This window comes from Streptomyces djakartensis (genome assembly GCF_014651075.1).
GTDB lineage: Bacteria > Actinomycetota > Actinomycetes > Streptomycetales > Streptomycetaceae > Streptomyces > Streptomyces djakartensis.
In genome coordinates, this window is the sequence record NZ_BMWE01000029.1 from 1 (window position 1) to 57,671 (window position 57,671).

Consider the following 57,671-nt stretch of genomic DNA (forward strand, 5'->3'; position numbering starts at 1 on the left):
GGCGCTTCCCTTCGGTCTTGCGTTTCCGACTCTATCAGATCTTTTCTCGATCCGATTTCCTCGGTGCTTTCCAGGTTCCCGCTCTCGCGTTTCCCTTTCCGGCGCTTCCGACTTTATCAGAAGTTTCTGAGTCGGATTTCCCCTCCTCGGCCGGGCATGGTCCCCGGGCCGGAATCGGCTGGGTGCCCCCTCGGAAGGAGTTGTAAACCTACTGGAGCGGGGCGCCCCGATGCAAATCGAGGCGCCCCGCTCTCAGTTGCCGCTCGCTGAGGCCCGACGGACCGTCAGACCTCCACCACGACAGGCAGGATCATCGGGCGGCGCCGGTACGTGTCCGAGACCCACTTGCCCAGCGTGCGGCGGACGAGCTGCTGCAGCTGGTGGGGTTCGACCACGCCGTCCTGGGCGGAGCGCTCGAGGACCTCCGTGATCCTGGGGGCCACGTCTCCGAAGGCGGAGTCCTCGATGCCCGAGCCACGGGCCTGGATGTGCGGGCCGCCGGTGATCTTCCCGGTGGACGAGTCGATGACGACGAAGACCGAGATGATGCCTTCGTCGCCGAGGATCTTGCGGTCCTTGAGGGCCGGCTCGCCCACGTCGCCGACGGAGAGCCCGTCGACGTAGACGTAGCCCGCCTGGACCTTGCCGGAGATCTTCGCCTTGCCCTCGACGAGGTCGACCACGACGCCGTCCTCGGCGATGACGATGCGGTCGTGCGGGACGCCGGTCAGGGCGCCCAGCTCGGCGTTGGCGCGCAGGTGGCGCCATTCGCCGTGCACCGGCATGAGGTTCTTCGGGCGGCAGATGTTGTAGAAGTACAGCAGCTCGCCCGCGGATGCGTGGCCGGAGACGTGGACCTTGGCGTTGCCCTTGTGGACCACGTTGGCCCCCCAGCGGGTGAGGCCGTTGATCACGCGGTAGACCGCGTTCTCGTTGCCGGGGATCAGGGACGACGCGAGGATCACCGTGTCGCCCTGGACGATGCGGATCTGGTGGTCCCTGTTGGCCATCCGGGAGAGCGCCGCCATGGGTTCGCCCTGGGAGCCCGTGCAGACGAGGACGACCTCGCTGTCCGGCAGGTCGTCGAGCGTCTTGACGTCCACGACGAGGCCCGGGGGAACCTTCAGGTAGCCCAGATCCCGTGCGATGCCCATGTTGCGCACCATGGAGCGCCCGACGAAGGCGACCCGGCGGCCGTACTCGTGCGCCGCGTCCAGGATCTGCTGGATGCGGTGGATGTGGCTGGCGAAGCTCGCGACGATGATGCGCTTGCGGGCGCCGGCGAAGACCTGGCGCAGAACGCCCGAGATCTCCCGCTCGGGCGGAACGAACCCCGGGACCTCGGCGTTCGTCGAGTCCGAGAGGAGGAGGTCGATGCCCTCCTCGCTCAGGCGGGCGAACGCGTGCAGGTCCGTGAGGCGGCTGTCCAGCGGGAGCTGGTCCATCTTGAAGTCGCCGGTGTGGACCGCCATGCCCGCGGGGGTGCGGATGGCGACGGCCAGCGCGTCCGGGATGGAGTGGTTGACCGCGACGAACTCGCAGTCGAAGGGGCCGATGCGCTCGCGGTGCCCCTCCGCCACCTCGAGGGTGTACGGGCGGATGCGGTGCTCCTGGAGCTTGGCCTCGATGAGGGCGAGGGTCAGCTTGGAGCCGATCAGCGGGATGTCCGGCTTCTCGCGCAGGAGGAACGGGACGGCGCCGATGTGGTCCTCGTGGCCGTGCGTGAGGACGATGCCCTCGATGTCGTCGAGGCGGTCCCTGATGGACGAGAAGTCCGGAAGGATCAGATCGATTCCGGGCTGCTCCTCCTCGGGGAAGAGCACGCCGCAGTCGACGATCAGCAGGCGGCCGCCGTACTCGAAGACCGTCATGTTCCGGCCGATCTCGCCGAGACCGCCGAGCGGGGTGACTCGCAGGCCTCCCTCGGGGAGCGGAGGGGGCGGGCCGAGTTCGGGATGCGGATGACTCAAAAGACTCTCCTCACCACGCGCGCCACGTACCGATGGGCACGTGGCGCGCGTGACGTTCGTGCAGAAGCAGTTGTCGATGTGGGGTGCGGGACCGGTGGCCCGCCTATTCAGTTGTGAAGCAGGTGCGCGGGGGCCGCGCGAAGTCTGATGTCAGAGCTGTACCCCGCCGGCGGCAAGATCGATCTTGAGTTGCTCGATCTCGTCCGGCGCGCACTCGACCATGGGGGCGCGCAGGGGCCCGGCGGGCAGACCCTGCAGGGTGAGCGCCGCCTTGGTGGTCATCACGCCCTGGGTGCGGAACATGCCCGTGTAGACCGGGAGCAGCTTCTGGTGGATCTCGGTGGCCTTCTGGACGTCGCCCGAGGTGTACGCCTCGACCAGGGCGCGCAGCTCAGGGGTGACGACGTGGCCGACGACCGAGACGAAGCCGACGGCGCCCACGGAGAGCAGGGGCAGGTTCAGCATGTCGTCGCCGGAGTACCAGGCGAGGCCGGAGGTGGCGATGGCCCAGCTCGCGCGGCCGAGGTCGCCCTTGGCGTCCTTGTTGGCGACGATCCGGGGGTGCTCGGCGAGGCGGACGAGCGTCTCGGTGTTGATCGGGACGCCACTGCGGCCGGGGATGTCGTAGAGCATGACCGGCAGCCCGGTGGCATCGGCGATGGCCGTGAAGTGCCGGTACAGGCCCTCCTGAGGGGGCTTGTTGTAGTACGGCGTGACGACCAGCAGGCCGTGTGCGCCGGTGCGCTCCGCGGCGCGGGCGAGTTCGATGCTGTGGTGGGTGTCGTTGGTGCCGACTCCGGCCACGACGTGGGCGCGGTCGCCCACGGCCTCGAGGACCGCCCGTACGAGATCCGCTTTCTCCGCGTTGCTGGTGGTCGGCGACTCGCCCGTGGTGCCGTTGATGATCAGGCCGTCGTTGCCTGCGTCCACCAGGTGGGTGGCGAGCCGCTGCGCGCCGTCGAGGTCGAGTGCGCCGTCCGCCTTGAAGGGCGTGACCATGGCGGTGAGGACCCGCCCGAAGGGGGTCTGCGGAGTCGAGGTCGGAGCCATGGGTTACACGCTACTCGTTGCTCAGGACCGGGTCTGCCCTAGGGGGATGCGACAAGTCATGACAAAGGTGGAGCCCGGCACTGCCTGCTCGGGGGTTCAAGCAGTGCCGGACCCGTTTGATCAGGCTAGATGAACTTCTCGAAATGCCGCAATACGGACACTTCGCGCGGCTGAACCGTACATCTGTACCGGATCGGGGAGCGGGCCGCTACGGCGCCACGCGCCCGTTGGCGTTGAAGGCCGCGTAGGTGAGCGGCATGAGCCGGGCCCATTCGGCCTCCATCTTCTCGCCGACCATCTCGATCTCGCGCTGCGGGAAGGACGGCACCTTGGCCAGCTCGTGCTGGGTGCGCAGACCGAGGAAGTGCATCAGCGAGCGGGCGTTGCAGGTGGCGTACATCGAGGAGTACAGGCCGACGGGGAGAACGGCGCGGGCGACCTCGCGGGCGACGCCGGCGGCGAGCATCTCCTGGTAGGCCTCGTAGGCCTGCCGGTAGGAGTCCTCCATCACACGGCCGACGAGTTCCTGCTGGGCCCGGGTGCCCTCGACGAAGACGTACTTGCCGGGGCGGCCCTCCTGGACGAGCTTGCGGGACTCGTCGGGGACGTAGAAGACGGGCTGGAGCTCGCGGTAGCGGCCGCTCTCCTCGTTGTAGGACCAGCCGACGCGGTGCCGCATGAACTCGCGGAAGACGAAGATCGGGGCGCTGATGAGGAAGGTCATCGAGTTGTGCTCGAAGGGGCTGCCGTGCCGGTCCCGCATCAGGTAGTTGATCAGGCCCTTGGAGCGCTCGGGGTCCTTGTTCAGCTCGTCCAGGGACTGCTCGCCGAGGGTCGAGACGCGGGCGGCGAAGAGGACGTCCGCGTCGGACGCGGTGTGCTTGACCAGCTCGACGGTGACGTCGCTGCGGTAGCTGGGCTTGGGGTCGTCGGCGGGGGTGTCGGTCACGGTTGGCAGGGCCTTCCCATCTCGTCGTGTGGCGACGCCACTCTACGGCCCGACCGAAACCGAGCGATCGGTGGCGGGCCGCAATGAAGTCGGTGAAACAGGGCACCTCTGAGGGAGTTCTTTCGTCTCTACGGATGAAAGTGATCCGTTCCACCTCCGAAGGAGAAGCACCCCTGATGTTCGGTCGGCGTGAACCCGTACCGTTTGCCTTCGTCGCCGAGGCCGACAGGTTCCGCAGCAATGTCACTCCCCCACCGCGCGAGCGGCTGTCCCTCGGCCAGATGGCCGGGCGCTGGCTGCTGGGTCTGACCGTCGTGTCGGGGCTCGTGGGGTCCCTGGTCATCGGGACGCCCGCGCTGTCCACCGATCGCCAGGACTCGCACCCCCAGCAGTCCCAGGCGTCGCAGAAACACTGAGAGCCGCCGGCCGGCGGTGACTCCATCCGGCCCCCGCCAGTGGTGACCGGGGACACAGATCGGTAGCCTCACCGGGCACAGCCCACGCATGGATCGAGTGAGGACCCGCCGTGCCCCTGCCCTTCCTGACGGCCGACCGCGTATTCGAGGCGGCGGACGACGTTCCGCTGCCGTACGAGGACCGTGACCGCTGGCGGCGGCCGTACCGGCCCGGGCCGTGGCGCGTGGCCGCCGCGGCGCTGGCGCTGTTGCTGGCCTCGTTCGTGCTGTTCGCGGCGGTCATCATCGCGGCGACGGCCGAACTGACCTCGGCCGGGATCGTCTTCGCGCTCGCGCTGCTCGTCATCGCCGGGTCTCTGCGGCTGCTGCGCATGGGCGTGTGGGTCAGCCCGCGCGGCCTGCGGCACACGGGCTTCCTGACGACGCGTACGGCGTCCTGGGAACAGGTGTCCTCCGTGCGCACGGTGCAGCAGCCGGTGCGCTGGCTGGGGCTCCCCCAGACCGTGCAGGGGCAGGCGGTGCTGCTGGTCCGGCGAGGGCAGTCGGCGAACGGTGCGCCGCCGCTGATGACGACGCACAACGCGGACTTCCTGGGCCGGGGGGAGGCCTTCGACCGGGCGGCCGACTCGGTGGAGGCGTGGGCCGAGGAGAACCGGGCGCACTGACGTCCTCACTCATGCCGGCGGGGCCGGACCGTGCGCGGTCCGGCCCCGCCGGCGTGAGTGAGGGGGGGTTCAGGCGGCTTCGGGCTGCTTGCCGTCGTGCAGGGCGATCGCTCGTTGCATGGCCTTGCGGGCGCGCGGGGTGTCCCGGGCGTCGTGGTAGGCGACGGCGAGGCGGAACCAGGTGCGCCAGTCGTCGGGGGCGGCCTCCGTCTCGGCCTTGCGCCGGGCGAAGACCTCGTCGGCCGAGTCCCGGTCGATGCGCCCGCTGGGGGTGCGCTTCAACTCGTCGACGGGCAGGCCGCCCTCGGCGTCGAGTTCGGCGGCGAGGGCATTGGCCCTGCGAACGAACTGGGTGTTCTTCCACAGGAACCACAGGCCGATGACCGGCAGGATCAGCACCGCGACGCCGAAGGTGACGGTGAGGGGTGTGCCGGTCTCGATGAGCAGCACGCCGCGGCTGCCGACCAGGACGAAGTAGACGACCAGGACGGCGGCGGTGAGGGCGTAGGTGAGCTTCGCGCGCATGACGGTCAGAGGCTCAGTTCAGGTCCAGGAAGTGTTCCAGGCCGAAGGTCAGGCCCGGGGTGCTCACCACGCGGCGGGCGCCGAGCAGGATGCCCGGCATGAAGCTGCTGTGGTGGAGCGAGTCGTGCCGGACCGTCAGGGTCTCGCCCTCGGCTCCCAGCAGTACCTCCTGGTGTGCGAGCAGGCCGCGCAGCCGGACGGCGTGGACCGGGACACCGTCGACGTCGGCGCCGCGGGCGCCGTCGAGGGCGGTGGCCGTGGCGTCGGGGGCCGGGGCGGTGCCGGCGGTGCGGCGGGCCTCGGCGATGAGCTGGGCGGTACGCGTGGCGGTGCCGGAGGGGGCGTCCACCTTGTTCGGGTGGTGCAGCTCGACGACCTCCACGGACTCGAAGTACGGGGCGGCGATCTGCGCGAACTTCATGGTGAGGACGGCGCCGATGGAGAAGTTCGGCGCGATGAGCACGCCGGTTGCCGGGGACTTCTCCAGCCAGCCGTTCAGCTGCGCGAGACGCTCGTCGGTCCAGCCGGTGGTGCCCACGACCGCGTGGATGCCGTGGCTCACGCAGTAGTCGAGGTTGGCCATGACCGAGTCGGGCGTGGTGAGTTCCACCGCGACCTGGGCGCCGGTCTCGGCCAGCGACTGAAGCTTGTCGCCCCTGCCGAGGGCGGCGACCAGTTCCATGTCCTCGGCGGCCTCGACGGCCCGGACGGCTTCCGAGCCGATCCGGCCCTTGGCGCCGAGGACCGCCACGCGCAGCTTGCTCATCTCTTGTGCTTCCTTCACCAGGGGAGTTGTCAGGCGACGGCGTCGTGCAGGCGGGCCGCCTGTTTGTCCTTCAGCGGGCCGATGACCGACAGGGAGGGCCGCCGTCCCAGGATCTCGCGGGCGACCGAGCGGACATCGTCCGGGGTGACCGACGCTATGCGGGAGAGCATGTCGTCGACGGACATCTGCTCGCCCCAGCACAGCTCGCTCTTGCCGATACGGTTCATCAGCGCGCCGGTGTCCTCCAGGCCGAGGACAGTGGAGCCCTGGAGCTGGCCGATGGCACGCCCTATCTCGTCGTCGGTCAGGCCGTGCTCGGCGACGTGGTCGAGTTCGTCGCGGCAGATCTTCAGCACGTCGTGCACCTGGGACGGGCGGCATCCCGCGTACACGCCGAACAGGCCGCAGTCGGCGAAGCCCGAGGTGTACGAGTACACGCTGTAGGCCAGGCCGCGCTTCTCGCGGATCTCCTGGAAGAGGCGGGAGGACATGCCGCCGCCGAGGGCGGTGTTCAGCACGCCGAGGGCCCAGCGCCGCTCGTCCGTGCGGGACAGGCCCGGCATGCCGAGCACGACGTGCGCCTGCTCGGTCTTGCGGCCGACCAGTTCGACCCGGCCGGCGGTGCGCAGGGCGCGCCGGCCACCGCGCGGGGCGACGGGCTCGGCACCGGGGTTGCGGAAGGCTCCGGCCTTCTCGAAGGCGGCGCGGACCTGCCGTACGACCTTGGCGTGGTCGACGTTGCCGGCGCAGGCGACGACCAGGTGGGTCGGGTCGTAGTGCTTCTTGTAGAAGCGGCGGATGCGGTCGGCGGTGAGTGCGTTGACCGTGTCGACGGTGCCCAGGACCGGGCGGCCGAGGGGGTTGTCGCCGAACATGGTGTGCGCGAACAGGTCGTGCACGCAGTCGCCCGGGTCGTCCTCGGTCATGGCGATCTCTTCGAGGATGGCGCCGCGCTCGACGTCGACGTCCTCCTCGAGGATGAGGGAGCCGGTCAGCATGTCGCAGACGACGTCGATCGCCAGCGGCAGGTCGGTGTCGAGCACGCGCGCGTAGTAGCACGTGTACTCCTTCGCCGTGAACGCGTTCATCTCGCCGCCGACCGCGTCGATCGCGGCGGAGATGTCCAGGGCGGACCTGCGCGTCGTGCCCTTGAAGAGCAGGTGCTCCAGGTAGTGCGTGGCGCCGTTCAGGGCCGGGGTCTCGTCGCGGGAGCCGACGTGCGCCCAGATGCCGAAGGTCGCGGAGCGGACCGAGGGCAGGGTTTCGGTGACGATGCGCAGCCCGCCGGGCAGGGTGGTCTTGCGGACCGTGCCGATGCCGTTCTGGCCCTTGATGAGGGTTTGGGTACGGGCGACGGCCCGCGCCTCCGTGGAGGTGCGGGCCGTCGCCTCGAAGTTGCGCGACGTCACTTGTCGGCGTCGTCCTTCTTCGTCTCGTCCGCGTCCTCGCCCTCGACCACCGGGATGAGGGAGAGCTTGCCGCGGGAGTCGATCTCGGCGATCTCGACCTGGACCTTGGCGCCCACACCGAGCACGTCCTCGACGTTCTCCACGCGCTTGCCGCCGGCCAGCTTGCGGATCTGCGAGATGTGCAGCAGACCGTCCTTGCCGGGCAGCAGGGAGACGAACGCACCGAAGGTGGTCGTCTTCACGACCGTGCCGAGGTAACGCTCGCCGACCTCGGGCATCGTCGGGTTGGCGATGCCGTTGATCGTGGTGCGGGCGGCTTCGGCGGAGGGGCCGTCGGCGGCGCCGATGTAGATCGTGCCGTCGTCCTCGATGGTGATCTCGGCGCCGGTGTCCTCCTGGATCTGGTTGATCATCTTGCCCTTGGGGCCGATGACCTCGCCGATCTTGTCGACCGGGATCTTCACCGTGATGATCCGCGGCGCGTTGGGGGACATCTCGTCCGGCTTGTCGATCGCTTCCATCATCACGTCGAGGATGTGGAGGCGGGCGTCACGGGCCTGCTTCAGGGCGGCGGCCAGGACGGAGGCCGGGATGCCGTCCAGCTTGGTGTCGAGCTGGAGCGCGGTCACGAACTCCTTGGTGCCGGCGACCTTGAAGTCCATGTCGCCGAAGGCGTCCTCCGCACCGAGGATGTCGGTGAGGGTGACGTAGTGCGTCTCGCCCTCGATCTCCTGGGAGATCAGGCCCATGGCGATACCGGCGACCGGGGCCTTCAGCGGCACACCGGCGTTCAGCAGCGACATGGTGGAGGCGCAGACCGAGCCCATGGACGTCGAGCCGTTGGAGCTGAGCGCCTCGGACACCTGGCGGATCGCGTAGGGGAACTCCTCGCGCGTCGGCAGGACCGGGATCAGGGCGCGCTCGGCGAGGGCGCCGTGGCCGATCTCGCGGCGCTTCGGGGAACCGACGCGGCCGGTCTCGCCGGTGGAGTACGGCGGGAAGTTGTAGTTGTGCATGTAGCGCTTGCGCGTCACCGGCGACAGCGTGTCGAGCTGCTGCTCCATGCGGAGCATGTTCAGCGTCGTGACGCCCAGGATCTGGGTCTCGCCACGCTCGAACACGGCGGAGCCGTGGACCCGCGGGATGGCCTCGACCTCGGCGGCCAGGGTGCGGATGTCGGTGACACCGCGGCCGTCGATGCGCTTCTTCTCCTTGATGACGCGCTCACGGACCAGGGTCTTGGTCAGCGAGCGGTACGCGGCGGAGATCTCCTTCTCGCGGCCTTCGAACTCCGGCAGGAGCTTCTCGGCGGCGAGCTGCTTGACGCGGTCCAGCTCGGACTCGCGCTCCTGCTTGCCGGCGATGGTGAGCGCCTGGGCGAGCTCCGGCTTGACGGCGGCGGTGAGCGCCTCCAGGACGTCGTCCTGGTAGTCGAGGAAGATCGGGAACTCGCCGGTCGGCTTGGCGGCCTTGGAGGCGAGGTCCGACTGGGCCTTGCAGAGAACCTTGATGAAGGGCTTCGCGGCCTCGAGACCGGCGGCGACGACCTCCTCGGTCGGCGCCTCGGCGCCGCCCTCGACCAGCTTGATGGTCTTCTCGGTGGCCTCGGCCTCGACCATCATGATCGCGACGTCGCCGTCCTCCAGGACACGGCCCGCGACGACCATGTCGAACGCGGCGTCCTCGAGCTCGGTGTGCGTCGGGAAGGCCACCCACTGGCCGCTGATCAGCGCGACGCGGACGCCGCCGATCGGGCCGGAGAAGGGCAGGCCGGCCAGCTGTGTGGACGCGGAGGCCGCGTTGATCGCGACGACGTCGTACAGGTGGTCGGGGTTGAGCGCCATGATCGTGGCGACCACCTGGATCTCGTTGCGCAGGCCCTTCTTGAAGGACGGGCGCAGCGGGCGGTCGATCAGGCGGCAGGTGAGGATCGCGTCCTCGGAGGGGCGGCCCTCACGGCGGAAGAAGCTGCCGGGGATCTTGCCGGCGGCGTACATCCGCTCCTCGACGTCCACCGTCAGCGGGAAGAAGTCGAGCTGGTCCTTGGGGTTCTTCGAGGCGGTGGTGGCCGACAGCACCATGGTGTCGTCGTCCAGGTACGCCACGGCGGAACCGGCGGCCTGCTTGGCCAGGCGGCCGGTCTCGAAGCGGATGGTGCGGGTGCCGAAGGCGCCGTTGTCGATGACGGCCTCGGCGTAGTGGGTCTCGTTCTCCACTAGCAATGTCTCCTCGTCTTCGTCCCGTCGCTGCCCGTGTGGCAGGGGGACGGTTGCGGAGAAGCGCTCCGGGCTGTGCGGGCCGGTCTTCGATCGAAGCACCCGGGGCTCGCATCCCCCGGGGGCCACTACCGAGGACCGGCGGCGGCTGGGTGCGCCTCTCCTCTTCTTGTCGTGCTTGTGTCGTCCGTATTGCGTTGTGCTACCACAGTACAAAGCCGCGGTGACACTCCGCACGTACAGCAAAGGGAGCGGTCCCCTTATCCTCCGGGAACCGCTCCCCTCACGGCGTCTTACTTGGCGCCCGCCGCACCGCGGCGGATGCCGAGGCGGTCGACCAGCGCACGGAAGCGCTGGATGTCCTTCTTCGCCAGGTACTGGAGAAGGCGGCGACGCTGACCCACCAGGATCAGCAGGCCACGGCGGGAGTGGTGGTCGTGCTTGTGGGTCTTGAGGTGCTCGGTCAGGTCGGAGATCCGACGGGACAGCAGAGCGACCTGGACCTCGGGGGAGCCGGTGTCGCCCTCCTTGGTACCGAACTCGGACATGATCTGCTTCTTCGTAGCGGCGTCGAGCGACACGCGTACTCCTCATTGGTCTGTGGATGCCACCGAGTGCCCCCGGTCTGCTTCTCGGGGGAGCTTCCGTGACTCGGAAGGCGGGGATCCGCTGGGCGCTGCCACCAGAGCGGGGAGCTCCGGGGGTGCGTACACAAACGGCCGTCACTCAGGGTACCAGCCCGCACGTGGTGGGATGTCCGCCCGGTACCGGCGCCGGGCGGCCGGGACGTCAGACGCCGCCGCGGACCTTCGCGTAGACGTCGAGGACCGCCAGGCAGATCGGCACCAGCGACAGCAGCACCAAGGAGTCCGCGAGGTCGAGCATGCGGCCCCAGAACGGGGAGAGCCCCTTCTGCGGCACGATCAGGGCGATCGCGATCAGCAGCAGCACGCCGGCCGCGACCGAGGCGCCGAGCCACAGGGTGCGTACGTCGACCGGTCCGGAATTGCCCTGGAGCAGCTCCGTCACGACGTCGGCGGGCGGCGAGATCGCGAGGCCGAGGATCAGCAGGCCCAGGGTGACGACACCGGCGACGAGAAGGCAGGTGACCTGGGCGGTGTAGCGGAAGAGGCGGGCCCGCAGCATCGCGGCGAGGCCGGTGCACAGGGCCAGCAGCTGGGCCCAGCCGTTGTCGCTGAAGCCGAGCACCGCGCCGCCCGCGCCGATGATGACGACGGCGCAGCCGCCGACCAGGCCGAGCAGCAGCTCGTGGCCCCGGCTGGTCTGGGCGACGATGCGCTGGACGTCGACGGCCTCCATGTCGCCCTCGCGGCCCTCACGGCGGGCGCGGGCCAGGTCCTCGGGGTTGCGGAAGCCGATCGGGAGCTTGGCGAAGCGGGCCGACCAGCCGGGCAGGAAGCCGACGACCGCCAGGGCGACGACCGAGGTGCCGGCGGCGATCTCCCGCGGCTCGGCCTCGGTGAGCACACCGCAGAACACGGCGAGCGTGCCGATCGCGGCGGCCAGCGCCGCGGCCACGAACGGGGCGTCCCCCTGGGGCAGCAGCATGATCAGGACGACGGAGAACAGCAGTACGGCGACGCAGCCGACGAGGAACTGGAGCTTGCCGGGCCCTTCACCCGCGTCCTGGGGGATGACGCCCGAGCCGGCGATGAGCGCGTGCGGCAGCGCGGAGACGCCGAGCGCGACGGCGGAGCCGCGATCCTCGTACACCCGGGCCCGTACGCCGGCGAGTGCCGTCAGGGCGAGTGCGGTCACTCCGGCGAGGATGCCCTGCAGGCCGTGCATGTCGTGCCGGACCGGGTCCGCGAACCAGAAGACGAAGCCGAGCATGACCAGCAGCAGCGCACCCGAGACGAGACCGGCCACCCGCATCAGGTTGTCGTTCCAGCTGCGGATGTCCTGCTTGACCGCGGCGGCGATCGCGTCCACCACGTCGTCGTGAACGGCCGGCGGCAGGGAGTCGGCGAAGGTTCGCAGCAGCAGCACGTCGCCGTCCCTGACCCGGTGCTCGAGCAACGAACGGCTCGCGTCGAGCACTTGGCCCTCACGGCTCACGAGGTGGTAGCCGGCGGGGCTGGTATCCGACTGGACCAGGCCCGAGAGTCTGACGATCTCAGGAAAGAGGTCCTGAATCGGCAGGTCCTCCGGCAGCGCCACATCGACCCGGCTGTCCGGCGCTGCGATGGTGATTCGGCAGAAACCTGTCGAAGTCCCCGTGCTCACCTGGTGTTTCCCCCTGCTGGAAAGGCTGCTTCACGCCGCTCGTACGACGCGAAGCGCCACCTTATCCGTTGCCCCGCAAGGCGCAGGGGCTGCCTCCCTCAATCCTCCCCGGACCCCCTCCGCATCTCCATCCTCCTGGCTCTCCTGGGCACTGGGCGCATCAGTAGGATCGACGCCTACGCGGACGACGCCTACGCGGACGGGAACACGTCGCGGTACACGGGGGCGTCGGTGCCAAGACGTATCAATCGCGAAGGATGAGTGCATCGGTGAGCGTCGTCATCATCAAACGGCCACCGCGGACAGTGCCCCCGGTCGTCCCGGACGGCGAGGTCAAACTCGAGACGCCGCCCGAGATCCCGCGCGAGGGCGACGAGAGCATGCTGATGAACCTGCTGCCCATGATGGGCATGCTGGGTTCCGTGGGCTTCTTCTTCATGCCCAACCTGCCCTCCTACATGAGAGTGGTCGGCGGGCTGATGCTGGCCTCGACCCTCGCCATGGCCATAGCCCAGTTCGCCAAGTCCCGGCAGGGCGGCGGGGCCGGGATGGCCCAGGACCGGCGTGACTACTTCCGCTATCTCGAGCAGGTCCGCAAGGACGTACACAAGACCGCTGAACTGCAGCGGCAGAGCCAGCTCTTCCAGCATCCGGACCCGGAGCAGCTGTGGGCGGTCGCCGCGGACGGCAAGCGCCTGTGGGAACGCCGTCCGGCCGACGCGGACTTCGCGTCCGTGCGCATCGGCCGTGGCGTCCAGCAGCTGAACACTCCGCTCGTCGCGCCGGAGACGGCGCCGAAGGACGAGCTGGAGCCGCTGACCGCGGCGGCCATGAAGGCGTTCCTCGACGCGCACGGCAGTCTGCCCGACCTGCCCGTCTCCGTCTCGCTGCGCGCCTTTTACCACGTGACCGTGTGCGGAGACACCGACACCGTCTACGGCAACGCCCGCGCGTCCCTGTCCCAGCTGGCGACGCTGCACTCGCCCGAGGACCTGATGATCGCCGTGGTGGCGCATCCGTCGGCGACCGCGGAGTGGGACTGGATCAAGTGGCTGCCGCACAGCCAGCACCCGAAGGCCAAGGACGGAGCGGGCTCGGCCCGCCTCCTGTTCGACGACCTCGGCGAGCTGGAGGAGGCGCTGGCGGACCAGCTGGACGACCGGCCCCGCTGGAACCGTGAGGCCAACCCCGTCTACGACCAGCCGCACCTGATCGTGGTGCTCGACGGCGGTACGGTGCCGCCGGACTCCGAACTCGCCAGTTCCGAGGGGCTCCAGGGCGTCACCTTCCTCGAGATCGCCCCCGGCGAACTGGAGGACGAGCTGCGCGCCGGTCTGACGATCTACGTGAAGCAGGACCGGATGCGGCTGTTCGTCGGCCACGAGTCCGCGTACAGCGGCAAGCCGGACGTGCTGAACACGGCGCAGGCCGAGTCTCTGGCGCGGCAGCTCGCCCCCTTCCGGGTCGGCTCCGCCGAGGAGGGTGAACCCCTCCTGTCCAACCTGGACTTCACCGACCTCATGGGCATCGGCGACGCGGGCACCGTCGACGTCTCCCGCACCTGGCGGCCGCGCACGCTGCACGAGCGGCTGCGGGTGCCGATCGGTGTCGGCGAGAACGGCGAGCCGGTCATGCTGGACCTCAAGGAGGCCTCGCAGGAGGGCATGGGCCCGCACGGCCTGTGCGTCGGCGCCACCGGTTCCGGCAAGTCCGAGGTGCTGCGCACGCTGGTGCTCGGTCTCGCGGTGACGCACTCCTCGGAGACGCTGAACTTCATCCTCGCGGACTTCAAGGGCGGTGCGACCTTCGCCGGCATGGCGGACATGCCGCACACCGCGGCCGTCATCACCAACCTCGCGGACGACCTCACCCTCGTCGACCGCATGCGCGACTCCATCATGGGTGAGACGCAGCGCCGCCAGGAGCTGCTGCGCTCGGCCGGCAACTACGCCAACCTGCACGACTACGAGAAGGCCCGGGCGGCGGGCGCCGCGCTGGAGCCGATGGCCTCGCTGGTGATCGTGCTCGACGAGTTCTCCGAACTCCTCACCGCCAAGCCCGACTTCATCGACATGTTCATCCAGATCGGCCGCATCGGCCGTTCGCTGGGCATCCACCTGCTGCTGGCGTCGCAGCGCCTGGAGGAGGGCAAGCTGCGCGGCCTGGACACCTATCTGTCGTACCGGATCGGTCTGCGGACCTTCTCCGCCGCCGAGTCCCGTACGGCGATCGGTGTCCCGGACGCCTACCACCTGCCGTCGATCCCCGGCTCCGGCTATCTGCGGTACGACACCGACACGATGGTCCGCTTCAAGGCGGCGTACGTGTCGGGGCCGTACCACGGCGAGGGCCCCTCCCGGGTGCACCGCTCGACCCAGCTGCGGCCCGCGCTGTTCACGGCGGAGCCGGTGGCGCTGCCCCCGCAGCCGGTCATCGAGGAGCCGGAGCCCGACAACAGGGTGGACGACGCGCTCGCCGACACCGTCCTGGACGTCCTGGTCGGCCGGATGGTCAACCAGGGCCCGCCCGCCCACCAGGTGTGGCTGCCCCCGCTGGAGGAGGCGCCGTCGCTGGAGCAGCTGCTCCCGCAGCTCGCCGTCACCCAGGACCGCGGTCTCACGGCGCCCGACTACACGGCTCTCGGCCGGCTCAACGTGCCGGTCGGTCTGGTGGACAAGCCGTTCGAGCAGCGGCGTGACGTGCTGTACCGGGACTTCTCGGGCGGCGCGGGCCACGGTCTGTTCGTCGGTGGCCCGCAGTCCGGCAAGTCGACGCTGCTGCGCTCGCTCATCTCGTCGTTCGCGCTCACCCACACGCCCAGCGAAGTGCAGTTCTACTGCCTGGACTTCGGCGGCGGCAGTCTGATCGCGATGGAGGACCTCGCACACGTCGGCGGTGTCGCCAACCGTCTCGACGCCGAGAAGGTGCGCCGCACGGTCAGCGAGGTGGAGGGCATCCTCAACGCGCGCGAGGAGTACTTCCGCGCCAACAACGTCGACTCGATCCAGACCTACCGGCAGCGCAGGGCCGCGGGGCATCTGCCCGACCAGCCCTGGGGTGACGTCTTCCTCGTCATCGACGGCTGGGCCACCTTCAAGACGGACTACGAGATGCTCGAGCCCACCGTCACCGAGATCGCGACGCGCGGCCTCGGCTTCGGTGTGCACGTGATCCTGACCGCGAGCCGCTACACCGAGGTGCGTCCCGCGCTGAAGGACATGCTGCAGAACCGCGTCGAGCTGCGGCTCGGTGACCCGACCGAGTCGGAGATCGACCGGAAGGTCGCGCAGAACGTGCCGGCCACCATGCCGGGCCGCGGTCTGACTCCGGACAAGCTGCACTTCATGGCCGCACTGCCCAGGGTCGACGGCTCCTCGGAGACGGACGACCTGTCCGAGGCGACCTCGATCCTCATCCGCGGCATCAACGACAACTGGCAGGGCAGCCACGCCCCCGCCGTGCGCCTGCTGCCCACGATGCTGTCGGCGGACCGGCTGCCCAAGGGCTTCGAGCACCCGGACCGCGGTGTCGCCTTCGGCATCGACGAGTCCTCGCTCTCGCCGGTCTTCGTCGACTTCGAGACCGACCCGCTGTTCATCGTGTTCGGTGAGAGCGAGTCGGGTAAGTCCGCGCTGCTCAGGCTGCTCGTCAAGCAGATCACCGAGCGGTACACGCCGGACCAGGCGAAGATCGTGATGGGTGACTACCGTCGCGCCCACCTGGAGGGCGTGCCCGACTCGCACCTGTCGCGGTACTGCGCGTCGGCACCCGCCCTGACGGAGACCCTGGAGGGCCTGGCCGGTTCGATGGGCCGCCGTATGCCGGGCCCGGACGTCACGCCGGAGCAGCTGCGCAACCGCAGCTGGTACAGCAGCCCGGACGCGTTCGTCATCGTCGACGACTACGACCTGGTGGCGACGGGCGTGAACCCGCTGGCCCCGCTCCTGGAGTATCTGCCGTTCGCCCGTGACATCGGCCTGCGCATCATCATCGCGCGCGCCTCGGGCGGTGCGAGCCGGTCGCTGTACGAGCCGGTCATGCAGCGGATGCGCGAGCTCGGCGCCCAGGGCGTCGTGCTCTCCGGCGACCGCTCGGAGGGCGCGCTGCTGGGCAACATCACGGCGACGCAACTGCCTCCGGGCCGGGGGTACTTCCACACGCGTCGGCGCGGTGGGCAGCTGATCCAGACGGGATGGCTGCCGAGCCGGTTCTGAGGCCGGTTGCCGACTTGGAGGGGCGGAGGGGCGGTACCCGTGTGGGTGCCGCCCCTTCTTGTTGTCCGGAGGAGCAGGTCCTCGTATGCCCGTGCGGGCTGGGTCTCGTCCGGGTGGCGCCGATAAGGTGGAGTCGCGACCGAAACGGCGAGCTACGGGGGCAGTTGTGTCGTCGGACTACATGGACTGCGATCCCGAGGTACTGAAGACCGAGGGATTCCACATGTTCAACGTCGGGCTGGACTTCTCCAAGGCCGTGACGAACCTCCAGAACCAACTGACCGCCCTGGAAAAGGGCGACACCCCGCCGTGGGGTGACGACGACATCGGCGAGAAGTTCGGCGTCGTCTACGAGGGCCTGCGCGACGGCATGTACCAGTCGATGGGCAGCCTGGCGGAGCGCTTGGCCGGGATGGGCGTCGCGTTCACCAAGATGGGTGTGAAGCACGAGCTCAACGAGGCCGAGCAGGACGCCGTCTGGCGGCAGACGATGGCCGACTACGACGGCCAGGTGAAGGTGCCGCCCGGCGTCGCGACCGGGACGCTGCACACCCGGCCGACCCACTGAACCGGCATGTGACCGGTCATCCGCGCCAGTAGTGTGAGTCCCACTTCGTCAGCACGTCAGGAGGGGCTCACCAGCATGACCGAGGCAGGCAACAACGAGGTCGGGGCTCAGGCCGAGGACATCAAGGCGCGCAAGGAGCGGGAGCGGGACGAGCTCTACGCCCTCGACATCTCGGGCGTCGAGTGGCACTGCGCGCCGGGTACCGAGGAGCACGAGGAGCGGGTCGAGATCGCGTACCTGCCCGAGGGCGCGGTGGCCATGCGGTCCTCTCTGGATCCCGACACCGTGTTGCGGTACACGGAGGCGGAGTGGCGGGCGTTCGTGCTGGGGGCGCGGGACGGGGAGTTCGATCTGGAGCCGGCGCCGCAGGGCGGGGGTGTGGCGGGCGAGTAGGTCCGCCTCTGGTCTGCCGGGGGGGTGGCCGCCGTTCGCCGGAAGCGGGCGGCGGCTGTTTGCGTGGCAGAGGGTCAAGGAAGTGGTCGAGCCGGCAAGAGTCTCTGCTCATGCCCGACCGCTCCAGGGGGACTGGAACCAGGTGGCGCCCCGTGCCAGAAAGCATTGACGCCCTCGTACTCAGCGTCGACGAGTTCGACATCGGCTACGTGGTCTACGCGGTCCTCCCGCCCAGCGTCGACGCATCCGGCCGGCCGCGGCCCGCCCCACCCGGCGGAGCCAAGATCGTGGTGTCGAAGGAGACCGGCGAAAGCGTCACCGTGCCCAACTACCCGTCCGAGCAGGCCATCGCCCTGTACCGGAAGAACCTCACGCAGAACACCTGACGGCCGGGACAGGCCGGCCCCTCCCGGCGGTCCCACCCCGGACCGGCCGCACAGCACCGATGTCTCTCCCTCCTCCCTCCTCCCTCCTCCCTCCCCGAGGCGCGTACCGGGATGTCCGCGGGTCCGGTCCGCTCGTCCGGGCCGTCGGCCCGAACCCTAAGATCAGCGTCGTACGTGAATGCGTCCGTGGCGGCGGAGGACGGGGACCCATGACCGGCTCGACCGAGGATTACGCACCGCACCCCCACATAGGCGGGCGGGCCGCCGCGCTGCGCGCGCTCGCCGCCTGGCGGAGGAGCGCGCCGGGCGCCCCGCGCGTGGTCCTGCTCACCGGCAGCTCCGGCAGTGGGCGTTCACACCTGCTCACCGGGTTCCTCATGCTGTGCGATCCGGAGTACCGCAAGAGGCTGCCGCTGGACGCGATGGATCCGTCGACCGTGCCACCGGAACTGCCCGCTCCGGCGGTACCGGCCCCCGAGGGCCTGACCGCGGCCCAGGTGCTGTGGCTGCTCGCCGACCACTACGACCTGAACGCCACCAGCACCGAGGATGTCTACGTCGAACTGGCCGCCCTCGACGAGCCGGTGACCGTCGTCGTGCCCGATGTCGACCGGGCGGGTCCGGTACGGGCGGCCGGCGAGCCCGCCCGGCTGGCCCGGGAGGTGCTCGTGCCACTGGCCGCCACCGGCACGGTCCGGCTGCTGGCCGAGGTGCCGCGCCCGCTGGCCGTCGAGCTGGCCGGGATCCTGGCGGCCGGAACCGTCCAGGTCATCGACCTCGACGAGCCGGAGTGGGCGGACTCGGAGGGCATGGTGAGACATGCCCACGCGGCGCTGAACCCGGAGTTCGGGGCGCCCGAGCTGCCGTTCACCGTGGACCCCGCCGCCCGCCTCGCCCTCGGGGCGGCGATCGGGCGCCGGGCGGGGTCCAGTCCCCTGGTCGTCCAACTCGCCGTCAACTGCTTGCTGATGGCTCCCGACGGCTTCGACCCGGCCGAGGAGAGGTACCTGCCGGCCTCTGTCGGCGAGGCCCTCGACCTGCACGCCGAGCGGCTCGGCGCCGACCCGCGGACGCTGCGGCTGCTCCTGACCCCGCTCGCCCTCGCCGAGGCCGACGGCATTCCGGTCCACCTGTGGGCGAGACTGGTGAACGCGGTAGCCGGGCAGGACATGAGCGCGGCGTTCGTGGACGGGATGCTCCTCGTCGGGCCTTTCGTGCAGCCCGAGGAACTGCACGCCGGGGCGCCGGAGGGTGAACAGGACGCGGAGGGCCCGGGGAACGAACAAGGGGGCGGCGGTCGTACCCTGCTGCGGCTGCTGCACCCGGCCCTCGGTGACGAGATCCGCGCCGGTCTGCCCAGTGTCGCCGCCGCTCAGAGCCGGATCGCCATGGCCCTGCTGGAAGCCGTGCCGGAGCAGGACTGGAGCAAGGCCGACCCCTACGTACGCGATCACATCGCCGGCCATACCCTGGAAGCCGGGCTGCTCCCCCAGCTCCTCACCGATCCAGGCCTGTTCGTCCACGCCGACCCGGTGCCGCTGCGCACCGCCGTGGAGGCCGTACCGGCTGAGGTACTGGGCGCACCGGCCCGTACGTACCTGCGCACGGCTCCCCTGATGACCCGCACCCAGGCGCCCGTCACCCTGCGTGCCGCCCTGCTGGAGACCGCGTTCGTCGAGGACGGCCTGCCCGAGTACGCCCAGGCGATCCACCAGCGGCTCGATCTCCCACTGCCCTGGCAGACGCTGTGGAGCCTGCCCGTCCCCGGCGTCAGCGCCGTGACGGTCGGCAGCCTGCCGCACACCGACGGCCCGGCCACACCGGTCGCCGTGCTCGTCGTCCCAGCGGGCACGCCCGGCGCACGGCCGGTCGGTGAGCCCGGCGAAGGGTCCGGTTCCGCCGTACTCGTCCACGGGCTTGTACAGGCCGGTCACCTGGGCGACATCGAACCCGCGCAGATTCTGCTCCCGTCCGAGGACGAGCGGGCCGCGGCCCCACTGGGCCTGAGCCGCGGCGCCGACTACCTGCGGGTCTGGGAGCGAGCCAGTCAGGAGATGGTGGCCGCGCTGATCTCCGACACGGCCTTCACCGCTGCCGACCTGTCGCCCGACGGCATCCTGCTGCTCGCCACCGAGCGCGGGGCGAAGGCCCTCCGTATTCGCGGGGCGGGCGCCGGGCTAGCCTCGTAGGCGCCACGACAACCTCGCGAGCCGCTGCGCCCTCTCCCTTCCAACGCCCGACCTGAACCGACCCCTCGAAGGAGCCTCGCCCGTGACCAGCCAGGAGCAGGCGCTCGCCATCGCCGACCGTTGGCTCAACCCGGAAGGCTCCGCGGAGCCGCGCCGTGAGGTCCGGATGCAGGAGTTCGACCTGGGGTGGGTCGTGTGGGCCGCGCCCGCGGAGCCGGAGCTTGACCCGGAGACCGGAGAGCGGCGGCCGCCCGCCGAGATCGGCAACGCCTGCGGGGTCGTCGACCGGCGCAGCGGAGAGCTGACGGTCTGGCCGTCAGTGCCCGTTGAGGAGGTCGTCCACATGTACCGGCAGAAGCACGGCGAAGGGGCGCAGGCGACCGGCCCGGCCGAGGGCTCCGGCCCTCCGGTCACCGGCCCCGGCAACACCGCTGTCTTCACGTACGTCGACCCGGCGAACGGCGAGGAGACCACCCTCTTCCGCACCTCCGCCCCTGGCCTGCCCCCCGCGGAGTACCAGGCATGGATGGAACTGCGGCGGATGAACGTACCCGCCGAGAACGTCGTGGCCGTCCACACCGACCTGCGCCCGAGCCTGCTCCCCGGCGGTTACACGGCTGAACTCCTCAACTCCTTCCGCAACGCCCAGCTCTCCTGCTCGCAGACGTACGGCGCCCGTCCCGAGGCCCGTGCGGAGGGCGTCGCGGCGCTGATCGAGCAGGTCGAGACGATGCATCGGATCGCGGGCCAGCAGGCGCCGCCCCGGCCGCACCGGCTCCCCGTTCCCGCCCAGGTGCCGCCCGCCGAGCCGATGCGTGACGTGGCGCTGGGCCGGCATCTCGTCGAAGTCTTCGGCCAGGACGGCGTACGCCGCTACGATGCCGACGACATCGCGGGCAGCCCGATGCCGGAGGCTGCCGGGGCGACGCTCACCTGGGCGGGGCTGCCCGCCGACCTCCCGCTCTTCTTCACCGCCGACCGGCCCGACGCCCCGCCGGCCGGCGGCCTGTTCACCGACGTCGCCACGAATCTGCGCGAACGGCGCAGCCCGGCCGGTGAGGAGAAGACCGACCGTCTGGCCCACCTGGCCCGGATCGGTTTCGACGGAGTGGCGGTCGTCGCGGTGCAGTGTCTGCCGGGCACCGGGCAGCCGGACGGCCTCGGCGCGGTGTGGGCGGTCGACCCGGTCACCGCCGCGGCCCGCTACATCAACGGCTCGGTCGCCGCCTTCGCCCGTTCCCTGGCCCTGATCGCCACGGTACGGGAACGGATGCAGGGACTGAGTCCGGTCGCGGCCGGTGCGGAAGTCGCGGCTCTACAGGAGCAGTTGGTGGCGATCGACGCGTCCGCGCTGGGGAATGCGGAGACTTGGTGGTCCCTCGTCGTCGAGCAGATGTGGCACGGGTTGTTCTGACCGGCCCTTGCCGGCAGTCAGTCCCGCATCCAGTCCAGAAAGGCGAGAGCACGAACCGAGAGGACGAACCGAGAGGACGAGGAGCGCATCCCGTGACCGTGCCGCCGGCCAGCGCCGAGGAGGCCCTCGCCATCGTGCGCAGCCGCTACGCGCGGCCCAGACTGCCGGACGGGTCGCCCGTGGAGCTGCGCGTCGAGGAGTTCGACATCGGGTACCTGGTGTACGCGGCGTTCCCGCCGGTCACGGACATCGCCGGGCGGCCGCAGCCGGCTCCGCCCGGCGGCAGCAAGGTAGTGGTCGCCAAGGAGACCGGCGAGATCATCGCTGTCCCCAACTACCCGACCGAGACGGCGATCGCGCTGTACCGGCAGCAGCTTCAGCCGCGTCAGGCATGACGCCTCCCGCGTGCTGGTGATCAGTACAGGGAGAACCCGCCGCTGTGCCGGCCCTGGTTCTTCTTGCCGGACTGAGAGGACTCCCCGTCCGTCATGCCCTGCTCGGAGGATTCCGACGAGGGCGCACCGCTCGGCGGGGTCTCCCCGCGCCTGATCTGCTCGCGCTCCTCCTCGGACAGTGACTCCCACTTACCCCGCAGGGAGGCCATGCCCCCACCCAGGGCGCGTGCCACCGTGGGGTCGTCCAGCGCGTTGCGCAGGGCGAGACGGCCGGAGAGGAGCCTCTTCGCCGCCTCCTGCATGTCCTTGCTGACGTTGTCGGTCTCGGACAGCTTGCGCAGGGCGGAGTTCAGGGAGCGGATCTGCTCCGGTTCGAGGGCCTCGTCCAGTACGCCGCGTTCTTGTGAAGGGTCGTCGGGACCCTGAGGGTCCGGGGAGTTCTCGGGTCGCCTGGTCATGTCGCCTCTCGTTGCTCCGCGCTTCTCGACATCCGCAGTATCTCCCGTCACATGCGGGTGCCATGCTGGCCCCTGCGGGCGGAGGATGAGCAGGGCCCGGGGAGAAGGCACGCAGGAAAGACACCCTATGAGGAGGGCCGTATCGTCATGGCGCGGAGTCACGGGACGGGAGACGCGCGTTCTCTCACCGGCCTGGTCGGCTGGGGCTTGGCACGACTTGGGCGTGCGGGCGGTCTCGTCTTCCTGCTCGCCGGGCTCGTCCTGAGCGGGTTCGGCGCGTACGAGGGAGCGTACGCGGCGGGCTGGGCCGGCACGCACGGCACATTGACGGTGCGGCAGTGCGATGTGACTTACCCGAGCAACGCCTCGCGCAGCAGCCGTAAGAACCGCCGGCCCGTCCGCTGTGAAGGGACCTTCGTCTCGGAGGACGGCAGGAGTACGGATGGCACCGCGACGGTGCGGGTCCGGCAACGGTACGCGACGGGAGCCGAGTTGGCGGTGCAGCGGACCGAGTCGCCGAGTGCCGATGACGCGATGAACGCCGATTACGTCCAGACCGGCATGGACCGGGCTTGGCGTTGGTTCGCCGCCTTCTTCGGTGGATGGGTCTTCGCCGGGCTCGGCGTCTTCTGCCTGGCCACCGGGTTCGCTCCCTTCGGACGGAGCCGCCTCTCGTTCGACGCGGCCTGGGAGGCGGCGGGGCGGGGCGTGACGCGGGCTGTCGTGGTCGGCGTGATCGGGGTGGGGCTCGTAGGGGCTGGGGTGTCGTACCTGGTCAGCTACTTCCTCTGACGGCTCAGGCCGCTCGTCTTCATGCCCCCACCAACCGCAGGTCCAGAAGCGGTCTGAGAGACCGGAACTGGACGGGATCCCTCACATCTCAGGCAACCGCGGCGACCTGCAACGGGTTTGTGACAGCAACCCTCTGAAGTTACCTCTGCCTGTGTCCGTAAACTCTTGCGGACGGCTGCACTCCTGTGTGATTCCCCCTGGCGGGAGAGGGAGTTGTACGGCCGTGCTGGCTGACGGGGGTGCTTGCTGCTGTGTCGATGATGCTGCCGGACGAACTCGAATGGGTTCTCGAAATGCTGGGCTACAGATGGCCCACGGCGGACGAGGACAAGCTCAGAGACTCAGCGGCCCTGTGGCGGCAGTTCGGCGAGGACGTCACCGAACTGCACACCAGGGCCAACAACAGCGCCCGCACGGTCACGGCACACAACGCCGGCGAGTCGATCGACAAGTTCGTCAAGACCTACGAGAAGTTCGACGGCCAAGGCGGCTCCGACGGCTACCTCCGCAACGCCGCCGAGGCCGCCTTCATCATCGCGAACGTCATGGAGGCCTGCGCCTACCTCGTCGAGTTCGCCAAATGGGCGGTCATCGCCCAACTCATCGCCCTGGCCATCGAGATCGTCGCCGCGCACGCCGCCGCGCCCTTCACCTTCGGCCTGTCCGAAGTCGCCGGACTGGGCGCCACCCAGGTGACCCGGCTGATCGTGCGCCGCCTCCTCGACGAGCTCAAGAAGGCGCTGATGGAGGCGATCGTCGAGGCGATGAAGGAGCCCGCGATCTCGGCGATCGAGGCGATCATCACCGACCTCATCCGTCAGACGGTGAACGTCGGCTTCGGCGCCCAGGAAGGCTACGACGTCGGCACCACCCTCAAGGCCGGCGGCACGGCGGGAATGGACGCGCTCCGCCAGACCCCGCAGACCCTGGCGGAGGGTGTCCGCGACAGCATGGGCAGAAAGGCGGGCGACCGCTTCCACCATGCGGTCGACAGCCGGATCGATGGCTACAACGGCCCCTCGGGCATGTCGAGTTCGCCGAGTGGTGACGATGCCGGCTCCGGCGAGGACACGAGCAGCGGGAACAGCGGGAACAGCGGCACCAGCGGCGACTCCGGCTCAGGGAGCTCCACTTCCTCGTCGTCCTCGTCGTCCTCGTCCGACTCCGGTTCTTCGGCGTCGGACCCGTCGGCGTCGTCGCGAACGAACGCCGTGACCGGCCCGGGCGTGAACATAGGCGGCGGTATATCCGCCGACACCGGCGGCAACGACATCGGCGGACCGAAGGTGGGGGCGGGCCCCGACTCCGGGCCAGGCTACGACTCCGGGCCGGGCCCGGATTCCGGCCGGGACTCGTCCTCCTCGGACTCGCCGTACTCGAGGCCGACGCCGACTTCAGGGCCGTCGCTGTCGGACTTCGACGATCCCTCGCCCGGCGGTCCCTCGTCCAGCGGCTCGGACTCGAACGGCTCGACCGTCACGCCGAGCGCCTCCGGCCCCTCCCACACCGGCAACGGCACCTCCGTCTCCGGCCTCTCCTCCCCCTCCCCGCAGTCCGCTCCCTCGCCCACGGCGTCCGGCGGAACGTCCTCCTCGCCCGGGGGCGGATCGATAGGCACCCAGATCGACAGCCTGGCCGCCGGCGCTCCCACACAGTCCAACGCGGCACCGACCCCCACAACGGCCGAGCCCTCGCCCGCCGGCAGCCGCTCGGACGGCGGCTCAGCCATACCGACGTCACCCGCGGCACCTTCCAGCGGCGGCACGGTCCCGGGGGGCACGCACCACGGCTCGGGCGGCTCGGGTAGCTCGGGCAGCGCTTCGTCCGCGACGAGCCCCAGCCCCACCCCCGCCCCGGCGAGAAACCCCTCTGCCGCCGTCCCCGGTACGCCTTCCGCCACGGGGACGGGGCCTGCCTCCACACCGAGCCCCACGTCTCCTACGGCGCCCCGCAGCACTCCTGCCCCGACGCCGGACGGGCGAACTCCGGGCGCGGGGGACGGCCGCGCGCCGAGCACACCAGACGTCCGAATACCGTCCCAGCGCCCAGGGAGTGCGCTCCCGGGCCACGCCGACTCACCGCGGAACACGCCAGGTACGACGCCCGGCGACCGCATTCCGCCGCGCAACAATCCTGGCTCGGCCATCCCTCCGGGAGACGCCACCACCCCGCGCAACAACCCCGGTACGGCCACCCCCGGTGGCGGCACCACACCCCGCCCCGCCACGGACTCGACCAGCGGCAGCACCAGTGGCAGCCGCAGCCACACCCCGAGCGCCAACCCGAATACGACCCCTTCGAACCAGAGCCCTACCCAGTCGGCTCCCTCCAGGACGACACCGCCGACCTCCAGCACTCCCACGGCGTCGCCCTCCACGTCGACCGGCAGTGGACCCGACCGCGCGTCGACGCCAAGCAGCGGCATTCCGAACCCCTCGACACCAAGCAACAGCACCTCGAACTCCTCGACTCAGCCTGGTCCCGTCACCCACAACCCCACCGCTCAGGGCACGCCGGGCACTCCGAACCAGCCGAACGCCGGCTCCACCCCCGCCCGGCCACCCCACCAGCCGGGGGGCAGCACGCCGAACAGCCCGAACCAGCCGGGCGGACAGCACACCGCACAACAGCCCCCGACCAGCCCCCCGAACCACCAGCAACAGCCCCAGGTCACCCCGGTCCCCATCCACCACGTGACCCCAGCGCCGAACAACCAGGCCAACCAGTCCACCCCCCACACTCCGAGCTCCACCCCGAGCAACCCCCATCAGCAGAATCCCGCGGACACCTCGAAGCCGAAGGAGCCCCCGACCCCGGCCTCGCAAACCCGCAACACCAATCCGCCGGGCGGCGTCACCGACCCCACCAGGGCGGAACAGGACGCCTTGGAAAACTCGGTCCCCCGAGACGAGAACGGCGACCCCACCCGACCGCCGGACCCCGCGGACGGCCGCTGGGTCGAGCGCATCAACGGCGAGGGCAGGGACGCCCCCGGGCGCAACAACAACTGCGTCGACACGGCCCTGTCCACGGTCGACACCTACGCCGGCAACCCCACGGCCGCAGGCGCCCGCACCCCCGACCACGACGCTGACGGCAAGCCCTCGGACCGCGGCGAGAGGGGCGGCCGCGACCGCATCGAGAACACGCTCGGCGCCCGCTTCAGCGACCTGGGCAACGGCCGCGACGCTTTCAACCGCTTGGAGAACACACTCCGCGACAGCGGCCACGGCTCACAGGCCGTGATCATCACGCAGGACGCCAACGGGCGGGCCCACGCGTGGAACGCCGTCAACCACAACGGCAAGATCACATACATCGACGCCCAGACCGGGCAGCAGAGCTCGAAGCCGCTGCACAGCGGGGACAACGGGGTCTTCGCGATTCCGCTGGACTCCGACCGGCAGCCGGTGACACCCGACCAGCGCGCCGACGACGGTACGCAGCCGCAGCGGGAGGCTTCCGAGACCCCCACGGGCGCCGACCGCAGGGCGCCCGACGAACCCGCCGGAACCGATCCCGATGAGACAAAGGAGTTTCCGGACGGCAAGGGTGACAAACCCAACACGGGGACGGCACCCGAGCGGCTGGGCTCCACTCCTTTCGAGGAAAAGCAGAACTCGGATCACCAGCACTACGGTGTCGTCGGCGACCAGGCTCAAAGGGACTTCCGGGACCACCGGGACATCCGGCAGATCGACCTTGATCCGGTCTACGACACCTTGCGGGACTTCGCGAACAACGACAATGCCGGGTTGCGTGACCTTCTCGAAGGAAGCAAGAACGGTACGACCTGGCGCCGCGACGAACTCGCGGATCGGATCCCCGGCTTCAACGAACTGAGCCGAGGCCAGCAGGCCGCTGCGGTCGGCGTTCTGGCGCGTCTGAGCAACGATTTCCACATGCACCAGGGCGTAGGCGCCAGTCCGTACCGGCGCGACGACAACCGGTCTGCTTACCACTGGTCGGAGGCGGAAGAGGCCCAGGAGGCACGAGAGGCGCACAGGCCGCGCGACGAAAGGCGGCAGACGAACTTCCCGGGGAACGACAACCAGAAATACCGGGACTCACGGGCCGCCGTCGCCGCTGCGAACGGAAAGCCCTTCTCCGAGGTGAGCGGCTCCGACGCTGCGTCCGCCAGCCCTGCGCAGCGCACCCGACACTACCTCGACGAAACCTACGGAAAGAGCGTGGCTGCCCAAGTCGTAGAAGCCACCGCGAACATTAAACCAAATTTCCTTGGGCGTAATTTCGCCGTCGTGGAAGTATACGACCCGGACACCAAACAGACCCACTACGTGGCCGACAGTTCGTTTAGCTACGTGGGACCACGACCCGACCACTCAGAACCGCACTTGGGTGGCTGGATCGAGCGTCTCAACGAGGACCGCGCGGTCAAGGGGAAGAGCCCTCTCATCCCCGCGCACCTGTATACCGAGCGGGAGCCGTGTGGTCACCCTTCCGAATCGAAGGGGCATGCGGACTGCGGAGGCTATATCCGCGCCTATCTGCCGGAGGAGATGGGGACGACCTACGCAACGGCTTACCGAAAAGGCGAACAGGTTGAACCATTCGTTCCGAGCGAGGGCAGACCGAACGCGGCGCAGGCCATGGAAGTGGACTTCCAAGACCACTTGAACAAGGTCGCCGATATCCTTAAGGCGTATGCCTTGCCAACACCAAGCAGCCCTGCATAGAGAAGACCCCGACGGTAGGAAAGACCTGACGCATGAGCACCACCCCGAACCCAGATGAAACCACGCCAGAACTCGCGCTGGACCGTGCGCTGCAGTGGATCGCCCACCCCCGCGACACCAGCTCCTGGCTGTGGATCGGCGGGCGTGCGGGCAGTGGCAGAACGGCGCTGCTGCGCCAGGTCGTAGCCCGCCACCCGGGCGCGGCCCACGTCGACTGCGCCGGCAGGTCAGCGGAGGAGGTGGCCCGTGAGCTGGCGACTGCCCTGGGCATCGCCGCCCTGGACACCTTCAACGGCGACATCACCGCCGTGGCGCGCCGGATCGGCGACAACCCCGTGATCGTGCTCACCAACACGCAGTGGGCGGGCCGGCTGCGCACCTCGCGCGAACCGAAGCGCGTGGTCGATCGGGTGGCACAGGCGCTGATCACATTTCATCCGCGCGGACTGCGGATGCGCCTGCTCGTCGAAGTCGACGATGCCCCGGGCACGGCCGACGAGTTGGGCGGGCGGCATCTGACCGTGCAGGGGGGCTTCGAAAGCATCCCCGCCTTCACGGAACCAAACGCGGATTCGGCCCTGCCGGCCGCCCTTGATGCGCTGGCGTTGGCCGAGCACCGTTTCGTTCCCCTACCCGTGTGGTCCCTGCTCTGCTCCGCCCTGGGCCAAGACGTCCCCGAGTCCCGGCTTCAGTCGCTGCTCAGCGACCCGGCGGCCGGAGACTTGCTCCACCGGACGGACGAAGGGACCGGCACCCCCCTCATCTCCTTCAAACAGGAGGCAATGGCCCGGCATCTGCGTACGCACATGCCAGCCGAGGAGGCCACTTCCTGGCACGCACGAGCAGTCACCGACCTCTGTGAAGCAGGCGCCCCAGAGGCGGCACGCTGGTACGCCGAGCGCGCCCTGGCCGGTCACGCTGCGGCAGCCGGCCAGTTCGAGGCATTTCTCCAAGACACCGCGGCAGTCGCCCGGGTCGGCCACGAGACGCTCTTCGAGGCGTTCGAGGCCGCGTTCCATGGACTGCCCATCCCCCAGGGGAGTGCCGGGGCCCGCCTCCACTACATGGCGCGCCGCGGCGTTCAGCCGTCGTCCCAGGGAGAGTGGTTGGCTCTGTTGCACCTGACCTTGATGCAGGCCGGGCCGACGGAGGAAGCAGCCGCCGATCTGCTCCTGTCGGCGGCCGGCCCCGTGGCCCTGCCCTGGCGGGCACTCTGGGCGGAAGGCGTCGGTGCTGGCGCGTTCAGCACGGACGCAGTGGTCAGGCGCCCGATCGTCCAGACGCTCCAGATCGCGCGCACCCCGACCGGCGATGTGGTCACAGCCCGCACACGCCGCGATCACATCGGCACCTGGGACCTGGTCTCGGGCACCCCCCGAGCCGATCCCGGTGAGGCCGCGGACACCCCCGGCACCACGCAGGCGGATCAGGGGCCCCGAGGGTGGCGCCCTGCCGGAGCCGCTAGCGGGGAGGTGGATCTGCCCCGCATGCCCCAGTACATCCGTGAAGGTGTGCGCTCGGGCCATCGCGTCGCCCTGGCCTCCATGGACGGAACGTGCGTGATCGAGATCAACCAGAGCATCGGACAGGAGGACGCACCAGGCCTCCTCAAGCATCTGGTGGGCACCGACACGACGCTTGCTCGGGCCGACCTGCCCGCCCAGGCTCTGGCTCCCACGACCGACTGGCTCACGGACATCTTCGGATCCGCGGCGGTCAAACGGTTCCCACAGGAAACCCTGCCAGCCACCCTCACCGACAGCGCCGCACGCGCCTTCCTCTCCGAAGTCGGCTTCCCCTGCGTCACCGGCTTCCTCGAACTCGACACCGCCGGCCTTGAGGACACCGGCCTGCACCCGGTTGCCGAGCCGTTCGGCAAACCGGACGAGACGGGATCCACGTACTTCGCCCTCGGCATCTGGCAAGGTGCGCGACTCCTCCTCGACGGCCGCGACGGGCGTGTGCTGCAGGATGGCTGGTCGGGAATCGAGGACGAGTTGGCGGGAAGCAGTCTCGCCCAGTTCGTCGCCATGGTCCGCCTCTACTACTGGTGGCGCGCCTCCGACTGGTCGATCGAGGACACGGAGACGGATCTACGTCACTGGCTGGACCAGATCGATTCTCAGGCCTACCAAACTCAGGGCTGGCAAAGGGTCTTCGAGGACTACAACTTCGACGACCGAGTCTGATGGGCCGGGCCCGGTTACTCGGCGACTCATTCCGCTCGTGACCGGGCGGATCCGGGCCGCTACGAAACGCCTGCAACGTATGCGAATTCGAGCCCTGCGGAGGAGCCACGAGTATATGTACCGCTTCCAACCGCCCACCCCTCGGAGGCGCTCGCCACCCTGACCGGCCTCGGCTTCCGCACTCTTGACGGCAGCGAACCGAGTCCTCCGCCACGGCCGCCTGAAAGGCGACAGGGTGCATCACGGCGTGCTCGGCGTCTTCCTCGACCCTCACTGCCGGATGACCGCGGGACAGTCTGGTCAACCAGCGGCCGTGGATCATTTGCACGACGACGCTTAACCCATCCCCGTGTGAACACACCGAAAGCCAGCAGACTCAGCCATGAGCCGTCAGGCACCCACCCTTTCACCCGTATCGCCCGATCAAGCCCTTGCCGAGCTTCTCGAGTGGTCGGACAGCGGGACTGAGCGAGTGGCCGAGCTGACCGGCCCTCCTGGGTCCGGACGGACGGGACTCGGCGGCATCTTCGCGGTCGAGCTCCACGAACCCGCCATGAACCCGCGCATCAGCAAGGTGCACGGGGAGCCGCTCTTCGACGACTCCGGTTTCCTCCCCGCACTGCACCGCAGCACAGCACGGCGCAGAGGCTCCTACGACCCCGACCTCTTCGAACCGGGCCTGGCCCGGCCGGGGCCGGGACGTTCCCCGGCAACGCCGTGCCAGAAGCGAGGCACCCAGCAACGGACCTACCCGAAGCCGGAAGAAACAGCGCAGCCGGCCAAGGTCTGGATCGGGCGAGAGACGGTCCGGTCAGTCGGTGCACCGGCCACGCCCAGCTCGATCCGCGGCGTTCCAACGCCGGACAGGCAGTCCCCGCCGATTGCGACCGTGATATCCGAACAGCTACTGCGCTCGTCGACGCTTCAGTGGCGGACGGCGCCGACTGGCTCGTCTTTCTACGAAGTGAGTTCAGACCCTTTCATGTAACCAGCTCCGCCTCCGACACGCCCCTCCTGATGTCGACAGCTTTGCTGCCTCTATCACCGCCGCCATCACAACCGCCGCAGTCCCCACAGCAACCGCCGGGCACCTACAACCCGTACAACCAGCCCGCGCCGCCACCACAACAGCAACCGGCCTTCGGACCGCCGCCGACCCCCCGGCCAGCCCCCGATGTATGCCAAGCCATCGTTCCACGCCCCTCTACGGGCAACAGCCGAACATGCGCGGCAATCCGGTCGGCGCAGTCCTCCTCGGATTCTTGGTCTCCATCGTCGTCCCGCTGCTCTTCAGCGGTCTCATCGTGGTCCTGGCCAAGGACCTGACGTTCGCCGCGTCCACCACCCTGTACTTGGCCCACGCCCTCCGAGCCCTTCTTCCCGGCCATGGCCTGGTGGAACGACGAAGCCAACGGTGCAGTCGACTGGTTCTCCAAGCTCGGCCTCGTGCTCGCCGCGGTCGCAGCCTGGGGCCTTGCCTACCTCGTCGGACCGCGCTCAGCGCTGACGGGCAGGCTTCAGCCATGAGCCGAGTTGTCGCCGAGCCCCGCCAAGGCAACTCGGGCGCCATCCGAATGGTTCACCACGGTTCGCCTCACGCACCCTCGAGGTACCCCAGCGCGAGCGTCAACGGCAGTGAGGCGAAGGCCAGTCCGAAAGCCGTAGCCGCCATCCCCGTACGAATCTCCTGTTTACCCCGGACCCCCAAGTACGCGGCGATCAATGGGAGCACGGCACAAAGCAGAAAGCTGAAGCGCCACCCGCCATCGGCAATGAGGAAAACGATGAGGGCCCAGCAGGCCGGGACGGACGCGATGCTCAAGTAGCACGCGCGCGTGAGGAAGCGCTCCAGGTCGTCGACCCCGCCAAAGAAGCCCACTGATTCTGACCGCCTTCTCCGCTACACCGCGGGGTGATCGTAACTACCGGTTCCCACCTTGGGGGAATCCATCCGCTGACGAGAACCCGTTGACGGCCGCGGACATGACCACGCCGATCGCGGCCAGCGCCGACGCGAACGTGTGAAATCACCAGGAAGGACTTGAGGAATTCGGCGAACTGAAACGCCATCTGCGCCGCCTGCGAGTAACAGCTCTGCAGGGACTTGAACGTCTCTCTGATCTCGTCGAGTTTCAGTTTACCGCGCTCCCGTTCTCCGGTCCGTCCGCCTAGCCTACGTGCGCTGGACACTCACCAGGACCTGGCCGCCGGGCCTGGCAATGACACCACCGCGGTCCAGATCTCCCGCAAACCAGGCCCCGTTCTCCAACTGCTTCGCCCTCGGCCGCCGTAGGCGCCAGGTCCGGGCAGCCATGGACGCCGACTGATGCTCGTCGCCCGCTGCACCAAGCCCCACACGTACCGCAGTTCCGGCGCCTACCTGCGAACCTTGCTCAGGAGCCACAACACAGTGCTGCCAAGGGAACGACCGCAGCGCAGTTTCGATGGCTCGTAGCCAGCGCAGCTTCCTGGCCGGCCCGGCCAGCAAGAAGGCAGTGGGAATCAGGAGGAATGAAGCAGCCCCCTCGATGAGTTGCGCGTTCGTCTCGACCGTACGAGCCACGATTAGCAAGGCTGTCCAGCCTCCGGCCCTAACCAGCAGGTTCATGAGGGCCCTTCGGCGACTTCTTTCGAACATGCGTCGGGTGCCTGGGTCGTCGAACGCGAGCTTGGCCATGGGGACGGTGGCTTCCGTCTTCACGCGCGGTACTCCTGGTCATTGCTGAAGATGTTGGTTCCACTTTCTTACTGACGGGGCGCCGATGTGCCGCCCCGTCCCGCTGGCTCAGCCATCAGGCACCGTGGATCGTGTCAGTGCTCAGGTCTCCGCCGGCACAAGACTTTCAAGATGCCGCTTCACCTGACGTCCCGCGAGCCTTCGCCCCACCAGAACTGTCAGTACCGACGCTAGAGAAAGAACGACCGTCGCCAGGTCACCGACGCCGAAGGTGATCACAGACAGAGCAACAATGCCGAGCAACAGCGCCTTCAGGACGGTGAAGTTGGCGCTTGCCTCCACGGGAGAGACAGGGTGAAGAGCTCGGTGTACGCCAACTGCTGGGAGTTGCTGGTCTGCAGGAACGAGTGCGCTCATTGGCAGGGAGACTGAAGCGTCCGGAGACTCAAGCCATCCAGCTACGTAACGCTGTCCGTCCAGGATCACCACTGCATAGCCGACCGAATTCGCATACGGGAGTTGCCGAGTAGGTCGTCGCCAGTAGACGTGGCCTTGAGCGCCCGTGATCAAGCGCGCCAAGGGCGCGGGGTCGACGATGTCGTCCAGGTAGAGATGCAACTCGCCGAAATCCGCGCTCATCATGCGCATACGAGGCTTCAGATACTTGGTCTCAGATGTAGACGCTGGGCGCTCGTCGAGGGCTACTCCCACCCCTGTGACGGAGACGGGCAGTGCGTGGAGTGTGCCATGCTGGTGTGAACGGTGGAGGCCGGCAACGGGGTCGGAGCGCCACCGGCCGAACAGATTCATGAGCCAGCAGAAGGCAAGGCACCCCAGGGTCGAGAAGACAAACCACAAGTCAGCGCGGCCGCCGACCTTCTCCTCAAGCGACTGCCGATCCCCGATGAAGAAGCCCAGGTCTGGTGACGACGGCGCGAAGAGAACCCAGACCTCGTCTCCTGGCCTCGGCTTGTCACTTGAGGTCATCTCCGCATCGGAGATCTTGGGTCCTCGGTCAAAGGGCACAGATACCTGCACTGTGGAACTGTAATGCCCAGTTCGCTGACTTCTCACGTACTTCGTTGACAAGACCTTTTCGATCTCGGTTGTACGCATCGCGGAACCGGCGTCAACGATCGCATACGCTGCAGGCGCTGGAGACAGTGCTGCGTAGGCCACCAGAAACGCGAGCACGACCCAGGACCAGGCTGCGAATCCGACCCAGCCGTTGCGTTGTTCCACCCACCAGTGCTTGCCGCCTGCCTCCACGGCATTGGACGAAGGCCGGCGGAGGTAGAGGGATGCGCCCACCACAGCAACGGCCGCCGCCGCCAGACAGGCGAAGAGGTCCCATCTGGGTGGACGGCCAGAGGGCTGGATCAGGACGGCCGCGACAGTAGCAGCAATGCTGAACCCCAACAGAGCCAAGCAGCGGGACAGCGTGCTGGACCTCGTCATCATCCGAAATCTTCCTCAAGGCTCCGCTGCTTACGGCCGAAAGCCGTCGTCGGCTCGTCCGCGCTCTTGTCCTTCTCCTTGCCGGCTGGGTCGTCACTCCCGGACAGTTCTCCGCCTGCGCCTGCCAGTCCGGCACCGACACCACCAGCGGGCACCTCGATGGCGAAGTCGGGGTTGTCGCCGCGCTGCCCGTATCGGGTCGGGTCCCAGCCCTCCGCGACGGGGATGCTATCCCTGTAGTGTCCGGCGCCGCCCACTGTTGCTCCGCCAACCGCCCCACCTGCCGCATTGATCAGGGCATTCTTACCCCAGTCAGGGTCCTCGTCTGTCGTGAGAGCGGTATGGCCGTCCACGGCAAGCCCACCGACCACATTGCCGACTACCCCACCCGTGGTGTTCTCGATGACGCTCTTACCAAGAGCGCTCGGCGGACTGGCCATGTCATCCATGATTTTGGCGGCCTTCCCTGCTGCTGCGGCACCCGCAGGCGTGCCGACGGCTGCAGCGAGCCCTCCCTGCCAGGTTGCTTCCCAGACCTTGGCACCATCGACATCCTGACCGGAGAGGCCGGCACCGAGCAGCGTTCCACCAGTGTTGCCCGCCCAGTTGACGAAGAAGCTGGCCGTCAGCTTCGTCATCCTTCCGGCCTGTTGGTAGGCGCGGATTGCCGCCGCGATACGCCGGAGCAGCGTACCGAGACGGGCTGAAATACGGATCGCCTGAGCGGCGAGCCGAGTGACATTGGCGGCAGCGGCACCACCCGCGACGCCAAAACTCACAAAGGACAAGGCGACACCAACGCCGATCGAGACACCAATTTCGGCGTAGATTGCGTGAATCTCTTCGTTGACGGTCTCGATTTCATCGGCCACTTCATCGAGCTGCTTGGCGATGTCGTCGTACTCTTCGACACCTTGCTCGACTGCAGCTTTGACCTTGCGCCAGTGCCCCCTGAACGCTTCCGCAGCTTCACCGCGCCAAGTGTGACCGACTGTGGCTTCGACGTTCTTGTCGAGTGCCGTGAGCAGTCCGTCGGGACCCGCCACATCGGCCTTGAGCTGCCGCCAGGCCTTGGCGGCCTGCCTCAGTTCATCCGGCCGACCACCGGGGTTGACGATCTCGAGGCCAAGCTCGACGAGCTCTTCTGCACCTGATTCCTTGCCGCTCACTTGCCGCCCCCCTCCCCCTTACCGAAGAGAACAGCAGTCTCCTCATCATTCACTTCGGTGTTCTTGTTGACCTTCCTCAGGGCGTCAGCGATCGCATCCAGATGCTCATGAAGCGCCTTCATCGCAGCAGCTGCGGTAGTTGAGTACTCGATGTAGGCGTTCCTGACCTCGTCCGATTCGGTGAGGAGCCCGAAGCCGTCAGAGATTGCTTCTTCGCCGGTCTCGTTCTCAAACTTCTTGAGATAGGCGCGCAGGTCATATGCCTGGAGCTCAAACTTCTTGGCGAGCCCCCTCCCTGCCCCGTCCGCGTAGTATGCCTCGCCGTCAGTCATTTTTCCCCGTTCATGAACTACCTCATTAGGCGTAACCCGCCTGTACGACAGTCGCCTCGTCGAGCCTGCTGCGCCTTTGCTGACCTTGAAGTGATTTCTTGTTCTTAATCTCCCTGCTGCGGAGGCTGTTGCGGCATACGAGTTGGGATGCTGCAGGGACTGTCCTGGAGACATGGGGCACCCTTTGCTTTGGAGCTGCATTGGGGTGCCCTTAAGTAGGAGTTGCTAGGTAGGGGCCGGCGCCGGAGGCGCCCAATCCAATCCAATCCAACGGGCTTACTGGCACAACTACGCCAGCATCGAGTAAGCAATACGTCGCTTGTCGTTCTGGCACCAGGCGCGAAGTGTAAAGAAGAGTGCGCTGCGCCGCCGCCCGCTATTGCCCTTGATGCGGGGGCTGCTGGGCGTAGGGATTGGGGTGCTGCGGGGACTGGCCTGGAGGAGTGGGGTATCCCTGATTGGGGGCTGCTGCGTGGGGGTACTGCTGATAGCCCGCCGGAGGCTGGGGCAGGTTTCCCGTACCTTGCGGAGAGGTTCCGCCGCCAGGTCCCGGACCACCACCACGGCCGTTGCGGCGGCTGCGGATTACCGCGAAGAGGACAGCTGCGACGACTACGGCGCCTGCGACGCCAGCGATGAGGAAGATATTTCCGGAGGAAGACTTCTTCTTCTTGGCCTGGTTCGTGTTGTCGTCGTCGCGGGAGGCCGTTCCGGAGTTCGCCGAACTTGACTGCGAGGACTGTGCTAGGGGGCCCTGCTTGGGTCCCTTGGGGATGTCCATCGTCAATGCGGAGTACGGGCGGATCAAGCCGTAGCCGTATTCCTCGTCAGGTACTCTCTTAACCTTGCGGTCGAGGAAGGTGGCCGATTTGATCAGGCGGTTAATTACCTGGCCTGCGGTGAGGTCTGGGTATTTGGCTCGAATGAGCGCTGCGGTGGCGGATACATAGGCGGTTGCATCAGAGGTACCCGTTCCGTTTGAGTAGCCACTGGACTGGCTAGGATCCGCCTCGACAATATTGACGCCAGGAGCAACCAGTGTCACTCCGTCACCGTAATTGGAGTTATCCCAGACGTCCAAAGACTCGTCAACCGCACCTACCGCCACCACCCCTGGTAGTTTGGCTGGGTAAGGCAGTTCGTCAATGCCATCGTTTCCAGTACCCGCCACAACAACGGCATCATGTTGCTGCGCGTACTCAATTGCCTTCGCGCCCTCAGAGCCAGGAGAAGCGAGGGAATCCGTGAAAGATAGATTGATCACATCTGCACCCTGATCAACCGCATATCGGATTCCGTTAGCCCATTGGTCGTCATTGAAGTCATCAACATTGGCAGCCTTGATCGGGAGAATCTTGGCTCTCGGTGCGAGGCCGATGACACCCGAAGAGTTATTCACCCCGTGTCCCTGACCTGCGATGATGCTAGCCATGCCCGTCCCATGACCGTCAGTGTCGTCCTGGGCCTCTTCACCATTGCCAGTGACGTTCTTACCCTTTAGTACCTGTCCGACCAGGTCAGGATGACTTCCGTCCACCCCTGTGTCGACAACGGCAACCGTGACGCCTTGGCCCTGCGACTCTGACCATACCTTCTTGAAGTTGATCACATCAATGACCCATTGCTTGTCTCGGATGTAGTCCGCAGAGGCGTTGGGCGCCGAAGTGAGGAGCACAGCTCCTGTCAATGCCACGACACTTGTCGTGGCCCAGACTCGCTTGAAAATCACTTCCCTGCTCCTCACTCAGCTATGGCCGGATGCAAAGTCGTCGTCTGTGGGCAGACGACGACTTTGCATCCGGACCGCTTCATTGTTTACTCGATGGTTCGCGGTACGTTGCGATTGCGGTCCTCTTCCGAGATCCAGGTCTCTTCGTCCTCGACCAAATAGTCGGGACGGTCACCCCGGTTGTTCTCTTCCGAAGACCGTCGGCCGGTGCGGCCGCCCATACCACCAGCTCCGCCCGCCATGGCACCGCGCTGAGATCCGCCGCGGCTGCCGTGCAGGCCTGCACCACCACCAGCGCCCTTGCCAGCAACCCCCTTGGCCGCCCCTATCACGCCGCCACGGGATTTTGCGAGGGCTCCTCGGCCACCGGCACCAGCTCCACCCCGGCCAGCTGCGCCAGCTCCAGCGCCGCCCATGCCGCCGCCCATGCCAGCTCGGCCTCCAGCACCGCGGCCTGCTGCTGCACCGCCGCCAGCCAAACCACCGCGACCGCCCGCAGCTCCAATGCCGCCGCGTGCGGCAGCACCGCCAGCAAGTCCAGACATGCCACCAGGGGCCACAACGCCCGGGCTCTGGGTTCCGCCAGTTCCGATGCCGCCGCCACTGCCGCTGGGTACGCCAACACCCGTACTGGGGCGGCTCCCTGTCAGGCCAGGAGAAATGCTGTCAACCTTCGTCCTGGCTGTCGGAAGCTGTGCTCCTCCTGCAATGCCCGGGTCACGGGGCACCGCCGGGGCTGGTTTGACGCTGGTGGTAGGTCCTGCGCTCCACGGCTTGTTGGCCGCACGCCCGGCACCCGGTCCGCCGCCTGCAGCGCTCGGCACTGAGATCGGAGGGGGCATCGACACGTCACTATTCGGAGGGCTGACGCCCTCTCTGTCGTTGATCCGCCCACCACTCTTAAGGTTCTGCGAATAAACCTTGTAGTTGGTGGCGAGCTCCTCCATCACCGCCACGGCTTTAAGCCGCCGCTCCATCTGGAGTGACAAGCTCTTCTCGTTCGCCTGAGCGACGGTGTCGGCGCTGGCGCCTGAAGCCAGGTCGTTCTTCATCTGAGCGTCGTCGCGCCCATCGTCGTTGAGCCTGTCACTCGCTCGCTCAGCCGCAGACGGTTCCTTGATGTCCTCCATCTTGGTCTTGGCTGCGTCGAGGTCCTTGCTGATCGCAAAGAGCTGCTCCGCCGTGAAGTTGGCGTGTGCAGCCCCATTGCGAATCTGGACACCAATGGCGTCTGCCCTCCGCCGGAAAGCTTCGGCGGCTTGGCCTTCCCAGTGCTCGAGGACGTTGTCGACGGCCGTCTGGAGCAACCCGGCAATGCTGCCCTTGGCCGCCTGTGAATCTACGCCGCCGGCCTTGCCGTCTCCGTCGCCACCGGACAGAATCTCGTGGACCTTCTTCCAGTGACTTCCAACCTCCGAGATCTTGCCGGGGTTGGAGTCCAGGATCATCCCGCGCAGGCCGTTGACCGAGTAGGACATGAAGTCCGTCTTGAAGCCCTTACGGTCGATGCCCTCTCCGTTGTGAGCGACCTTGTCGGACTCAAGGAGGCGGTCATGCTCCTTCTTCTGTGACGCCTCTCGTTCGGCGTCCTGCCTTTCTTCCTGCTCTTTGGCAACTCTGTATTCTTCAGCTGCGCCGGCCATGTTCTACTCCCCTCGTCGGTGCCCTGTTGCCGAAACCCGCCACCTACACCATCTGGTCCTTCGTGGAGCCACCCGAGTCGCCCCCCACGCTCATCTTGATCTCGTGCTCCTCGTTGTTGTACTTGTCCCGCACCTTCGAGGTTTTCGTGCTGAAGTCGTCGATCAACTCATGAAGCTTCTTGATGATGTTCTCGATCTTGACCTTCATATCGCCATGAGCTCCGTGCAGGTCCCTGGCTTCCACGAACCAGCAGGACTGGCCGAAGGCATCCATCGGGATCTCCGTGTCGTACTTCGACGTCGTGCCGGCCTTGTCCATGTCATCGAGCAGCGTCCAGAGCTTCCGGATGACCTCATCCAGCGCGCTCAGATCAACCCGCATCCCGTTGCTCATACCCCGTTGTCCTCTCCCCTGTTGTCCAAGTCGTCAGCACCTCGCGGTGCCCAAGTCATCGCTCTGCCCTGCATCAGCGGGAAGCCCTTCCGGACTCCTGAGCCCGCCGGCTACGCCAGTCCCGCAAAGCCACCCCGCTCCCCGCAGCCACAAGCGCCAGGGCCAGCCCCGTGCCCAACACGTACACGGCGATGCGGCGTTCGCGTTCCGCCTCGCTCTCGCCCATCGTCACCGCCATGGGTACGACCTCGCCGGACCGCACTGTCGTCGGCGGGTCCGGCTTCGGGGAAGTTCCCGGTGTCGAGTCGTCCGACAGCGCCGCGACTGGGTCGACGACGCCCCAGCCGATGAAGCGGTTGGGGCCGCGGCCCGGGCGTTGGGCGGTTTCCTCGATGCGGGTGGCGATCTGGGCGGCTTTCCAGGTCGGGTGCTTCTCCGCCAGGAGGGCCGCGACGCCGGCGACGTACGGGGCCGCGAAGCTCGTGCCGTCGGCGGTGCACTGGCCGCCCTTGGGGACGGTGGAGACCATGCCGACGCCGGGGGCCGCGACGTCGACGAAGTCGCCTGCCTGTGAGAAGAAGGCCCGTTCGTCGTTGCGGTCGGAGGCGGCCACCGCCAGGACGCCCGGGTAGGCGGCCGGGTAGGTTTCGGCGGACTTGCCGTCGGCTCCGTCGTTGCCGGCGGCCGCCACGATCAGGGCGCCGGCGTTCACCGCGTTGGCCACGGCCCGCCGCAGTCCCGGCTCGTCTTCCTTGTCCGCAGTGTCCGAGGAGATGTTGATGATCTTCGCGCCCGCGGCGACGGCGGCGCTGATCGCCTGGGACATCGTCCCCGAGTCGCCCTGCTTCTCCCCTTCCCCGCCCGAGTAGCGGAGGGAGAGGATCTTGGCGTCACGTGCGATGCCCACGAAGCCGGTGCCCTTGAGCGGGCGGGCGGCGATGATGCCCGCGACCCGGGTGCCGTGGCCCTCTATGTCCTCGGTGCCGGAGCCGCCGACGTAGGACTTGCTGCCTGAGGCCATGGCGCCGCGGAGTTGGCGGTTGGAGTCGTCGACGCCCGTGTCGATCACCGCGACCGTGACGTTCTTGCCCGTCGCCTGTTCCCACAGCTGGTCCAGGAGGATCCGCTGGAGGGACCACGGCGTGGACTTGATGACGTCGCCGCCGAAGACGCATTCCGTGCTGGCCGAAAGGCCGAACTTCGAGCTGCCCGGGCCGCCGGGCCTGTCCGAGCCAGGGGCGCCGGAGTCGGCGGGGCGGGTGGCCGCCGCCGGGTCGGCGAGTGCCGGCGGCGCCGAGGCGAAGCAGATGCCGGTTGCCGCAAGCACGCCGAGGACCCGCTGCAGTGCGCGGGTTCCGCTGTTGCGGCTACGCGAACGGGCTGTCTGGCCCTCCACGTTCAGGCCCCCCATGTTCAGGCCCCCAGGGCTTCCTTGCTTCCTTCGAAGCCGGGTGATGGTGGTGTGGCGGATACAGCGAAGCGGATGAAGGCTTGCTGGTCTTGCTGTGTGCGGTCTAGCGGAAGCCGTGTACGACCCCGGAGCAGAGGTCGGCCCAGCGGACGCCATGGCGTCGGCTGGGCCGATTCCCTTCATCTCATGTCCCTCGGGTCGCCGACGGGCTCAGCCCCAGGTCTGGGCGTTGCTCTTCTCAGTGGCCTGGTAGTTGTCGGCCGCGCTCTGCAGCGCCGTGGAGATCTTCAGCAGGGTCTGGTGCAGGTCGGCAGCGGTCTTGTCCCACTCACGCTGCTTGCGCTGGTAACCCTCCTGCGCCTCGCCTTCCCAGGTGGCGGCGACACGCTTGACCGCGGCCTCGAGGTCGTCGAGCTGCTGCTTGATGCGGCCCGCGGTGGTGCGCACGTCGCTGGACGCGTTGGTGATGGTTGCGTAATTGACGAGGATCGACATCGTCGTTCCCTTTCAGGAAGAATCGAAGGAAGTCGTGGAAATCGGGTAAAGCGGAAGAACTGCGAAGTGAGGTGGCTCGATCAGCCGAAGTCGGACATGATCTTGCTGATCTCGGAGTTCTGCTGCTCTTCCGACGCGGAGTAGTTGCTCCGCGTGGAGTCCACGGCTTCCTTGATGTCGTTGAGGATGTCGCTCATCTTCTTCGCGTCCGCGTTCCAGCGCTCCTGCAGCTGGTGGTAGGACTTGGCCGCCTGGCCCTGCCAGCCGCCGGCGATCTGCTCGATCACTCCGTTGAGGCGGCGGATCTCGCCCTGCAGCTGACCGTTCACGGTGTTGATGTCACCGGAAAGCTTGGTGAGTTCGTCCTCTGTTACCCGGAACTGGCCGGCCATGATGAACCTTCCCCCATGTCGTCGTTGATCCGGGAACCTTGCGTCGGTTCCCGAAGAAGCTTCGCACGCCTGAGCGCTGCAAACACTCTATCGTCAGCCCGTCACACATCCACAGACGAGGCCAATCAGTTACAGGGCTCACACACTTGGGCGATCGTCATGTGATCCAGACCGCCCGCCTGCCGCCAAGTGTGGCTGCCTTTCAACCAGTTGACGGGTCACTGGCTTTGCGGCTGTGCCGCGCTGCCGGTGTCCAGGGTGGGCCCCTTCGGGATGAAGGTCGCCCAGGACTGCGGCACGATCGCGGCGTTGGAGACGTCCTCGTAACCCAGCCGTGTGCGCGCCTTGTCCGTCTCGCTCGGACCCTGCGATCCCCCGGCCCCGTCCGACGAGGACGAGGACGAGCCGCTGCCGCTTCCCTTCGCCGCGCTGTCGTTGCTCGACGGCAGCGAGTACCGCAGGCCCGTGTCCGTCAGCAGGTACGTCGCGCCGCCGCCACCCGCCGCACCGGTGACCTCCTTGAAGAGGAGCCCCGAGCCGGACGAGACGTAGGCGTTCAGGGAGTCGGCGATGACCTTCTTGGGGTACGTCGTTCCCGCCCAGGCGGCGAGCCGCGGCTTGCTGTCCCCGCCGATGGTGCCGTCGTAGACGCTGCACGAGGTGGTACGGGACTCACCGGTCGCCGTGGCCGCGGGGTTGGCCTGCCGCGGGACGGTCTGGGGCCAGCCCTTGTCGGCGTAGAAGCTGTCCGGCTGGCCGCCGTTGGCTTCGATGATGGTTCCGGTGGGGACCTTGACGGCGTCGCCGGCGGACGCCGAGCCGGCGGAGGGCGATGCCTCGATCAGGGCGGCGACGAAGGGCGAGACGAGGGCGACCTCGTCCTGGAGGACGACGTAGTGCTGCGTGCCCTGCGCGTCGTCCGCCTGGAGCACCTGACCCACGGTGCTCGCCTCGGCGGGGAGCCCCTGGACGGAGGTCTTCCGGCCGGCGGACGGGATCGTCGGGAAGCTGATGGCCCCGCCGTCGTTGAGGGTGCGCAGCCACTCCTGGCTCACCGGCTGCGGCTTCGCCGTGCTTCCGATGACGGCTGCGCGCAGTTGCGCCCTCGCGGTGGTGCCGAGGCCCGACTCGCCGCCCAGCAGGAAGCGGTTGCCCTTGCCGTCCACCAGGTACTCCTGCGAGGTCTTGGTGTCGACGACGTACAGGGCCTTGCTGGGGCCGACCTTCCCCGCGTTGTCGAGCGACTTGGCGTCGTCGGCGTCGAGGACGAAGACGGCACGGTCGATGGCGCCTTCCGAGCCCGGCGCCGGGCGCTCGCAGACCGCCCACGTCTTCGCCTTCTCCGCGTCGGCCTTGGAGGGCAGCCGGTCGGGGGCGTACGGGATGCCGAGGGTCGCGCCGTGCGGGATGCCGCTCTTGTCGATCTCCTTGCCCGGGACCTCGATGACGCTGCCCTTGCCCTTGTCGAGGAGGAGCTTGGCCGAGGCGTAGTTGAGTACGGGGTGCAGGGTCGGGGTCTTCTTGCCGCTCGACGTCTTGTCGTTGAGGACGACGTAGCGGGTCGTGGAGTCGCTGTCGACGATGATGTACGCGCCGGGTGTGTCCCATCCCTTGGGCGCGGCCGGCTTGATGACACCCCAGGCGATGAAGCCGACCACCAGGACGACGCCGACCGCCAGGCTGGGCATCACCGTGCGGACCGGACGCGGCGCGCCTTCCTCGGAGCCGCCCGGCGACGGCGCCAGGAACGCCGCGACGGTGCGCTTGCGAGCGAACGTGTAGGCGGCGAGCTCGTCCCGACGCTGCATTGCCATGGTCCCCGTGTCTCCCGTTTTCGTACTGCTCGATCGTGTCCGTGTTGCGCGATCGTGCTGGTGCTGCGCGATCGTGCTGGCGCATCACCAGCGCACACGTGCTGCTCGATCGCGCACGTGCCGCTCGATCGCGCACGTGCCGCTCGATCGCGCACGTGCCGCTCGATCGGGCACGTGCTGCTCGATCGCGCACCTGGCCGTCCGCACCCGCGCCGGAAAGGCCCGACCCTGCTCGGTGGGCCGCGGCTCCGTCGTGCCCGAAAGGCCGCTTCGGCAGCGCAGGCACCTACTATGCCTTGCGCAGCCGGAGGACGATCCATCAGGTGTGCGCCCGACCCCGCATCTTCACAGAGCTTCACCACAGCGCTCCACCACGCGTGGCCGGTCCGTGACAGGCTGGCCACCTGGGGTTTCGGTGTCCCCTGTGTCGCCTCGCGTTCCGCAGCGGGTACCGTGAGCCACTCGCATGAATGATGTGGGCCATCGGTGCCCCTGGCCCGTCGCCGGGATCTCGGACAGTGGATCCCGCCCGTCGAACGGCCACTACTTCGCGAAAGGGATGTCCCGGGGGATGACCAGCGCTACGAGCACTCGGCGCGGACGCCGCGCACCGCAGCAACAAGGAGGCCCGAGCGGCAGACGCTCGCCGGCCGCTCCCGCCGCCCCCGTCGCGTCGCCGCGTACGCTGCCCCGGCCCGGTGGTCTGGGCCCGGTGCGGCTGCAGCAGCTCATCCTGGTGGAACTCGCTGCGGCGGTCATGCTGGTCGCCTGGGCCGCGGACGTGTCCTGGCTGCTGGTCCCGGCCGGCGTCGTGGCGGCGCTGCTGCTGCTCCTGGCGGTCCTGCGCCGGGGCCGTCGTCCGCTGCCCGAGTGGTACGAGACGTCGCGCGCGCTGCGGAGCCGTCGGCGCGAGGCCAAGCAGCCCGTCCCGCCCGGGACGGACCCGATGCTGGCCCCGGCCGTGGAGTGCGATCCCGCCCTGCGGACGTACGGCTTCGTGTCCCGTGACAACCGCTCGATCGGCATGATCGGCGACGGAACCTTCCTGACCGCCGTGCTCTTCGTGCAGCCGGCCGACCAGCCGCTGCGTCCGGAGTCCGCCGGGCGGCAGCTGCCGCTGCGGCTGATCCAGGACGCACTGGAGGTCGACGGGATCCGTCTCGCCTCCGCACAGGTCGTGCAGCACACCCAGCCGGCGCCCGCACCGCATCTGCCCCCGCAGTCGCTCGCCGCGCGGTCGTACGGCCCCCTTCAGGCGCAGGCCGGTTCTCCCGCGCTCCGGCTCACCTGGGTCGCCCTCAAGCTCGACCCGGAGCTGTGCCCGGAGGCGGTCAAGGCTCGCGGAGACGACGTTCCCGGGGCACAGCGGGCACTGCTGCGGGTGGCGGACCAGCTGTCGAGCCGGCTGGCCGGGGCCGGTTTCAAGGCGACCATCCTGGACGAGAACGAGCTGGTGCAGGCGCTCGCGACGTCCAGCTGCCTGAACCCGCGAGCCAACGCTCAGCACTCCCAGGACGGGCGGTCACCGCAGCGGCGTACGGTCGAGTCGGTGCGGACCTGGCGGGTCGACGACCGGTGGCACACGACGTACTGGGTCTCCCGCTGGCCGCAGTTGGGGAACGGCGGTGTGGCGCTGCCCGAACTGGTCACGCGGTTCACCTCGTTGCCGGTGCTCGCCACCACGTTCAGCATGACCTTGAGCAGGGCCGGCAACCGGGGTGTCGCCCTCACCGGGCACATCCGCGTCACCGCGCGTGGCGACAGTGAACTCGGCCAGGTGGGCCGTGAGTTGGAGCGGGCCGCGAGTGCCGCGAAGGTCGGTCTCGTCCGTCTGGACCGGGAGCAGGTCCCCGGAGCCCTCGCCACTCTGCCGCTCGGAGGTACGTACTGATGTCCCACCCCGCTCCGACCATGCCCCCGGGGCAGCAGGGCCGGTCCGCCCCGGGACGCGCCCCCGCGCACGTGGCCTCGCCCACCGACACCGGCATGATCCCCATCATCCGGCAGCCGGAGACGCCGCAGCAGCAACGCCGCATCTTCAGCCCGGGTTTCGGGCTGCGCGGACCGCGCCGGAACCGTCACGTCGTCACCGCCGACGAGCTCGCGGCGATCAGCATGCCGATCGGTGACGACGGTGTGCTGATCGGCGCCGACGGGGAAGGGCAGCCGGCCGTGCTCGGACTGTCCCGTCCGACCGCCTTCGACGTCGTGCTCGTGGGTGGTCTGTGGCTGGCCCAGGTGCTGGCGCTGCGGGCCGCCGCGACGGGTGCGCGCGTGGGCGTCGAGACCGGTCGTCCCCAGGCCTGGCAGCAGTTGGCCCAGGCGGCGGGCGGCGGCCAGCAGTGCGTGACGGTATATCCGGTGGGGCGGGTGCCCGCGCAAGGGCCCTCCGTCTCGAGTCCGGTGGTGCTGTTCCGGGACTGCGGCATCCGCCCCCCGCGCGGTCGGGTGACGTCCGTGCCGTGGCAGGCCGTGGTGACGGTGCTGCCCTTCGTCAGCGAGCACGCGCCGCGCTGGCTGGCCCAGGCCCACCTGGTCGGGATCCAGCGGGTCTCGCCGCAGGAGACCGAGGTCGTCCGGGACACCCTGGGTGTCCCGGAGGAGCATCTGCGGCATCTGCCGACCCTGCACGACGGAGTGACCCTGTGGTGCACCCGCCAGCATCACAAGTTCGTCATGACCGAACCCACCGACGCGGAGACGGGCCTGCTGGGCGCGGCTCGCCGAATGGACTGACGGGTCGTCGTCTCCGGGGCGGGACGGGAACAAGGCCGTGCCGCGACCATGAGGCTGTTCCGTCCCCGTGCGTGGGGGGCTGTTCCGTCCCCACGCACGGGGGCTTTTCCGTCCCGCCATACGAGTGATTAGGCTTCTGGTGGTGCGGTGACGAACGCAATCGCGCGGGACTCGCCACTCGGTCCGCCCGGGGGCGCGACGACGACCAGCTCAGCAGCAGTGGCTGACCAGGAGGCAAGCAGTGAACAGGGATCGGTCCGAGTACAACGGCGGGAGCCCTTCCTCGGACGGGGACGATCACGAGGTGGATCTCACCGGCGAGTTCGAAATCGTCTACACGCCTCCCGCCTGGTACGCCCAAAGCACGGGTAGCGGCTCCACGGCCGACGGTCAGCAGGAAGCCGGGCCACCACCGCCGGCCGGCCCTCCCGTGGGGTCCTCCGGCGGGCCTCCGGGCGGTCCCGCCGCGCAGCGCCCCGCATCGCACCCTTCCGTACCGGCGCAGCCGCCCGCACCGCAGGCGCAGCCCGGACCAGGCGTACCGCAGCCGCCCGTACAGCCCGCGCAGCCCCCACAGTCCGCTCAGCCGTCGCCGCCCGTTCAGCCGTCGCCGCCCGTTCAGCCGTCGCCGCCCGTTCAGCCGCCGTCGCCCGTTCAGGCCCAGGGCTCGTCCGGAGCGCCCCAGCAGGGCTCCACGACGGGTGGCTACGGATTTCCGCAGCAGCCCGCGCCGGGCGCCGCCCCCGCGCCCGGCGGATACGGCTACCCCCAGCAGCCGGGAGCCGGCGCGCCCCAGCCGGGCCAGGACATGTCGGGTGGTCAGCAGGCGCCCCAACAGGGGATGCCCGCCCAGCCGCCCGCCGCCGCCCCGGGCTTCCCCGTGCTGCGTCCGGTCGGCGAGGAGACCCAGGGCGGTACGCCCCAGTCCGCCACCCCGGCGACGGATGCCCCGGCCGTGGACGCCCCCGAACAGCAGGTTCCTGTACGGCCGATGCCCGAGCAGCCGGAGGTCGAGGTCGACCACGCCGCCGCCGACGCCGAAGCGGCGCGGCTGTTCGGCGATGACGACGACGTGGAGCCGGAGGCCGGGCCGAGCGACGAGGCGGAGCCGGGTGACTCCGTCGAGTCCGTGTCAGGTGCGGAGGGCGACGAGGCGTCGGACGTTCCCGACGCGGACTCCCCCGCACAGACCGAGACCGAGACCGAGACCGACACCGAGGGCGCGCCGGCGACGGCTGAAGCGGAGCCGGAGGCGGGTACGGAGCCCGGGCCCGCCGCTCCCGGCCCCGGGCCCGCGGTGCAGGAGCAGGCGCAGGGGCAGCAGCCGCAGGCGCAGCCCACCGGGCAGGCCCCCGCGCCGCCCCAGTCCGACCAGGCACTGCCGCCGCTGCCGCAGGGGTTCGTGCCCGCGCACCCCGGTCAGGGTGCACCGCAGCCCGGAGGACAGCCGGACCAGCAGGCCGCGGCCGGGCAGGCCGGCGGGTACGGCTACCCCCAGCCTCCCGCCCCGCCGCAGCCCGGGCAGCCCGGGCACCAGGCTCCTCCGCAGGGCTCGTTCGGCCCGGGCCAGCAGCCGGGCCACCCGGCTCAGCCGCCCGCGTACCCGCCCCAGCAGGGCGGGCAGCCCGCACCGGTCGACCCGCGACAGGCTCCTCAGGCCCCCCAGCCGCCACACCCCCAGGCCGCCGGTTACGGCTACCCGCAACAGCCTTCCCAGCCCGGACAGCCGGGGCAGCCCGGACAGCCGCCGCAGCCGCAGCACCCCCAGGCCGCCGGTTACGGCTACCCACAGCAGGCCCCTCAGCCCGGTCAGCCCGGTCAGCCCGGTTACGACTATCCGCCCCAGCAGGTGCCCCACCCCCCGCAGCCCGGTTACGGATATCCGCCCCAGCAGGCGGGCTACGGCTACCCGCAGCCCGGCCAGCCGCAGCAGCAGGCCCCCGGCCAGCAGCCCCCGGCCCAGCCTCAGTCGCAACCCCAACCCCAGCCGCAGCCCCAGCAGTCCGCCACCCCGCCGGCCGCCTATGGCAATCAGGGCTGGACCGCCCCGCCCGGCCCGCAGCCCGGCGGGCCCGGTGCCCCGCAGCAGCAGGCCGCGCCCGGCACCCCGCTCGGTTACAACGCGGCCGTGGAGCTCACGTCCGACCGGCTGCTGCGCAATCAGCCCAAGGCCCGCAAGAACACCTCCGGCCCGTCCCGCTTCAAGTTCGGCGCGAAGAAGGAGGAGGCGGAACGGCAGCGGAAGCTGGGGCTGATCCGTACGCCGGTGATGTCGTGCTACCGGATCGCGGTCATCAGCCTCAAGGGCGGCGTCGGCAAGACCACGACGACCATGGCTCTCGGCGCCACGCTGGCCAGCGAGCGGCAGGACAAGATCCTTGCGATCGACGCCAACCCGGACGCCGGGACCCTCGGCCGGCGGGTCCGGCGCGAGACGGGTGCCACCATCCGCGACCTGGTTCAGGCGATCCCGCAGCTGAACAGCTACATGGACATCCGCCGCTTCACCTCGCAGGCGCCCTCCGGGCTGGAGATCATCGCCAACGACGTGGACCCGGCGGTCTCCACCACCTTCAACGACCAGGACTACCGCAGCGCGCTCGACGTGCTGGGCAGGCAGTACCCGATCATCCTGACGGACTCGGGTACCGGTCTGCTCTACAGCGCGATGCGCGGTGTCCTGGACCTCGCCGACCAGCTGATCATCATCTCCACCCCTTCGGTGGACGGCGCCAGCAGCGCCTCGACGACGCTCGACTGGCTGTCGGCGAACGGGTTCGCCGATCTGGTCCAGCGGTCGGTCACCGTGATCTCCGGTGTCCGCGAGACGGGCAAGATGATCAAGGTGGAGGACATCGTCGCGCACTTCGAGACCCGCTGCCGCGGCGTCGTCGTGGTGCCCTTCGACGAGCACCTCGCGGCAGGCGCCGAGGTGGACCTCGACATGATGCGTCCCAAGACCCGCGAGGCCTACTTCGATCTCGCCGCCCTCATCGCCGAGGACATCGCCCGCACGCAGCAGGGTTTCGGCAACCCGCACGTGCAGTTCCAGCATCCGCAGCAGCAGGGGTACGCCCACCCTCAGCAGCCGTACCCTCAGCAGCCATATCCACAGCAGCCGTACGGCCAGCCCGGTGAGGCGCCCCAGCCGGGTCAGGGATGGCAGCAGCCTCCGCAGCAGCCAGGGCCGGGTCAGGGCTGGCAGCAGCAGCCGCCGCAGGATCCGCAGCAGGGGGTCGTACCGCCCGGCTGGACACAGCAGTAGCGTCGTCGGCCGGCCCGAGCGGACGGCCGTCCCTTTCACAGTCACCCGGTCGGCCCCTTTCGAGGGGCCGATCCGGTTTTTCGGCCCGTGCCGTTCCCACCCGGCGCGGGCCGCGTCGCGTTCCGGGGCGAAATCCGTTGCCAGGCCCTGGCCAGGAGGGCGTCAGTGGACTCGACCAATGGGCGCGGCAAGCTCGCCAATTCGTTATTTCCGCAGGCCACAAGGGGTGAACATGCCGTTGACGGGTGGAGACGGCCGCTGATACACACACAGCATCCATCTGACAGCCGGTCAACCCGTTCTTCCCGTCCCAGCGATGACGCGAGGTCCGACCATGGGCACGAACGATCAGACACGTAAGCTCCCGCGCGGCCTCCGGCTCGTCGCCGTGGCCGGGGCGGCCGCGCTCACCCTCACCGCCGGGCTCGCGACCCCGCTCGACCCGGCGCCCCGGCAGGCCCGGGCGGCCGATGACGGCAAGCAGGTGCTGACCGTCGCGGTGGCGCAGAGCGTGGACTCGCTCAGCCCGTTCCTGGCTGTCCGGCTGCTCAGTACGAGCATCCACCGGCTCATGTACGAGTACCTGACGGGCTACGACCCCAAGGACAACCACGCCATCCCTGGCCTGGCCACCAGGTGGGAGCCGTCACCGGACAAGCTGACCTGGACGTACACCATCCGCTCGAACTCCAGGTGGTCGGACGGCGAGCGGGCCACCGCCGAGGACGCGGCGTGGACGTTCAACAAGATGATGACCGACGACGGCGCCGCGACCGCGAACGGCAGCTACGTCGGGAACTTCCGGCGGGTGACGGCCCCGAGCCCCACCAAGCTGGTCATCGAGCTGAAGAAGCCGCAGGCCACGATGACGGCGCTGGACGTGCCGATCGTTCCGAAACACGTGTGGGAGAAGGTCACGGACTTCTCCGAGTTCAACAACGACAAGAGCTTCCCGGTCGTCGGCAACGGCCCGTTCGTGCTGACGGGATACAAGGCCGACAGCTATGTGCGGCTCAAGGCCAACAAGAACTTCTGGCGCGGGACACCCAAGTTCGACGAACTGGTCTTCCGCTACTACAAGGACCAGGACGCGGCCGTGTCGGCGCTGCGCAAGGGCGAGGTGTCCTTCGTCGCCGGCTCGCCGTCCCTGACGCCCGCTCAGGCCGCGTCCCTGGAAGGCGCGGACGACATCAAGGTCAACGACGCCCCCGGCCGCCGCTTCTACGCCCTCGCCACCAACCCGGGCGCCAAGGCGAAGAACGGCAAGAGGTTCGGTGACGGCCACCCTTCCCTGCTGGACCGGCGGGTGCGCAACGCGCTCTTCATGGCCGTCGACCGCGAGGCCATCATCGACAAGGTGTTCCAGGGGCACGCCGTCGAGGGCGAGGGTTACATCCCGCCGCGTTTCCAGGACTACTTCTGGAAGCCGGCCGCGAACCAGAAACTGGTGTACGACCCGGCGAAGGCGGCACGACTGCTCGACCGGGCGGGGTACCGGAAGAACGGTGACGGCAAGCGCGTCGGCAAGGACGGCAAGCCCATCACCTACCGCGTCCTGTGCCACGCCACCGACCCGAACGACAAGGCCGTCGGCAAGTACCTCCAGGAGTGGTGGGGCGAGCTCGGCATCGGTGTCCGGCTCAACTGCCTGGACAATGTGACCGACCCCTGGCTGGCCGGTGAGTACGACCTGGCGTTCGACGGCTGGTCGGTCAACCCGGACCCGGACTTCGTGCTGTCGATCCACACCTGCGGGGCGCTCCCGGCCACCCCGCAGGACACGGGGGCGACGGACAACTTCATCTGCGACAGGAAGTACGACGAGCTCTACGCCCGGCAGCTCGCCGAGTACGATCCCGCCAAACGGGCGGACATCGTCAAGCGGATGGAGTCGCGGCTGTACGACCTCGGGTACATGAACGTCATGGCGTATCCGAACGCGGTCGAGGCCTACCGGACGGACCAGATCAAGTCCATCACGACCATGCCGGCGAAGGCGGGGAACATCTACGGCCAGGACGGCTACTGGAGCTGGTGGTCGGCGGTCCCGGCGGATTCGGGCGGCTCCTCGGACAGCGCGTCCTCGACGGGGGTCGTGGTCGCGATCGTCGCGGGTGCCGTGCTCCTCGGCGGCCTCGGTGCCTTCGCGGCGATGCGGCGGCGGGCCACCGCCGAGGACCGCGAGTAGCGCGGGCGAGCGGGCACCGATGACCGCTGAGACGACTCCCGCACTGGTCGAGGACGGGCGGCAGACGGCCGCCGGGCCGCGGGTACCCAGGGGCTCCGCCTACCCGCGGTACCTGGCGGGCAAGGTGGCGGGCGCGGCCGTGTCGCTGCTGGCCGTGCTCGTCACCAGCTTCTTCCTCTTCCGGCTGATCCCCGGCGACCCGGTGAAGACCATGACCGGCGGCCGTCAGGTGTCGGCCGAACAGCTGGCCGCCTACCGCGAGGAGTTCGGGCTCGGGCTGCCGCTGTGGCGGCAGTTCACGGACTACTGCGGCAAGGCGCTCACCGGCGACTTCGGCACGTCGTACCAGTTCCGCGCCCCCGTCGTCGACAAGATCACCGAGGCGCTGCCGAACACCCTGCTGCTCACCGGTGGCGCTTTCGTCCTCTACACGGCGCTGGGCATCTTCCTCGGCACGCGCTCGGCGTGGCGGCACGGCAAGCTCGGCGACCGGTTCAACACCGGCCTCGCGCTCACGCTGTACTCCATCCCGTCCTTCTGGCTCGGGCTGCTGCTGATCACCGTGCTGTCGGTGGGCATCGGCCCGCTGCCCGGGATGTTCCCCACCGGCGGCATGGAGTCGGGCGGCAAGGAGGGCTTCGCGTACGTCGTCGATGTGGCGCACCATCTGGTGCTGCCGGTGGTGACGCTGGTGGCCGTGGAGTACGGGCAGACGCTGCTGGTCACCCGGTCGGCGCTGCTGGACGAGATGGGCGGCGACTACCTGACGACCGCTCGGGCCAAGGGCCTGCGCGACGATCTCGTGCGCCGCCGGCACGCCGTGCCGAACGCCATGCTGCCGACGGTGACGCTGATCTTCATCAACCTGGGCCGGACGGTGGCGGGCGTGATCCTGGTGGAGACGGTGTTCTCCTGGCCGGGTCTCGGCGGGCTGTTCTACCAGGCGCTGAGCGTGCCCGACCTGCCGTTGGTGCAGGGCCTGTTCTTCGTGTTCGCCGCCGCGGTGATCGTGATGAACACCCTCGCCGACCTGGTCTATCCGCTACTGGACCCCCGGGTGGCCCGATGACGACGACGACCGGGACGGCTTCCGGCCCGCGCGCCCTCGCCCGGCAGCGGCGCCGGGCTTCCGCCGCCCGCTTCTGGCGGCGCTACCGCGCCGAGCGGGCGGGGCTGTACGGCCTGACCGTACTCGCGCTGTGCGCGCTGCTCGCGCTGTGCGCACCGCTGTTCGTCGGCGCCGACGTGAGCAGCGTGACGGACGCGCCGGGGCGGCCGATGCAGAGTCCGAGCGCCGAGTTCCCGCTCGGCACCGACCAGTTCGGGCGGGACCTGCTGGGCCTGGTGGTCTGGGGCTCGCGGGTGTCACTGCTGGTGGGGCTGCTCGCCGCTGTGCTGTCGGTGTCGATCGGCACGCTGATCGGGATCACGGCGGGCCACTTCAAGGGCTGGTACGCGACGGTGATGATGCGGATCACCGACTGGTTCCTGGTCATGCCGACGCTGGTGCTGGCGATCGCCCTGGCCACGGTGATGTCGCGTTCGCTCACCACGATCGTCGTCGCGATCGGCGTCACCACCTGGCCGACCACGGCCCGGCTGGTGCGGGCGCAGACGCTGGCGGTGGAGACCCGTCCGTACATCGAGCGGGCGAAGGCGCTCGGCGGCGGCCACTGGCACCTCATGTCCCGGCATGTGCTGCCCAACGTGATGCCGCTGGTGCTGGCCCAGACGACACTGATCATCTCGAGCGCGATCCTGGCCGAGGCGACGCTCGCCTTCCTCGGCCTCGGGGATCCGGCGATCGTGTCGTGGGGCGGGCTGCTCCAGGATGCCCGGGAGGCGGGCGCGGTCAGTGCCGGGGACTGGTGGTACCTGGTCCCGCCGGGCATCGCCATCGCCGTGGTGGCGCTGGCGTTCACGCTGTGCGGGCGGGCCGTGGAGTCCGTCCTCAACCCCAGGCTGGGGGTGTCGCGGTGAGTCTGCTCGAGGTCAGGGGTCTGACGGTGACGTACGCGGGCGGGGCGGCCGCCGTGCGTGGGGTGGACCTGCGTCTGGAGGCGGGCCGGAAGCTGGGCCTGGCCGGTGAGTCCGGCTGCGGCAAGTCCACGCTGGCGCTGGCCCTGCTGCGGCTGCTGCCGGCGGGCACCGAGGTCACCGGCGAGGTCCTGCTCGACGGTGAGGACGTGCTGGCCATGAAGTGGGGCCGGGTACGGGCGGTCCGGTGGGCCGGCGCCTCGGTCGTCTTCCAGGGCGCGATGCACTCCCTGAACCCCGTGCACCGCGTCGGCGACCAGATCGCCGAGCCGATCCTGCTGCACCGGAAGGCGACCCCGGCCGGGGCCAGGAGGAAGACCGGGGAGTTGCTGGAGCAGGTGGGTCTCCCTGCGGCCCGCGCCGGCGCCTTTCCGCACGAGCTGTCCGGCGGGCAACGCCAGCGCGTCATGATCGCCATGGCGCTGGCGTGCGACCCGCGACTGATCATCGCCGACGAGCCGACCACCGCGCTCGACGTGATGATCCAGGCGCAGATCCTCCGGCTCATCGAGCAGTTGGTCACGGACCAGGACCTCGGTCTGATCATGATCAGTCACGACCTGGCGGTCCTCGCCGGCACCTGCGACCGGCTCGCGGTGATGTACGCCGGCCGAGTGGTCGAGGAGGGCCCGGCGGCGCGGGTGTACGAGGACGCCCGGCATCCGTACGCCAGGGCCCTGTCGGCCGCTTTCCCGCGGATCGGCGATGCGGCTTCCCGGTTCGCGCCGCGGGGACTCGCGGGCGACCCGCCCGACCCGGCGGCGCTGCCGTCCGGCTGCGCGTTCCATCCGAGGTGCCCCGTGGCGCTGGAGTCGTGTCCCGAGACGGACCCGGCGCTGCGGGAGGCAGGGCCGGAGCGGCGGGCGGCGTGCGTGCTGGCCGGCCCGCCGGCGGGCGAGGTCCGCGCGGCCGGTGAGGAGCCGGAGGCCCTGGAGGAAGCGAGGCCGAGCACGCCATGACCATGCCCCCCACAACCCCCACGACTCCCATGCCTCCCGAGGGCACCACGGCACCTCTGCTGAGCGCCGAGGGCCTCCACGTCACCTTTCCCGGCCGGCACGGCGGCCCCCGGGCCCGCGCGGTGGACGGCGTCGACCTCGACGTCCGTCCCGGCGAGATCGTCGCGCTGGTCGGCGAGTCCGGCTGCGGCAAGACGACCCTGGCCCGTTCCCTGCTCGGCCTGGTCGAGCCGACCGCCGGCCGGGTCACCTTCGGCGGCCGCCCGCTGGAGTACTCCGGCCGGTCCCTCAAGGCGTACCGCAAGCGCGTCCAGCTGGTCCTCCAGGATCCGAGTGGCTCCCTGAACCCACGGCACACGGTGTACGACGCGGTCGCCGAGGGACTGCGCATCCACGGCCACGGCGGCGACGAGCGCACGGCCGTCGCCGGGGCCCTGTCCCGCGCCGGACTGCGCCCGGCGGAGCGCTTCTTCCTGCGCTACCCGCACGAACTGTCCGGGGGTCAGCGCCAAAGGGTCGTCATCGCGGGCGCGCTGGTCCTGGAACCCGAACTCCTCGTCGCCGACGAGCCGGTGGCCTCCCTGGACGCGTCCGTCCGCGGTGAGATCCTCGCCCTGCTCCTGCGCCTGCGCGCCGAGCTCGGCCTGTCCGCCCTGGTCGTCACCCATGACCTGGGCCTGGCCTGGAACATCGCCGACAGGGTGGCCGTGATGTATCTGGGCCGGATCGTGGAGACGGGTGCGGTGGAGCAGGTGCTGACGGCACCACGGCATCCGTATACCCAGGCGCTTCTGTCAGTTCTCCCCGAGGCTCCCGGGGCCCCGGTGGTTCTCACGGGCGAGCCCCCGGACCCGTCCCGCATCCCGCCCGGCTGCCGTTTCCACGCGCGCTGCCAGATCCTGGCGGGCGGTGAGGCGGCAGCGGCGGGCGTGGCGGACGCCTGCCGGAACCAGGACCTGCCGATCCTCGACGGCAGCGGAACGTCCCAGGTGGCCTGTCACTGGGCGGTTTCGCCCTCACCCTGAGGGGCGCGGGGCTGTAACAATGTGCGGCTCCGCCGCGTGGGCGCGACAAGCCACAGCGCCCCCGCAGACGGCCCACAAGCGGATCAGGCAGCCTCTTCGGCCGCCACCAGCTCCCGGCACTTGTGAACGTCCTGCCCCATCTGCTCCAACAGGGCGTCCAGCGTCTCGAACTTGGCCTGCCCCCGCACGAACGCCAAGAAGTCGACCGCGACATGCAACCCGTACAGATCGAGCCCGACCCGGTCGATGGCGTAGGCCTCCACCGTGCGCTCGGTCCCGTCGAACTGCGGATTCGTGCCGACGGAGATCGCCGCCGGCATCGCCTCGCCCTGGGCGTGCAGCCAGCCGGCGTACACCCCGTCGGCCGGGATGGCCGTGTGCGGCAGCGTCTCGACGTTGGCCGTCGGGAAGCCCAGCTCGCGCCCTCGCTGTGCGCCCCGCACGACCACGCCCTCGACCCGGTGCGGTCGGCCCAGGATCTCCGCCGCTCCCTCGACGTCGCCCTCGGCGACCAGCCGCCGGGTCAGTGTCGAGGAGAACGGCTCCCCGCCGCCCGCCTCGCCCCTCACGTACAGGTCGACGACCTCGACCTCGAAGTCGTAGGTCTTGCCCTGCGTGGCCAGGAACTCCACGTTGCCGGCGGCCTTGTGACCGAAGCGGAAGTTGGGGCCCTCGACGACGGCCTTGGCGTGCAGCTTGTCGACGAGCACCTTGACGACGAAGTCGGCCGGGGACAGCTTCGAGAACTCGCTCGTGAAGGGCAGGATGAGCACCGCGTCCACGCCCAGGTCGGCCATGAGTTCGGCGCGACGGTGGTGCGGGGCGAGCAGCGGCGGGTGGCTGCCTGGGCGGACGACCTCGCTGGGGTGCGGGTCGAAGGTGACGACGACGGCGGGCACGCCCAGCTCCCGTGCGCGGTCCACGGCATGCCGGATGATCAGCTGGTGCCCGCGGTGCACTCCGTCGTAGGAGCCGATGGTGACGACGCTGCGCCCCCAGTCCTGGGGGATGTCCTCCAAGCCACGCCAGCGCTGCACTGTGCCTGCTCCTTGTCGAAAAGCTCGTCGAACCCGTGTCCGTGGTTGTCCGTGGTTGCCTCGTGCGCAGGTCTAAGGGTGCCATGCCGGGAATCCGCGGTCGGCATCGGCATGGGGCCTGTGACAGGTCGCACCGCTCACCGGCCCCGGTCCGGCCCGCGCGGGAGGCCGTCAGGCGGGGACATGTGTGCCCGCCGGCTCTTCGAGGACCCGGTGGGACCCGGGCCCGACCAGCGCCGCCCACTGCCCGGGCGCGTCCGTGAGCCAGCCTGCCACGCGGGCGGCGAATCCGGGTACCTGCCGGCCGAGGTCGGTCAGGGCGCGGTCGAAGCGGCCGGCGCCCTCCGGGGTGCGGACGAGGAGCAGGCCGATGCGGTGGACGAGGTCACGCAGGTCGTCTCCGCCGTTCCGGGCGACGGCGTGCAGCAGCGCGTCCAGGACGTCGGTGTTCCGCTCGCGGGCCAGAAGCACCTCGCGCAGTTCGCGGCGCAGCGGGCGTGACGCGGGGATGCCGGGCGGGGCGAGCACGGTGGCGAGGGCGCAGCGCAGCCGTACCGGGCCTTCCTCCAGCAGGCCCGTGACCAGCGGCAGGAGCACCGGCCGGGCGTCGGGGCCGCGGTCGAGGCGCTGATCCGCATAGGCGGCCGTGGGCCCGGCGAGTTCCGGCCGCCGCTCGGCCGCCTGCCGCAGGGTTGCGGCGACGCGCCGGGCCAGGCCGGGCGGGGTGGCGTCGGCGAGCGCCCGCAGCGCCTCCTCGGGGTCCGGCCGCTCCAGGCGCGCCGCGAAGGCGTCGAGGACCGGCTCGGGGTGGGTCAGAAGGGCACCGGCCAGCGCGTCCGGAGGGAGCTGTGGGTCACCCGCCGCGAGGCGCTCCAGCGCCCGCGGGAGGTAGAGGACCCGTGTGTGCGGGTCCTGGACGAGGAGGGCGAGTGCGCCGCCGTGCCGGGCGGGGTCGGCGGGGTCGGCGAGCAGGGTGAGGGCCGCGTAACGGAGCAGGGCACG

At 69.3% G+C, this 57,671-nt stretch carries 44 protein-coding genes and 2 pseudogenes (1 of these 46 running past the window's edge); 21 read left to right on the plus strand and 25 right to left on the minus strand.

What is annotated here, in order from left to right:
• Positions 1-284: 284 nt before the first annotated feature.
• The 3 genes from IE212_RS31720 to thyX form a co-directional block, all read right to left on the minus strand.
• Entirely contained in the window at positions 285-1,970 is a 1,686-nt protein-coding gene (locus IE212_RS31720; protein WP_190201435.1) for a ribonuclease J, read from the minus strand.
• A gap of 150 nt (positions 1,971-2,120) precedes the next feature.
• On the minus strand, positions 2,121-3,020 hold the full coding sequence (dapA, locus tag IE212_RS31725; protein WP_190201436.1) for a 4-hydroxy-tetrahydrodipicolinate synthase: 900 nt from the start codon (positions 3,018-3,020) through the stop codon (positions 2,121-2,123).
• A 208-nt stretch (positions 3,021-3,228) separates the two neighbouring features.
• On the minus strand, positions 3,229-3,969 hold the full coding sequence (gene thyX, locus IE212_RS31730; RefSeq protein WP_190201437.1) for an FAD-dependent thymidylate synthase: 741 nt from the start codon (positions 3,967-3,969) through the stop codon (positions 3,229-3,231).
• A 176-nt stretch (positions 3,970-4,145) separates the two neighbouring features.
• Here thyX and IE212_RS31735 point away from each other — a divergent pair, with 176 nt between their 5' ends.
• Together IE212_RS31735 and IE212_RS31740 are read left to right on the plus strand one after the other, a co-directional pair.
• Positions 4,146-4,385 (plus strand): hypothetical protein, encoded by a 240-nt coding sequence (locus IE212_RS31735; RefSeq protein ID WP_190201438.1) that lies wholly within the window; start codon positions 4,146-4,148, stop codon positions 4,383-4,385.
• A gap of 110 nt (positions 4,386-4,495) precedes the next feature.
• The gene (locus IE212_RS31740; RefSeq protein WP_190201439.1) at positions 4,496-5,050 is read left to right on the plus strand and encodes an SCO5741 family PH domain-containing membrane protein; all 555 of its coding nucleotides are present in this window, start codon (positions 4,496-4,498) and stop codon (positions 5,048-5,050) included.
• Between the two features lie 69 nt (positions 5,051-5,119).
• Here the strand turns inward: IE212_RS31740 and IE212_RS31745 are convergent, their stop codons facing one another.
• The 6 genes from IE212_RS31745 to eccD all read right to left on the minus strand — a co-directional run bounded on the left by IE212_RS31745 (position 5,120) and on the right by eccD (position 12,213).
• Positions 5,120-5,575 carry a tetratricopeptide repeat protein gene (locus IE212_RS31745; protein WP_030231188.1) on the minus strand — a complete coding sequence of 152 codons (456 nt, stop codon included), beginning with the start codon at positions 5,573-5,575 and terminating at the stop codon, positions 5,120-5,122.
• Between the two features lie 13 nt (positions 5,576-5,588).
• Complete coding sequence (dapB, locus tag IE212_RS31750) at positions 5,589-6,341, minus strand: 4-hydroxy-tetrahydrodipicolinate reductase (RefSeq protein WP_190201440.1); 753 nt, start codon at positions 6,339-6,341, stop codon at positions 5,589-5,591.
• A gap of 29 nt (positions 6,342-6,370) precedes the next feature.
• A complete protein-coding gene (locus IE212_RS31755) occupies positions 6,371-7,750 on the minus strand; it encodes a M16 family metallopeptidase (RefSeq protein ID WP_190201441.1) in 1,380 nt (459 codons plus the stop codon).
• Positions 7,747-9,966 carry a polyribonucleotide nucleotidyltransferase gene (locus IE212_RS31760; RefSeq protein ID WP_190201442.1) on the minus strand — a complete coding sequence of 740 codons (2,220 nt, stop codon included), beginning with the start codon at positions 9,964-9,966 and terminating at the stop codon, positions 7,747-7,749. Before IE212_RS31760 ends, IE212_RS31755 begins: the two co-directional genes overlap by 4 nt.
• A 293-nt stretch (positions 9,967-10,259) precedes the next feature.
• A complete protein-coding gene (gene rpsO / locus IE212_RS31765) occupies positions 10,260-10,547 on the minus strand; it encodes a 30S ribosomal protein S15 (protein WP_010042739.1) in 288 nt (95 codons plus the stop codon).
• Positions 10,548-10,755: 208 nt separating this feature from the next.
• The gene (eccD, locus tag IE212_RS31770; RefSeq protein WP_190201443.1) at positions 10,756-12,213 is read right to left on the minus strand and encodes a type VII secretion integral membrane protein EccD; all 1,458 of its coding nucleotides are present in this window, start codon (positions 12,211-12,213) and stop codon (positions 10,756-10,758) included.
• Positions 12,214-12,482: 269 nt separating this feature from the next.
• On the opposite strand from eccD, the gene eccCa reads away from it, so the two are divergent.
• From eccCa to IE212_RS31805, 7 genes are all read left to right on the plus strand, one after another.
• Entirely contained in the window at positions 12,483-16,427 is a 3,945-nt protein-coding gene (gene eccCa, locus IE212_RS31775; protein WP_190201444.1) for a type VII secretion protein EccCa, read from the plus strand.
• 166 nt (positions 16,428-16,593) lie between these two features.
• Positions 16,594-16,995: a hypothetical protein gene (locus tag IE212_RS31780; protein ID WP_190201445.1), complete on the plus strand. Its 402-nt coding sequence runs from the start codon at positions 16,594-16,596 to the stop codon at positions 16,993-16,995.
• A 75-nt stretch (positions 16,996-17,070) separates the two neighbouring features.
• On the plus strand, positions 17,071-17,388 hold the full coding sequence (locus IE212_RS31785) for a DUF397 domain-containing protein (protein ID WP_190201446.1): 318 nt from the start codon (positions 17,071-17,073) through the stop codon (positions 17,386-17,388).
• A gap of 152 nt (positions 17,389-17,540) precedes the next feature.
• A complete protein-coding gene (locus tag IE212_RS31790) occupies positions 17,541-17,774 on the plus strand; it encodes an SUKH-4 family immunity protein (RefSeq protein ID WP_190201447.1) in 234 nt (77 codons plus the stop codon).
• A 209-nt stretch (positions 17,775-17,983) separates the two neighbouring features.
• A complete protein-coding gene (locus IE212_RS31795) occupies positions 17,984-19,963 on the plus strand; it encodes an ATP-binding protein (protein WP_190201448.1) in 1,980 nt (659 codons plus the stop codon).
• 82 nt (positions 19,964-20,045) lie between these two features.
• Entirely contained in the window at positions 20,046-21,377 is a 1,332-nt protein-coding gene (locus IE212_RS31800; RefSeq protein ID WP_190201449.1) for an SUKH-4 family immunity protein, read from the plus strand.
• A gap of 92 nt (positions 21,378-21,469) precedes the next feature.
• Positions 21,470-21,772, plus strand: a complete 303-nt coding sequence (locus tag IE212_RS31805; protein WP_229864662.1) for an SUKH-4 family immunity protein — start codon at positions 21,470-21,472, stop codon at positions 21,770-21,772.
• Between the two features lie 20 nt (positions 21,773-21,792).
• Here IE212_RS31805 and IE212_RS31810 read toward each other — a convergent pair whose 3' ends face one another.
• Positions 21,793-22,230, minus strand: coding sequence for a hypothetical protein (locus tag IE212_RS31810; protein ID WP_190201450.1), 438 nt, complete (start codon positions 22,228-22,230; stop codon positions 21,793-21,795).
• A gap of 147 nt (positions 22,231-22,377) precedes the next feature.
• Here IE212_RS31810 and IE212_RS31815 point away from each other — a divergent pair, with 147 nt between their 5' ends.
• Together IE212_RS31815 and IE212_RS35760 are read left to right on the plus strand one after the other, a co-directional pair.
• Complete coding sequence (locus tag IE212_RS31815) at positions 22,378-23,022, plus strand: hypothetical protein (protein ID WP_190201451.1); 645 nt, start codon at positions 22,378-22,380, stop codon at positions 23,020-23,022.
• A gap of 293 nt (positions 23,023-23,315) precedes the next feature.
• Positions 23,316-23,636: pseudogene (locus IE212_RS35760) on the plus strand (WXG100-like domain-containing protein); the annotation flags it as partial.
• 392 nt (positions 23,637-24,028) lie between these two features.
• On the opposite strand, the gene IE212_RS31825 reads toward IE212_RS35760, so the two are convergent.
• Entirely contained in the window at positions 24,029-24,256 is a 228-nt protein-coding gene (locus IE212_RS31825) for a hypothetical protein (protein ID WP_190201453.1), read from the minus strand.
• 81 nt (positions 24,257-24,337) lie between these two features.
• Positions 24,338-25,477, minus strand: a complete 1,140-nt coding sequence (locus IE212_RS31830) for a hypothetical protein (protein ID WP_190201454.1) — start codon at positions 25,475-25,477, stop codon at positions 24,338-24,340.
• Between the two features lie 559 nt (positions 25,478-26,036).
• Here IE212_RS31830 and IE212_RS31835 point away from each other — a divergent pair.
• Together IE212_RS31835 and IE212_RS31840 are read left to right on the plus strand one after the other, a co-directional pair.
• A pseudogene (locus tag IE212_RS31835) lies at positions 26,037-27,719 on the plus strand (toxin glutamine deamidase domain-containing protein); the annotation flags it as partial.
• Positions 27,720-27,751: 32 nt separating this feature from the next.
• On the plus strand, positions 27,752-29,908 hold the full coding sequence (locus IE212_RS31840) for an SUKH-4 family immunity protein (RefSeq protein ID WP_190201456.1): 2,157 nt from the start codon (positions 27,752-27,754) through the stop codon (positions 29,906-29,908).
• 1,594 nt (positions 29,909-31,502) lie between these two features.
• Here the strand turns inward: IE212_RS31840 and IE212_RS31845 are convergent.
• From IE212_RS31845 to eccB, 11 genes are all read right to left on the minus strand, one after another.
• A complete protein-coding gene (locus IE212_RS31845) occupies positions 31,503-31,787 on the minus strand; it encodes a hypothetical protein (protein ID WP_190201457.1) in 285 nt (94 codons plus the stop codon).
• Positions 31,788-32,726: 939 nt separating this feature from the next.
• Entirely contained in the window at positions 32,727-34,046 is a 1,320-nt protein-coding gene (locus IE212_RS31850) for a hypothetical protein (protein WP_190201458.1), read from the minus strand.
• On the minus strand, positions 34,043-35,212 hold the full coding sequence (locus IE212_RS31855) for a WXG100 family type VII secretion target (protein ID WP_190201459.1): 1,170 nt from the start codon (positions 35,210-35,212) through the stop codon (positions 34,043-34,045). The genes IE212_RS31850 and IE212_RS31855 overlap by 4 nt, the downstream gene beginning before the upstream one ends.
• Positions 35,209-35,544 carry a hypothetical protein gene (locus IE212_RS31860; protein WP_190201460.1) on the minus strand — a complete coding sequence of 112 codons (336 nt, stop codon included), beginning with the start codon at positions 35,542-35,544 and terminating at the stop codon, positions 35,209-35,211. The genes IE212_RS31855 and IE212_RS31860 overlap by 4 nt, the downstream gene beginning before the upstream one ends.
• Positions 35,545-35,920: 376 nt before the next feature.
• Positions 35,921-37,273 carry a type VII secretion-associated serine protease mycosin gene (gene mycP, locus IE212_RS31865; protein WP_229864663.1) on the minus strand — a complete coding sequence of 451 codons (1,353 nt, stop codon included), beginning with the start codon at positions 37,271-37,273 and terminating at the stop codon, positions 35,921-35,923.
• A gap of 86 nt (positions 37,274-37,359) precedes the next feature.
• Positions 37,360-38,916 carry a hypothetical protein gene (locus IE212_RS31870; protein ID WP_190201462.1) on the minus strand — a complete coding sequence of 519 codons (1,557 nt, stop codon included), beginning with the start codon at positions 38,914-38,916 and terminating at the stop codon, positions 37,360-37,362.
• A 43-nt stretch (positions 38,917-38,959) separates the two neighbouring features.
• Positions 38,960-39,310 (minus strand): hypothetical protein, encoded by a 351-nt coding sequence (locus tag IE212_RS31875; RefSeq protein ID WP_190201463.1) that lies wholly within the window; start codon positions 39,308-39,310, stop codon positions 38,960-38,962.
• 73 nt (positions 39,311-39,383) lie between these two features.
• Positions 39,384-40,637 (minus strand): type VII secretion-associated serine protease mycosin, encoded by a 1,254-nt coding sequence (gene mycP / locus IE212_RS31880; protein WP_229864664.1) that lies wholly within the window; start codon positions 40,635-40,637, stop codon positions 39,384-39,386.
• Between the two features lie 294 nt (positions 40,638-40,931).
• Positions 40,932-41,216, minus strand: a complete 285-nt coding sequence (locus IE212_RS31885) for a WXG100 family type VII secretion target (protein ID WP_190201465.1) — start codon at positions 41,214-41,216, stop codon at positions 40,932-40,934.
• Between the two features lie 80 nt (positions 41,217-41,296).
• Positions 41,297-41,608, minus strand: a complete 312-nt coding sequence (locus IE212_RS31890) for a WXG100 family type VII secretion target (RefSeq protein ID WP_190201466.1) — start codon at positions 41,606-41,608, stop codon at positions 41,297-41,299.
• Positions 41,609-41,826: 218 nt separating this feature from the next.
• The gene (eccB, locus tag IE212_RS31895; protein WP_229864665.1) at positions 41,827-43,422 is read right to left on the minus strand and encodes a type VII secretion protein EccB; all 1,596 of its coding nucleotides are present in this window, start codon (positions 43,420-43,422) and stop codon (positions 41,827-41,829) included.
• Positions 43,423-43,993: 571 nt separating this feature from the next.
• On the opposite strand from eccB, the gene eccE reads away from it, so the two are divergent.
• The 8 genes from eccE (at position 43,994) to IE212_RS31935 (ending at position 55,632) form a co-directional block, all read left to right on the plus strand.
• A complete protein-coding gene (gene eccE / locus IE212_RS31900; RefSeq protein WP_190201467.1) occupies positions 43,994-45,313 on the plus strand; it encodes a type VII secretion protein EccE in 1,320 nt (439 codons plus the stop codon).
• A complete protein-coding gene (locus IE212_RS31905; RefSeq protein WP_190201468.1) occupies positions 45,313-46,158 on the plus strand; it encodes a hypothetical protein in 846 nt (281 codons plus the stop codon). Before eccE ends, IE212_RS31905 begins: the two co-directional genes overlap by 1 nt.
• Positions 46,159-46,399: 241 nt before the next feature.
• The gene (locus tag IE212_RS35485) at positions 46,400-49,423 is read left to right on the plus strand and encodes an SCO5717 family growth-regulating ATPase (RefSeq protein ID WP_268250808.1); all 3,024 of its coding nucleotides are present in this window, start codon (positions 46,400-46,402) and stop codon (positions 49,421-49,423) included.
• A 334-nt stretch (positions 49,424-49,757) separates the two neighbouring features.
• The gene (locus tag IE212_RS31915) at positions 49,758-51,611 is read left to right on the plus strand and encodes an ABC transporter substrate-binding protein (protein WP_190201469.1); all 1,854 of its coding nucleotides are present in this window, start codon (positions 49,758-49,760) and stop codon (positions 51,609-51,611) included.
• 19 nt (positions 51,612-51,630) lie between these two features.
• Complete coding sequence (locus tag IE212_RS31920; RefSeq protein ID WP_190201470.1) at positions 51,631-52,680, plus strand: ABC transporter permease; 1,050 nt, start codon at positions 51,631-51,633, stop codon at positions 52,678-52,680.
• The gene (locus IE212_RS31925; RefSeq protein ID WP_190201471.1) at positions 52,677-53,591 is read left to right on the plus strand and encodes an ABC transporter permease; all 915 of its coding nucleotides are present in this window, start codon (positions 52,677-52,679) and stop codon (positions 53,589-53,591) included. The genes IE212_RS31920 and IE212_RS31925 overlap by 4 nt, the downstream gene beginning before the upstream one ends.
• Positions 53,588-54,607 (plus strand): ABC transporter ATP-binding protein, encoded by a 1,020-nt coding sequence (locus tag IE212_RS31930; protein ID WP_190201472.1) that lies wholly within the window; start codon positions 53,588-53,590, stop codon positions 54,605-54,607. The genes IE212_RS31925 and IE212_RS31930 overlap by 4 nt, the downstream gene beginning before the upstream one ends.
• A gap of 2 nt (positions 54,608-54,609) precedes the next feature.
• Complete coding sequence (locus IE212_RS31935) at positions 54,610-55,632, plus strand: ABC transporter ATP-binding protein (RefSeq protein ID WP_229864666.1); 1,023 nt, start codon at positions 54,610-54,612, stop codon at positions 55,630-55,632.
• 83 nt (positions 55,633-55,715) lie between these two features.
• On the opposite strand, the gene IE212_RS31940 is transcribed toward IE212_RS31935, so the two are convergent.
• Together IE212_RS31940 and IE212_RS31945 are read right to left on the minus strand one after the other, a co-directional pair.
• Positions 55,716-56,669, minus strand: a complete 954-nt coding sequence (locus IE212_RS31940) for a bifunctional riboflavin kinase/FAD synthetase (protein WP_190201473.1) — start codon at positions 56,667-56,669, stop codon at positions 55,716-55,718.
• Between the two features lie 171 nt (positions 56,670-56,840).
• On the minus strand, positions 56,841-57,671 hold the final stretch of the coding sequence (locus IE212_RS31945; RefSeq protein ID WP_190201474.1) for a S1 family peptidase. The gene runs 2,946 nt beyond the window's last position; the window shows 831 of its 3,777 coding nt (coding positions 2,947-3,777); its start codon lies beyond the right edge, outside the window; the stop codon is at positions 56,841-56,843.

What these genes read in the sequence shown, in the direction of transcription:
- IE212_RS31860 (WP_190201460.1), bottom strand. Translation starts at nt 35,544, where the DNA reads ATGACTGACGGCGAGGCATACTACGCGGACGGGGCAGGGAGGGGGCTC.
- IE212_RS31745 (WP_030231188.1), bottom strand. Translation starts at nt 5,575, where the DNA reads ATGCGCGCGAAGCTCACCTACGCCCTCACCGCCGCCGTCCTGGTCGTC.
- IE212_RS31915 (WP_190201469.1), top strand. Translation starts at nt 49,758, where the DNA reads ATGGGCACGAACGATCAGACACGTAAGCTCCCGCGCGGCCTCCGGCTC.
- IE212_RS31850 (WP_190201458.1), bottom strand. Translation starts at nt 34,046, where the DNA reads ATGATGACGAGGTCCAGCACGCTGTCCCGCTGCTTGGCTCTGTTGGGG.
- IE212_RS31925 (WP_190201471.1), top strand. Translation starts at nt 52,677, where the DNA reads ATGACGACGACGACCGGGACGGCTTCCGGCCCGCGCGCCCTCGCCCGG.
- IE212_RS31885 (WP_190201465.1), bottom strand. Translation starts at nt 41,216, where the DNA reads ATGTCGATCCTCGTCAATTACGCAACCATCACCAACGCGTCCAGCGAC.
- dapB (WP_190201440.1), bottom strand. Translation starts at nt 6,341, where the DNA reads ATGAGCAAGCTGCGCGTGGCGGTCCTCGGCGCCAAGGGCCGGATCGGC.
- IE212_RS31920 (WP_190201470.1), top strand. Translation starts at nt 51,631, where the DNA reads ATGACCGCTGAGACGACTCCCGCACTGGTCGAGGACGGGCGGCAGACG.
- IE212_RS31810 (WP_190201450.1), bottom strand. Translation starts at nt 22,230, where the DNA reads ATGACCAGGCGACCCGAGAACTCCCCGGACCCTCAGGGTCCCGACGAC.
- IE212_RS31890 (WP_190201466.1), bottom strand. Translation starts at nt 41,608, where the DNA reads ATGGCCGGCCAGTTCCGGGTAACAGAGGACGAACTCACCAAGCTTTCC.
- IE212_RS31935 (WP_229864666.1), top strand. Translation starts at nt 54,610, where the DNA reads ATGCCCCCCACAACCCCCACGACTCCCATGCCTCCCGAGGGCACCACG.
- IE212_RS31840 (WP_190201456.1), top strand. Translation starts at nt 27,752, where the DNA reads ATGAGCACCACCCCGAACCCAGATGAAACCACGCCAGAACTCGCGCTG.
- IE212_RS31825 (WP_190201453.1), bottom strand. Translation starts at nt 24,256, where the DNA reads ATGTTCACGCCCGGGCCGGTCACGGCGTTCGTTCGCGACGACGCCGAC.
- IE212_RS31795 (WP_190201448.1), top strand. Translation starts at nt 17,984, where the DNA reads ATGACCGGCTCGACCGAGGATTACGCACCGCACCCCCACATAGGCGGG.
- IE212_RS31815 (WP_190201451.1), top strand. Translation starts at nt 22,378, where the DNA reads ATGGCGCGGAGTCACGGGACGGGAGACGCGCGTTCTCTCACCGGCCTG.
- eccB (WP_229864665.1), bottom strand. Translation starts at nt 43,422, where the DNA reads ATGGCAATGCAGCGTCGGGACGAGCTCGCCGCCTACACGTTCGCTCGC.
- IE212_RS31785 (WP_190201446.1), top strand. Translation starts at nt 17,071, where the DNA reads ATGACCGAGGCAGGCAACAACGAGGTCGGGGCTCAGGCCGAGGACATC.
- IE212_RS31735 (WP_190201438.1), top strand. Translation starts at nt 4,146, where the DNA reads ATGTTCGGTCGGCGTGAACCCGTACCGTTTGCCTTCGTCGCCGAGGCC.
- IE212_RS31905 (WP_190201468.1), top strand. Translation starts at nt 45,313, where the DNA reads ATGTCCCACCCCGCTCCGACCATGCCCCCGGGGCAGCAGGGCCGGTCC.
- eccE (WP_190201467.1), top strand. Translation starts at nt 43,994, where the DNA reads ATGACCAGCGCTACGAGCACTCGGCGCGGACGCCGCGCACCGCAGCAA.
- IE212_RS31875 (WP_190201463.1), bottom strand. Translation starts at nt 39,310, where the DNA reads ATGAGCAACGGGATGCGGGTTGATCTGAGCGCGCTGGATGAGGTCATC.
- IE212_RS31870 (WP_190201462.1), bottom strand. Translation starts at nt 38,916, where the DNA reads ATGGCCGGCGCAGCTGAAGAATACAGAGTTGCCAAAGAGCAGGAAGAA.
- dapA (WP_190201436.1), bottom strand. Translation starts at nt 3,020, where the DNA reads ATGGCTCCGACCTCGACTCCGCAGACCCCCTTCGGGCGGGTCCTCACC.